Origin of the sequence: Stutzerimonas stutzeri RCH2 (assembly GCF_000327065.1) — a bacterium.
GTDB classification, from domain to species: domain Bacteria; phylum Pseudomonadota; class Gammaproteobacteria; order Pseudomonadales; family Pseudomonadaceae; genus Stutzerimonas; species Stutzerimonas stutzeri_AE.
On the sequence record NC_019936.1, the window covers coordinates 2,991,756 to 3,049,426 of the forward strand.

Below are 57,671 nucleotides of genomic sequence, written 5' to 3' on the forward strand. Positions count from 1 at the left end.
TGATTCTTATCAATTTATGTATACATACAATATCGCCATGACATCATGTATCGCCACCTTTAGATATCGAATCGCCATCATCGAATATTGACTGAAAAATTTCCAACCTCCATATCAGCCAGCGACATCTGCGTGTTTCAATTGCAACTCAGGCACATCTTCTTCGCGCGAATCATCGAAGTAACGACTGAATGCCAAGTACATCCAGACAGGCATCAAGGCCAAACCAACCGCAATGCATATCCACGCCAGAAGTGCACTGCCGCCCGGTTGCGGGAATAACAGCCGCCCTACACCAATCAATAGCGTAAATACGGACAAGGCAGTCACTACAACTGCAAACAGACGTGCACCCAGAGCCTTGATCGAGTCACGACGGGTTACGCCGCAGCGTGTAGCAGTTTTTCCCCAGAAGCCGAACGGGCGGACCCTGCGGTAGAAGCGGTCGAGGGTTTGCTGATCAGTCGGTGGCGTGACGTAGCTGACCAGGATCGCGGCGCTACAGGTCACCAGTGACATGATGCCCAGGCGAATCCACTCCCTTTCCGGATCGGTGCCGAGGAAGTAGAGCAGCAGCGGTGCCGTGATCAGGGACGTGACCATTGCGGTGAGCTCGGAGTACAGGTTGATGCGCTCCCACAACCAGCGCAGCACCAGCACCGAGCCCATGCCCGCGCCGAATAGCAGTGAGATGAACCATGCCGTCTGGATCGAACCGAGGTTCGCCATGATGACCATCGCGATCAGCAGGATGAGCACGTTGGACAAACGGGCAACAAGCACCAGCTCCTTGTCCTTCGGCTTGCGCTTGAGCAATTTTGGCGCGACGACACCACCGTACACATCATTGCTCCAGTAGGAAGCGCCCCAGTTCAGGTGTGTATCGACCGTTGACGCCAACGCGGCCAACAGGCCCACCAGCATCAGCCCGCGGAAGCCCGGCGGTAGCAGTTCATCGATGCCGGTGACGAACAGCGCCTCGCGGGCAGCGGTGAAGCCCTCCCCGTTCATTTCTTCAGGGCTGAACGGATAGAGCACCAGCAAGCCGATGGCGATGGCCAGCCAGAACAGACTGCGCAGGAAAATCTGCAGCCAGGTGAACACCAGGCCCGCAATACGCGCTTCGCGATCCGTCGGGCAGGCCATGCTGCGCTGCGCCAGGTAGCCGGTGCCATCGGAGTTCATCTGGAACAGCCACTGCAGGCCAACGATCACCAGGAACGGCATCAGCGCCTCGCCTGCGTTGCTGGGCGGCGCGAACGACAGCATCTTGGCCGCCTGCTCACTGCCGTAGAGCTCGACGATGCGGTCCGTCAGCCCGCCAAGCCCCCCCGCTGCATCGACTACGAACCAGGCGTATGCCAGCGTACCGAGCATAGCCACACTGAATTGCATCACGTCGGTCTGCACCACCGCACGCAAGCCGCCGGTGATGGAATACATCGCGGTGAAGGCGAGGATCAGCAGAATCGAAATCAGATTGTTGGTGCTGGTCGTCAGTTGATCGAGCCCGCTGATGCTCTCACCCAAGCGGATCCCGCTGGATTCGACCGCTCCCGTGATCACCGCGTAGATCCCGCCCGGCAGCCACTCGTGCCAGGGCAGGAACACTTCGGCGATGCGAATGGCCGCCACCAGCACCATCGCCAGCACGACGCAGTTGATTACCGTGCCGTAGTAGATGGCCTTGAACAATCGCAGAGGGACGACGGCAGGCCCGCTGTAACGCACGCGCGTGAGCTCCGCATCGGTGAGCACCCCGGCGCGACGCCAACCCGAAGCGAATACCCAGGCCAGCAGCAGAAACGCCAGACCGTAGATCCACAACCGCCAGAGCGCAAAAACCCCGGCAGTCGCAACGAGACCGCTGACCAGCAACGGCGTGTCGGCGGCGAACTGCGTGGCAGACATCGAAACGCCAGCACGCCAGCCCTTGATGGTGCGTCCGGCTAGAAAGTATTCGTCGAGGCTTTGTGATGCCTTGGTGCGCGCACGCATCCCTGCCGAGAGGCCGTAAACGATGAATGCAAGCACGATCAGTAGATCCAACATCTTGTTATTCCTGTCGTTGGAAGCGCTACAGGGTGAGAGCGCCCAGACGGAGGAAAAGATGCAATGAGCGGATGAACGGCATTACTCATGCAGCGAAGGTTCGTCCACCGGGGTACAAGCGCTAGACTGGCGCCTTCGAAAACAGCCGGGATGGCCATGTCCGCACTTGCCTATTCGCAGCTTCCGCACCACCTGCAGCCTTTGCTGGCGAAGTTCTATCGTGCCCACAACAGCCGAAACCGCATACGCACCGAAGCCGTATGTTGGGTAGCAAAGCGTGGCGATATCGTCGGAGGACTGTGCCTTACACCTGTGGAAGAGGGGCAGTTCCTGACGGGTCTGCTAGTGACCCCGACGGAGCGAAACCGCGGAATTGGTGCGCAACTGGTGCGCAACGCAGTGGCGTCCAGCGCAGGACCGGTCTGGCTATTCTGCAAACCGGAGCTTGTCGATTTCTATTCACGTCTTGGATTTTCGGTTGCGAATCGACTGCCAGCAGCCCTTGCAGACCGGCTTACGCGTTATAGACGCAGCAAAACGCTGGTCGCGTTGCAGAACGACCGAAGGATGATGTCAGTGCCCAACGCCACCCTGAAAATCGCCATCGCATGCCTGCTGGACGAGTGCGGCCGCATCCTGGTGGTACGTAAACGCGGGACGCGCTTCTTCATGCTCCCAGGCGGCAAGGCCGAGATTGGCGAAACACCGCTGCAAACCCTCCGACGCGAGCTGCAAGAGGAACTGGATCTGCCGCTCGAAGACAATGATTTCGATCCATTGGGCCACTTTCAGGCGCCAGCCGCCAACGAACCGGATCATCAGGTGGAAGCTGATGTATTCATCGCACGGCTGCCTCGCGCGGTGACCGTGCACGCCGAGCTGGAGGAGATGGGTTGGTTGGAAGCAGCGCCGTGCGAGCGGGACGACATCGCGCCACTATTGCGCAGCCATGTCATGCCAGCCCTCCTGGCACGCATGGCACAGGCCGAAAGCGTGGCCTGCTGCGCTGAGCCATCCGATCAAGGCGAAATAGGATCGCTCGCCGGAAAGGTCTCTTCGATTGCCTCATCAAGCTGATCTTCATCAGCCTCATCCGGCCGCCGGGCCACGTCGTCGCGCTCTTCGGGTGACGGGTCGTTATGCTGGTTGCCATTCATTTTCGCTCTCCGCTGATGGACTCCATTCCTTAGGCCGTACCCCGGCCACTCGGTTCAGCGAGACTTTTTTACAGGCAAAAAAAAAGGGGCGGGTTTGACCCCGCCCGCCTCCTTCCTTGTTCCCTATATCCCTTCTCATCTTCCTGGATGACACCGCTTCCTGCGATGGTCCCTGACCTTCGTCCTGAAGGCCGCGCTAATCCCTGAGCACGAGTGCGATATTAATGATTGGCCGATGACCAGCAAGCTGACGCTTATCCGCAGTGGAATGTACAGACTACCGCTCCCTGACCATAAATATTCGGTTTATCAGGTACTTAGAGCGAGAAAAAATCAGAGATCGTCGGCTGCTGCGACTAATTTGAGAGCTTTGCTTACAGCGCTTGTAAGTGAATGCTTACAAGCGAAGAAGCGGAAACGGAGAATCGGACAAAACGGATTAATCCAATGGATCGACCATTGGACGGGTAATGCGGGAGTTTGGCTGTGGAACTGAGATGTCGGGCGAGGCAGCGCCAAGCCCGACAGTAGTTCTATTGAAACAGCGCGTCACTCGACAGGCCGTTACGCTCCAGAATCTCGCGAAGACGTCGCAGCGCCTCGACCTGAATCTGGCGGACACGCTCACGGGTCAGGCCGATTTCCTGCCCTACCTCCTCGAGCGTCGAGGCTTCATGGCCGCGCAGCCCGAAGCGGCGGATCACCACTTCTCGCTGCTTCTCGGAAAGATCGGAAAGCCACTGATCGATGCTGTTAGACAGATCGTCGTCCAGCAGCAGCTCGCAGGGATCGGTCGGCCGATCGTCGGTCAGGGTATCGAGCAACGTCTTGTCAGTGTCCGGACCAAGCGAAACATCCACCGAAGTGACCCGCTCGTTGAGCCCCAGCATGCGCTTGACCTCACCAACCGGCTTCTCCAGCAGATTGGCAATCTCTTCCGGGCTGGGCTCGTGATCGAGCTTCTGGGTCAGCTCGCGCGCCGCACGCAGGTAGACATTCAGTTCCTTGACCACATGAATCGGCAACCGAATCGTGCGGGTCTGATTCATGATCGCCCGCTCGATGGTCTGCCGTATCCACCAGGTCGCATAGGTGGAGAAACGGAAGCCACGCTCGGGATCGAATTTCTCGACCGCGCGGATCAGACCGAGATTGCCCTCCTCGACCAGATCGAGCAACGACAGTCCACGGTTGACGTATCGCCGAGCGATCTTCACCACCAACCGCAGGTTGCTTTCGATCATGCGCTTGCGCCCCGCCGGATCGCCTTTTTGAGCGAGGCGCGCGAAGTGCACTTCTTCTTCAGGTGTCAGGAGGGGGGAGAAGCCGATTTCGTTGAGATACAACTGGGTTGCATCCAGGGCCCGGTTGTAATCGATGAACTTGTGCTGTTTGCTGGATGCAGCCTTGGGTCTGCCTGCTGTGGCAGCCCTGGTCACGTTGCTTTTCTGGTCGAGGTGGATGGGCGTTTCCATAAGCAGAACCGCATCGTCGACGTCAAACTCCAGCGCTTGGTCTTTAAGTGCCATTTTATTCTTGTCCTGTTCCGAGTTCGACAACAGGCCCAAGCGACGCGGGTCCCTGGCTACGCTCAAGCCCAACCTAGTGCTGGAACAGGCAGGCGACAGGTCAACGTCTTGGCAGATATTGCAGCGGGTCTACAGGTTTGCCCTGGCGGCGAATTTCGAAGTGCAGCTTCACCCGGTCGGTTCCCGTCGATCCCATCTCGGCAATACTTTGCCCAGCCTTGACTTGTTGGCCCTCCCGCACCAGCAGCCTGCGGTTGTGTCCGTAGGCGCTTACATAGGTATCGCTGTGCTTGATGATCACAAGTTCGCCGTAACCCCGTAATCCACTACCGGCGTACACAACAGTTCCATCAGAAGCAGCCAGGACAGGCTGTCCTAATTCCCCAGCGATATCAATTCCTTTATTCAAACTACCGTTTGACGAGAATCGACCGATGATTGCGCCGTTCGCCGGCCATGCCCAACCGCTTGCCGAACGGGCGACCGGCGTCACTTGAGTGCTCGCCGGCGGAGCAGCTGGAGGCTGGCTTGAAGGCGTGGTGATAGCGGGCTGGCGCGGTATCGGCGTGGCGACGACCACAGGACTCGATGGAGCAGGCGCCGGTGCAGGCTGCGGTGCTGGCCGTGGCGCAGCGGACGCAACACGCGACGAACCGCCATCGAAGCGGATCTTCTGTCCTGGATAGATGACATGTGGTGGCTGAATACCATTGACCCGCGCCAGCTCACGCCAGTCCCAACCAAAGCGGAAGGCGATGGACCAGAGGGTGTCACCTCGACGGACAATGTACTGGCCGCTGGTGACGCGGTCGCGCTGGTTGCGATCGACGACCTGCACACCTCCACCCTGGGGTGACGAGGCACAACCAACCAGCGTTCCGGTTATCACCAGAACGCCGAGCATCGAACGGACCATGGGGTCGCGAATCCACTGCGGTACTGCTGTGAGCCTCAATGCCCGCTCCCTTTCATAGACAAGTACGTCAGACGCCTTCGGTCATCGGCTGACGTCGACCAGCAAACCATTCAAGCCCTAGCACCAGCACGATACCGCCGAGGGCCAACAGCACTGCCGCCAGCAACTGCGGATCCTGACCGGTGAGATCAGCATAGGCGCCGGGCAACAGATTCTGCTGCAACACCGGAACATTCTCCCCGCTGGAGTTGGTACGCCAGGTCAGCGTCTCCTTCCACGGCCAGACCTTGTTCAGCGAGCCGAGCATCAAGCCGGTGAGAAACGCCAGGGTCAGGTCACGCCAACGCTTGAGCAACCAGCTGAGAAACTTGGCAAAGCTCAGAAGCCCAACCATGCATCCTGCGGCAAAGATCCCCATGACACCGATATCGAAGCTTCTCACCGCACCGAGCACCACCGGGTAGAGGCCCAGTAGCACGAGAATGAAGCTGCCCGAAATACCTGGCAGGATCATCGCGCAGATCGCGATGGCACCGGCGAAGAACAGGCTCAGGCTGCTGCTGCCCCACTGCACCGGCGCGGCAACGGTGATCCAGTAGGCGAAACCGATACCGAGGCAGAAACTCACCAGACGCGAGAGGTTACGCCGCTGGATTTCCTTACCCACGAGATGCACCGAAACTAGAATCAGACCGAAGAAGAATGACCACACTGGAATCGGGTGCTCTTCCAATAGAAAGGTGATCAATCGAGCGAGGCTGAGAATGCTGGTCAGCACACCAGCAAACAGAACCAGCAGGAAACTGGCGTTGGCGGTCTTCCAGGCTTCGCCGAGGCGCCCGCGCAGCAGCGGGCGAACGGCGTAAGGAACGGCACTGATCGAACGCAACAACTCGTCGTAGATACCGGTGATAAACGCCACCGTACCGCCCGAGACACCGGGCACCACATCCGCCGCGCCCATGGCCATGCCTTTGGCGTACAACAATAAAGCGTTTTTCATGCTTCCTTCCGCTGAATGATCAAATCACAGGTCCATTGAGCAGCGGCACGAAACGTACGGTATCCAGAAGATGGCGTGAAAAGCCGTTGTCCTCTCGAATGATCAGCATGAGTTGCTGGACCTCGCCGGCACCCACTGGAATCACCAGTCGCCCACCGGGCGCCAGCTGATCGAGCAAGGCCTGCGGCACATCGGCTGCCGCTGCGGTGACGATGATGCCGTTGTAAGGCGCCAGCGCAGGCCAGCCCTCCCAACCATCGCCCCAGCGAAAGACCACATTGCGCAGCTTGAGTTCGACCAGGCGCTCCTTGGCCCGATCCTGCAAGGCCTGAATGCGCTCGACCGAGAACACCCGCTCGACCAGTTGCGCCAGCACGGCAGTCTGGTAGCCCGAACCGGTCCCGATCTCCAGAACCTTGTCCAGCGGGCCGTCGGCCAGCAACAGCTCGCTCATGCGCGCAACCATGAACGGCTGGGAAATAGTCTGATTGTGGCCAATCGGCAGCGCCGTATCTTCATAGGCACGGTGCGCCAGTGCTTCATCGACGAACAGATGGCGCGGAGTACGACGGATCACCTCGAGGACCTGGGGGTTCGACAGCCCTTCCTCGTAGAGGCGCTGTATGAGGCGATCACGGGTACGCTGAGAGGTCATCCCTGAGCCATGCAGCAGGCTGTCTTGTCCGCGATTCCTCACAGCACACTCTCCAGCCAGCTTTCGAGACCGCCGAAGGCCTCATGGAAGGTTCGATCCAGCTGCAGTGGCGTGATCGATACGTAGCCCTGCATCACCGCATGGAAATCGGTACCCGGCCCGCCGTCTTCGACGTCACCGGCCACCGAGATCCAGTAGCCTTCCTTGCCGCGCGGGTTGGCTTGCTTGACCGGCGGCTTGGCGCGACTGCGATGCCCCAGACGAGTCAGGCGAATGCCGCGGATATGGTCGAGGGGCAGGTTTGGCACGTTGACGCTGAGCACCGTACGTGGCGGCAGCTCCAGCTGGTCGTGCTTTTCGACCAGCATGCGCGCGATATGAGCGGCAGTCGGCAGGTTTTCCGTCGAGCGTGATACCAGCGAGAAGGCGAAAGCCGGACGCCCGGTGAAACGTCCTTCAATGGCCGCAGCAACCGTACCGGAATAGAGCACATCGTCGCCGAGATTGGCGCCGAGATTGATGCCTGAGACCACCATATCAGGCGCTTCCTCGAGCAGGCCGTTGAGGCCGAGGTGCACGCAATCGGTGGGCGAGCCGTTCAGGCCAATGAAGCCGTTCGGCATGCTTACCGGGTGAAGCGGGCGGTCCAGGGTAAGCGCGCTGCTGGCGCCGCTCATGTCCTGAATCGGGGCTACCACCTTGCACTCGGCATAGTCCGCCAGCGCGTCATAAAGCGCGGCGAGCCCGGGTGCATACACCCCGTCGTCGTTGGCGATCAGAATACGCATCAGATGTCCGTCTGCCCTGCCAGGCTGACCAGCTCACGCACCACGGCGGTGGCGAAGCATCCGGTCGGCAGGACGAATTCCAGTTGCAGAATGTCAGGCTCGGGATAATGCCACGACAAACCGCCGATGGGGAGGCGAAGAATGCGCCGTTCGTGCTTCATTCCAGCTTGCGCCAACCAATTGACGAGCGCTGAGTCAGTTGCGGCGACAGCATTTTCGAGCGCCTGTATTTCGTCGCCCGCCGGCGAGCCGTCAATTCCCCATAACGGACCGGTTGGATGCAGGTCCAGGATGGCAAGGCGCGGGTCGTTGCATTCCGCCGCCCCAGCCGGGAAAAAGCTGCGGCTGTCGGTGAATGCCAGCAGATCGCCAACTCTTGCCTGGTTCCAGCTGCCATCGGCAACCCGCGCGGCGAGTACCTTATTGAACAGATAGCTACGCCCCGCTGAGAGCAGGCGCGAGCGCAGATTGCGTTGCACTGGCAGCTCACCTTTGGCGGCGTACTCGCGCGCACCGTGCAGATTGCCGCCGTCATAGCCGAAACGCTGCAGGCCGAAATAGTTCGGCACGCCGTTGACCTTGATCCGTTGCAGGCGCGCATCGAGCGCGGCGTGTTCACCCTGCAATGCCCTCAGGCGCAGGCGGAAGCCGTTGGCCGAGTGCGCGCCACGCTGCAGCTTGCGCTGATGCCGGGTGCGTTTGAGGATCGCCAGGCCGTCGCTCTCGGCGGCGGCCAGATCGGGGTCGGCCTTGCCCGGCAGATGCAGACTGAACCATTGCCGGGTCAGCGCTTGCCGGTCTTTCAACCCGGCATAGCTGATCATCTTCAACGGCACGCCGGCGGCGCGGGCGATGCGCTTGGCGGCTTCCTCGGTATTCAGATTGCGCTTTTCCACCCACAACCAGAGGTGCTCGCCCTCTCCCGACAGCGGAATGTCGAGCACTTCGTCTACCTGGAAATCCTCCGCGACCGCCTTCAGTACGGCACTGCCGCAAGGTTCGCCATGGGCACGCGGCCCGAGCAACTGGTCTTCGGTCATGGGCGGACCAGCAAGGCAACCGCGTGAACGGCGATTCCCTCCTCACGCCCGGTGAAGCCGAGCTTTTCGGTGGTGGTGGCCTTCACGTTGACCTGATCCAGTTCGACTTGCAGGTCCGCAGCGATCAGCGCACGCATATCATCGATATGCGGTGCCATCTTCGGCGCCTGGGCAATGATCGTGGCGTCGACGTTGCCGACCACGTAGCCCTTAGCCTGCACTTGGGCCAGCACATGGCGCAGCAGCATACGGCTGTCGGCACCCTTGAACTGCGGGTCGGTATCGGGGAAGTGCTTGCCGATATCGCCCAGCGCCGCGGCCCCCAACAGCGCGTCGCTCAGAGCGTGCAGCAGTACGTCACCGTCGGAATGCGCCAGCAGCCCGAACCTGTGTGGAATCCTCACGCCGCCAAGCGTGATGTGGTCGCCCTCGCCGAAGCGGTGCACGTCGTAACCGTGGCCGATACGCATAGATGGAACACCCTGGAAAATCTCGAGGCGGCGATTCTACAGGACACGGCCGCAGCCCGAGGGCTTCGCTAGTCCGCTCAACCATCGACATTGCCAATAACCACCATCAGTCAAATCGATCTTATATCGGAAGTTACCGATATATAGTTCGCCTCATTCCGATATACACAACCCAGGCCAACTCATGCCGGACGACTTCGACGACATCATCAAGGCCCTCGCCCACCCGTTGCGTCGCGACATTCTGCGCTGGCTCAAGGAGCCGCAGCGCTACTTCGCCGAGCAGCACCACTCGCTGGAGAACGGTGTATGTGCCGGGCAGATCGACCAGCGTGCCGGCCTGTCGCAGTCAACCGTATCGGCCCACCTGGCGACCTTGCAGAAAGCCGGGCTGGTTACCAGCCAGAAGGTCGGCCAGTGGCATTTCTTCAAGCGCAACGACGCGGTCATCCAGGCTTTCGTCGAGCGCATCGGCCAGGAACTCTGAGCCCCTTCTCGCACCATCAGTAAAGGAGCGGTATCGCTATGCCCACGCTTTTCGACCCGATCAAGATCGGCGATTTGGAACTGAACAACCGCATCATCATGGCACCGCTGACGCGCTGCCGCGCCGAGCCCGGCCGCGTCCCCGGCGAGCTGATCGCCGAGTATTACGCCCAGCGCGCCGACGCCGGCCTGATCATTAGCGAAGCCACTTCAGTCACGCCGATGGGTGTTGGCTACCCGGACACCCCGGGTATATGGACCGCCGAGCAGGTTCAGGGCTGGAAGAAGGTCACCGATGCGGTGCATGCCAAGGGCGGCAAGATCGTCCTACAGCTTTGGCACGTAGGCCGCATCTCCGACCCAATCTATCTCGATGGCCAGCTGCCGGTCGCACCCAGCGCCATCAAACCGGCCGGCCATGTCAGCCTGGTTCGCCCGATGAAGGATTACGAAACGCCTCGTGCCCTGGAAACCAATGAAATCCCGGCCATCGTCGAGGCCTACCGCAAGGGGGCGGAGAACGCCAAGGAGGCTGGTTTCGACGGCGTGGAAATCCATGGCGCGAATGGCTACCTGCTCGACCAGTTCCTGCAGGACAGCACCAACAAGCGCACCGACGCCTACGGTGGCTCGCTGGAGAATCGCGCACGGCTGATGCTGGAAGTGACCGATGCCGCCATTTCCGTCTGGGGTGCCGGTCGCGTTGGCGTACACCTGGCGCCGCGTGCCGACTCCCATGACATGGGCGATTCCAACCGCGCGGAGACGTTTGGCTATGTGGCGCGCGAACTGGGCAAGCGCGGCGTTGCCTTTATCTGCACCCGCGAAAAGGCCGGCGAAGACAGCCTTGGCCCGCAACTGAAAGAGATCTTCGGCGGCGTCTACATCGCCAACGAGCGCTTCACCAAAGAGCAGGCCAACGCCTGGCTGGCTGATGGCAAGGCCGATGCGGTCGCATTCGGCATTCCGTACATCGCCAACCCTGATCTGGTCGAGCGCTTGCGCCAGGACGCGCCGCTGAACGAGCCCAAGCCGGAGCTGTTCTACGCTCAGGGTCCGGTGGGCTATACCGATTATCCGTCGCTCTAGCTCCTTGCGACGGAAGGCCCGACCGGCAGACCGGTTGGGCCTTTTTTATTTCTGGCTAACTACTGCGCTCGTCCCCCTGCGCATACGGAAATGTCGTGCCTGAGGCTGCGCCGTGTTGACGGGCGAGGCGAGCCGAATCCAACCCGTGGATGAGGCTTCGCCGTCATCCACCCTACGCCTTCAGCGCCTGCGCATGATGACGCAGGTGATCATCGATAAAGCTGGCGATGAAGTAGTAGCTGTGGTCGTAGCCCGGCTGGATGCGCAGCGTCAGCGGATGGCCGGCCGCCGCAGCGGCTGCTTGCAGTGCCTGCGGTTTGAGCTGTCCCTCCATGAAATCATCGCGATCGCCCTGATCGACCAGCAACGGCAGCTTCTCGCCCGCCTCGGCAATCAGTGCGCAGGCATCCCACTCGCGCCAGCGCGAACGCTCCTCGCCCAGATAACGACTGAAGGCCTTCTCGCCCCACGGGCAGTTGAGCGGATTGCTGATCGGCGCAAAGGCCGAGACGGATAGATAGCGACCCGGATTCTTCAATGCGCAGATCAGCGCGCCATGGCCACCCATCGAGTGTCCGCTGATGCCGCGGCGGTCGGAGACCGGAAAATTGGCCTCGACCAGCGCCGGCAGCTCGTCGACCACGTAGTCGTACATCCGGTAGTGCTGTGCCCAGGGCTCTTGCGTCGCATTGAGGTAGAAGCCGGCACCCAGGCCGAAGTCCCAGGCGCCGTCGGGATCATCCGGCACGCCGGCACCACGCGGGCTGGTGTCTGGCGCGACGATGATGAGGCCGAGCTCGGCCGCCATGCGCAGCGCTCCGGCCTTCTGCATGAAGTTCTCATCGGTGCAGGTCAACCCCGACAGCCAGTACAACACCGGCAGTTTTTCGCCCTGCTCCGCCTGCGGCGGCAGGAACACGGCAAATACCATGTCGCAGTTGAGGCTGCTGGAACGGTGGCGGTAGCGCTTGTGCCAGCCACCGAAGCTCTTGTTGCTGGAAACGATTTCAAGGGTCATGAACGGGCCTCGCGCGAGGTGGAAACCATGCGGGCCTCCACCGGTCGAGGTGGATAAGCCGCCGAACGACGGCGTTATCCACCTTGGATCAGAAGTGAATGACGGTACGAATGCTCTTGCCTTCGTGCATCAGGTCGAACGCTTCGTTGATCTTGTCCAGCGGCAGGTTGTGGGTGATGAAGGTGTCCAGCGGAATCTCGCCGCTCTGCGCCTTCTCCACATAGCTCGGCAGCTCGGTACGCCCCTTCACGCCGCCGAACGCCGACCCGCGCCAGACGCGTCCGGTGACCAGCTGGAACGGACGGGTGCTGATTTCCTGCCCCGCACCGGCGACGCCGATGATGGTCGACTCGCCCCAACCCTTGTGACAGCACTCCAGCGCCGCGCGCATCAGCTGCACGTTGCCGACGCACTCGAAGGAATAGTCGACGCCGCCATCGGTCATCTCAACGATGACTTCCTGGATCGGCTTATCGTGATCCTTCGGATTGACGAAGTCGGTCGCGCCCAGCTCTTCGGCAATGGCGAACTTGCCCGGGTTGATGTCGATGGCGATGATCCGGCTGGCCTTGGCCATCTTCGCGCCGATGATCGCCGCCAGGCCGATGCCGCCGAGGCCGAAGATCGCCACGGTGGCGCCCTCTTCCACCTTGGCCGTATTGAGCACGGCACCGATGCCGGTGGTCACGCCACAACCCAGCAGGCAGACCTTTTCCAGCGGCGCTTCCTTGGGAATCTTGGCCACAGAGACTTCCGGCAGCACGGTGTACTCGGAGAAAGTCGAGCAGCCCATATAGTGGTAGATCGGCTCGCCGTTGTAGCTGAAGCGGGTGGTCCCATCGGGCATCAGGCCCTTGCCCTGAGTGGCGCGTACGGAGCTGCACAGGTTGGTCTTGCCGGACTTGCAGAACTTGCACTCGCGGCATTCGGCGGTATAGAGCGGAATCACATGATCGCCGACCGCCACCGAGGTGACGCCCTCGCCCACCGCCTCGACGATGCCACCACCCTCATGACCGAGGATGCAGGGAAAGACGCCTTCCGAATCCTCACCAGAGAGGGTGTAGGCGTCGGTATGGCAAACACCGGTGGCGACGATGCGAATCAGCACCTCGCCGGCTTTGGGCGGTGCAACGTCCACTTCCACGATCTGCAGGGGCTGGTTGGGGCCGAAGGCAACGGCGGCGCGCGATTTGATGGTCATGAACGTCACTCGACTGTTTCTGGAAAAACACAGAGTGTAATTCACGCTCATTCAGGGATTGATGGGGGATTCTGGAAAACATTGTTGCCATACAGGGATAATCCCACGACTGCGCGTCCAAGCAACGCTGTTAACCCCTGCATCAGGAGTAATCATGAACCGCTGGGAAGGTCTCGACGAATTCGTGGCTGTGGCTGAATGCGGCAGCTTCATGCGCGCCGCTAAGCGTTTGCGCGTCTCGTCATCCCATGTCAGCCGACAGATCGCGCGCCTCGAGGAGCGCCTGCAGGCGCGCCTGCTTTATCGCACCACGCGCCGCGTGTCGCTGACCGAAGCCGGTCATACCTTCTTCGCCCGCTGCCAGCGACTGATAGAAGAACGCGACGAAGCGTTTCTTGCCATCAGCGACCTGCATAGCGCCCCCACCGGGTTGTTGCGCATGACCGCCGCTGTGGCCTATGGCGAGCGGTTTATCGTGCCGCTGGTCAACGAATTCATGGCAAGGCACCCGCAGCTGCGGGTCGATATCGAACTGACCAACCGTACCCTCGACCTGGTGCAAGAGGGCTACGACCTGGCGATTCGCCTCGGCAAACTCGGTGAGTCGCGCCTGGTCGCCACGAGGATCGCACCACGCGCGATGTATCTCTGCGCAGCCCCCGACTATCTCGAGCGCTATGGTCGGCCACATACATTGTCGGAACTGGCGCGGCACAACTGCCTGATCGGCACGAGCGACATCTGGTCGTTTCAGATCGAAGGCCGCGAGCAGCACTTCAAGCCCAGCGGCAACTGGCGCTGCAACAGCGGCGAGGCGGTGCTGGATGCAGCCCTGCGTGGTTTTGGGCTGTGCCAGCTGCCGGATTACTACGTGCAAGGCCCGCTGCAGCGCGGCGAACTGGTTTCCCTGTTAGAAGCTAACCAGCCCCCGGATACCGCTGTCTGGGCGGTCTATCCGCAGCGCCGCTATCCATTGCCAAAGGTGCGTCTGCTCGTCGAAGCGCTCAAGGTCGGGCTTGCCAGGCGCCATGAATATGCCGGCGGCCCAAGCTGAACAGAACTTGAACCGCGCGTCCGAGGCCAGGACAGAGGCGGAACCCGCTAGACGCCACCACGTCGTAGCTTGTGTAGCTGCAGCTCTTCGGGCCGCCTGTGCTGTGAAGGGTGCAGCGTTGCAATCAGGAGGAAGCCATGCAGGTTCTGGTGAACAGCAACCACAGCATCAGTGTTACCAGTGATCTTGAAGAGCGGATCAAGGCAACGGTGGAAACCGAGCTGGAACGCTTCGATGATCATCTGACCCGCGTCGAGGTTCATCTCAACGACGAAAACAGCAACAAGAGTGGTCCCCAGGACAAGCGCTGCCAGATGGAAGCGCGAGTCAAGGGTCACGACCCCATTTCGGCCACGCACAGGGCCGAGACGCTCGACTTGGCAATCAACGGGGCAGCGGAAAAGCTGAACCACGCGCTGGGTCACGCATTGGACAAGCTCAACCGCCATTGACCTGGCCCTCGATGGCCATTGAGTGAGCCATCGACCTTTTTGCGAGGGACCGAACCACAGCTACTGGAGGCCACGCATGAACCGACTGCTCGATCGCGAAACCCTGACCAACCTGCTGGCACAACGTGATGGGCCCTGCCTGTCCGTCTATCAGCCCACTCATCGCAGCTTTCCGGAACGCCAGCAGGACCCGATCCGCTTCAAGCACCTGGTCCGACAACTGGAAGACACACTCAAGCAACAAGGGCACGCCGAACAGGCACCAGCGCTGCTCGAACCGTTCTACGCGCTGATCGACAACAATGACTTCTGGAATCACAACCTCGATGGGCTTGCAGCCTTTGGCGCGAAAGATTATTTCCAGGTCTATCGACTGCAACGCAGCGTGCCCGAGATGGCGGCTGCTAACTCGCGCATGCACCTCAAGCCGTTGGTGCGCATCGCTCAATCGGCTGATCGTTACCAGATTCTTTGCCTGTCGCGGGACTCGGTTCGCCTGTTCGAGGGTAACCGTGATGCGCTGGATGAAGTAAAGCTGCATGAAGCGGTACCGAAGACGCTCGCCGATGCTCTTGGTAGCGACCTTACCGACAAGGGTCAGAGCGGCTTCCCACAGGGCTACAGTCGCGCCAGCGAACGTGGCGATCCGATGCAGGTAGAGGCCGGTGGCAGCGGTAAACAGGCCGAAATCGACCGCGACCGTGATCGCTACTTCCGCGAGGTCGACCGGACCATCCTGGAGCATCACTCCAAACCTTCAGGTCTACCGCTGATCCTCGCTGCCCTACCCGAGCAGCAGCCGCACTTCCGCCGTCTCAGTCACAACCCGAACCTACTGCCGGAAGGCATCGAAATGGGCCTGCACGCACTGAGCATCGAAGAACTGCGCAGCAAAAGCTGGATGGTCATGCAACCGCGCTACCTCAAGCGTCTCGCAGGCCTGCTCGACCAGTTCGGCGCCTCCCACGGTCAAGGGCTGGCGTCCGACCATCTGGAGGACATCGGCCAGGCCACTCGCCAGGGCCGGGTCGCCACCCTGCTGGTGGAGGCCGAGCGACAGATTCCGGGACACGTCGACAAGAATGACGGGACGGCAACGCCGGCACCCGAGGGTGACGTCAATACTCCGGACTTGCTCGACGAACTGACGATCTGGACGCTGGAACAAGGCGGTGACGTGGTCGTGGTGCCAACCGAACGCATGCCGACCGGCACGGGGGCAGCAGCGATCTATCGGTTCTGATGGACGGATGGCGGGCAGGCAACCCTGCCCGCTTTCACTCGACGCGGCCGCCGCTCCAGCGCTGTTCCAGCCAGTCGAGATCCTCGGGGCGCGTCACCTTCAGGTTATCCGCGCGACCTTCAACGACCTTCGGTGCGTGACCGGCCCATTCCAGCGCCGACGCTTCATCGGTCACCAGCGCAGCTGCTTCAAGCGCTCCTTCGAGCGCGTCGCGCAACATTCCCAAACGAAACATCTGCGGTGTAAAAGCCTGCCAGATGACGCTGCGATCAACTGTTTCCACTACCCGGCCGTCCAGCCCTACCCGCTTAAGCGTATCCCGTGCGGGCACTGCCAGCAGACCGCCAACCGAATCGTCTGCCAGCTCGAGCAGAAGCCTGTCCAGATCCTCACGTGCAAGATTGGGGCGTGCCGCGTCATGCACCAGCACCCAGTCCTGCTCATTCGCGCCCAGCTCACCGAGACGCCGGAGGCCGTTGAGCACGGAATCACAGCGCTCGCGGCCACCTGGTGCGCGCTGGATACGCGGATCGCTGGCACAGGGCAGGTTCGGCCAATAGGGGTCGTTCGGCGCGATACAGACCGTCACGCCGGCAAGCGTCGGGTGATCGAGAAAACAATCGAGGGTGTGCTCGATAATGCTCCGGCCACCCAGCTGCAGGTACTGCTTCGGACGGTCGGCGCGCATGCGGCTGCCAACGCCAGCAGCAGGAATGACCACCCAGAACGCGGGCAACTTGCGCTGGGTCATTCGATCAGCTGAAAGAGGGTCTCGCCCTCTTTGACCATGCCGAGCTCCTGACGGGCACGCTCCTCGACGGTCTCCATGCCCTGCTTGAGCTCCCGAACTTCCGCCTCGAGAATCCGATTGCGCTCCAGCAGCCGTTCGTTCTCACCCTGTTGCTCGGCAATCTGCTTGTTCAGACTGTTGACCTGCGCCAGGCTGCCCTCGCCCACCCAGAGACGGTACTGCAGCCCGCCAAGAAGCAGGAGCAGCACGACGAACAACCAGTAGGGGCGACGCATAGAAGGCATGAAACGACTTCGGCTGTGATTCGGGTATCGGGATGCGAGTGGCTTGCGCGGTGCAATAACGATTGCGCCGACACGCCGCCGATTGAAACAAAAAAGGGCGACTCGCGCCGCCCTTTTTTAATTGCCGCTGATCAGCCGCGGAATTCGGCACGGCCTTTGTAGGGCGCCTTGCCGGCCAGCTGCTCCTCGATACGCAGCAGCTGGTTGTACTTGGAAACGCGATCCGAGCGGCACAGCGAACCGGTCTTGATCTGACCAGCAGCAGTACCCACAGCTAGGTCGGCAATGGTGCTGTCTTCGGTTTCACCGGAACGGTGCGAAATCACCGCGGTGTAACCGGCGGCCTTGGCCATCTGGATGGCTTCCAGGGTTTCGGTCAGCGAGCCGATCTGGTTGAACTTGATCAGGATCGAGTTGCCGATCTTCTCGTCGATGCCGCGCTTGAGAATCTTGGTGTTGGTAACGAACAGGTCATCACCGACCAGCTGGACCTTGTCGCCGATCTTGTCGGTCAGCACCTTCCAACCGGCCCAGTCGGACTCGTCCATGCCATCTTCAATGGAGATGATTGGATAGCGCTGGCTCAGACCGGCCAGGTAGTCGGCGAATCCAGCGGCGTCGAACACCTTGCCTTCGCCGGCCAGGTCGTACTTGCCGTCCTTGAAGAACTCGGAGGACGCGCAGTCCAGAGCCAGCGTGACGTCGTCGCCCAGCTTGTAGCCGGCGTTGGCCACGGCCTCGGCGATCGCCGCCAGGGCGTCCTCGTTGGAAGCCAGGTTCGGTGCGAAACCACCCTCGTCACCCACGGAGGTGCTCAGACCACGAGCCTTCAGCACAGCCTTCAGGTGGTGGAAGATCTCCGCACCCATGCGCAGCGCATCGGCAAAGGTCTTGGCGCCGACCGGCTGAACCATGAATTCCTGGATGTCGACGTTGTTATCGGCGTGTTCGCCACCGTTGATGATGTTCATCATCGGTACCGGCATGGAGTAGACGCCCGGAGTGCCGTTCAGATCAGCAATGTGGGCGTACAGCGGTACGCCCTTGGCTTGGGCAGCGGCCTTCGCAGCAGCCAGCGACACGGCAAGGATAGCGTTGGCACCCAGCTTGCCCTTGTTCTCGGTCCCGTCGAGTTCGATCATCGCCTGGTCCAGCGCTTTCTGATCGAGCGGATCCTTGCCCAGAAGCAGCTCACGGATCGGGCCGTTTACATTGGCAACGGCAATCAGTACGCCTTTGCCCAGGTAACGGCTCTTGTCGCCATCACGCAGTTCCAGAGCCTCACGGGAACCGGTGGAGGCACCGGACGGAGCGCAGGCGCTGCCGATGATGCCATTGTCCAGGATCACGTCGGCTTCCACGGTGGGGTTGCCACGGGAATCGAGAACTTCACGCCCTTTGATGTCGACGATCTTTGCCATTGTTGTTAACACTCCGTAGATAGCTGCAAGGCTTCAAGCAGTTTCGATTGGCGGGAAATTCTTGACGAGATCATCCAGCTGCTTGAGCTGGGTGAGGAAAGGCTCGAGCTTGTTCAGGCGCAGCGCGCACGGGCCGTCGCACTTGGCATTGTCCGGATCGGGATGCGCTTCGAGGAACAGCCCGGCCAGCCCCTGGGACAAGCCGGCCTTGGCCAGATCGGTGACCTGGGCGCGACGACCACCGGCGGAATCCGAACGCCCGCCCGGCATCTGCAACGCGTGGGTGACATCGAAGAACACCGGGTATTCGAACTGCTTCATGACGCCGAAGCCGAGCATGTCGACGACCAGATTGTTGTAGCCGAAGGACGAACCGCGCTCGCAGAGGATCAGCTGGTCGTTACCGGCTTCTTCGCACTTGCGCAGGATGTGCTTCATCTCCTGCGGCGCCAGGAACTGGGCCTTCTTGATGTTGATCACCGCGCCGGTCTTGGCCATCGCCACCACCAGATCGGTTTGCCGGGAGAGGAAGGCCGGCAGCTGGATGATGTCGCAAACTTCGGCAACCGGCTGCGCCTGCCAGGGCTCGTGCACATCGGTGATGACCGGCACGCCAAAGGTCTTCTTCACTTCCTCGAAGATCTTCATCCCCTCTTCCAGACCCGGGCCACGGAAAGAGGTAATCGAGGAGCGATTGGCCTTGTCGAAGCTGGCCTTGAACACGTAGGGAATGCCGAGTTTCTCGGTCACCCGCACGTACTCTTCACAGGCCTGCATCGCGAGGTCACGCGACTCGAGGACATTGATGCCACCGAACAGCACGAACGGCTTGTCGTTAGCGATCTCGATGCTGCCTACGCGGATGGTCTTCTGGCTCATGCCTTCTTCGCCTTGTGTTCCAGCGCCGCTTTGACGAAACCGCTGAACAGCGGATGACCGTCACGTGGCGTGGAGGTGAATTCAGGGTGGAACTGACAGGCGACGAACCAGGGATGATCCGGTGCCTCGACCACTTCCACCAGCGCGCCGTCACCGGAGCGCCCGGTAATCTTCAGCCCTGCTGCCTGCAGTTGCGGCAGCAGGTTGTTGTTCACTTCGTAACGATGACGATGGCGCTCGACGATGCGCTCCTGGCCGTAGCACTCGAACACCTTGGAGCCGGCTTCGAGACCGCACTCCTGGGCACCGAGGCGCATGGTGCCACCCAGATCGGAATTATCGCTGCGGGTTTCCACGGCGCCGCTGGCGTCTTCCCATTCGGTGATCAGACCGACTACCGGGTGCGCACTGTCCTTGTCGAACTCGGTGGAGTTCGCGTCTGACCAGCCCAGCACGTCACGAGCGAACTCGATGACTGCGACCTGCATACCCAGGCAGATACCCAGATACGGAATCTTGTTCTCCCGCGCATAACGCACCGTTGCAATCTTGCCCTCGACACCGCGAAGACCGAAGCCGCCGGGCACGAGAATGGCGTCGACATCTTTCAGCAGACCAGTGCCCTGATTCTCGATGTCTTCGGAGTCGATATAGCGCAGGTTCACTTTGGTACGGCTCTGGATGCCAGCGTGGCTCATCGCCTCGATCAGAGATTTGTAGGCGTCCAGAAGTTCCATGTACTTGCCGACCATGGCGATGGTGACTTCCTTCTCCGGGTGCAGCTTGGCGTCCACCACCCGGTCCCACTCGGAAAGATCGGCACCGCGGCACTCCAGGCCGAAGCGTTCTACCACGTAGTCATCCAGGCCCTGAGCATGCAGGATGCCCGGAATCTTGTAGATGGTATCGGCGTCCGGCAGGCTGATCACTGCGCGCTCTTCGACGTTGGTGAACAGCGCGATCTTGCGGCGCGAAGAAACATCAATGGCACGATCGGAGCGGCAGACCAGTACGTCAGGCTGAAGGCCGATGGAGCGCAGCTCCTTCACCGAATGCTGGGTCGGCTTGGTCTTGGTCTCACCGGCGGTGGCGATATACGGCACCAGCGTCAGATGCATCAGCATGGCGCGCTTGGCGCCCACTTCCACGCGCAGCTGGCGAATCGCCTCGAGGAATGGCTGCGATTCGATGTCGCCAACGGTGCCGCCAACTTCCACCAGGGCCACGTCGGCATCGCCGGCGCCCTTGATGATGCGACGCTTGATCTCGTCGGTGATGTGCGGAATGACCTGGATGGTCGCCCCCAGGTAATCACCCCGGCGCTCGCGGCGCAGCACGTCTTCGTAGACGCGACCGGTGGTGAAGTTATTGTTCTGGGTCATGCGGGTGCGGATGAACCGCTCGTAGTGCCCCAGATCGAGATCGGTCTCGGCGCCGTCATGAGTGACGAACACCTCACCGTGCTGGAACGGGCTCATGGTGCCCGGATCGACGTTGATGTAAGGGTCAAGCTTGAGCATCGTGACCTTCAGGCCCCGCGCCTCCAGGATGGCCGCCAATGAAGCCGAGGCGATGCCTTTCCCCAATGAAGAAACAACACCACCCGTGACGAAGATGTAGCGCGTCATGAAAAACCCTAGAAGTCTGCGTTAAGCGGCTGGCGCCGCCGGGGGAAAGCGAAGGTGCCATTGCTCGCGTGCGGCAATAGCGCAACTGCCACGGATTCGAAGAAACCGCAGAAGCTGTATTGAGACGGGAGCGTAGTCTACCGGAAAGGCCTTATCAGCTCAAACCACTTAGAACTCTGGGACGCACCAATCAAGTGCAACGCCGCCTTTGCTCAGCTGCGGCAGGTTGGCCACCGCGACCAGTTCTTCATCGCAATACAGCAATGGCAACCGCGCGCGCACAAAGACTGGCACTCCGGCTTCGTTCAACAGACGCTTGAGGTCGCGCCGACCGCGCCCAGCCACCAGCATTGCTTCACCGCCCTGGCGATAGCGAACCTGCAGCTTGCCCGGGGGCGCTAGGCCTTCCATTCGCAGCGTGCCATTACCGGGGAGCGCCAGACGAGCAGTCGAATCAGGCCAATCAACCGGTGCGACAGGCGGTTCTAGCCAGGCCTCCGGCACCCACCAGATCCGATCTCCGCAACGCTGCAGCTCGCCGCCAACCAAGCGCCAACAAGGCGTGGCATCCGGCTTGGCGTCGCGCACGGATATCCATCCAACCCAGTGGGCTTCATCCGGTGCCAAGGTCAGCCCGGCCAACCAATAGCGCAACGCATTGCGCTGCCGCACTGGCGTCACAGCACGCAACGCGGGCAACGCGAGACTGGGCAGGGTTAGCCAACCGAGGCTGTCCGCCGCCTTCGCGGCAGCGAGATCCTGCTGCGCCAGTTCATCCAGCAGCTGCTGCGCTTCTGCCATATGCGTAGCGGTTCTTGCCAGAGCCGATATAGCCCCCGGCCAGCGCTGCCGTAGCAGTGGGAGTATTTCCCAACGCAGATAATTGCGCGTGTGGGCGTACTGCTGGTTGCTGGGGTCCTCCACCCAAGTCAAGGCGTTGCGCTCCGCATAAGCCTCCAGCTCGTCCCGCAGCACACCGAGCAGCGGACGAACCAGCCTGCCATGCCCAAGCGGGCGCTCGCCAGGCATAGCGGCCAAGCCGCGCACGCCCGCTCCGCGCAAGAGACGGAACAGCACCGTTTCGGCCTGATCGTCACGGTGTTGGCCGGTCAGCAACAGCTCGTCTTCGCTCAGACACTGGCTAAACGCCTGGTAACGGGCATTGCGGGCAGCCTGCTCGACACTGGCACCAGATCCGACTTGCACCTGGATGACGCTTAGCGCGACACCAAGCTCGTCGCAGATGCGTTGGCAGTGCGCCGGCCAATCGTCCGCAATGACCTGCAGGCCGTGGTGCACATGGATTGCACGGATGACCGGCAGCTCATGTCGATCAGCCAGCCGAGCCAACAAATGCAGGAGAACGGTCGAATCAAGACCGCCAGAAAACGCCACCCACCATGTCGGTGAGCTACGCCAAGGCGCGAGCGCGGAAAGCAGGATGGAATCGAGGGACATGCGAGCGCTTCGAGAACCGACATTGTCAGCAAGCATAAAGCTCAGCGGGGCAAGCAGCGAGGGGAAGCGGTAGCTACAACATACAGCCAAGCGTCTCGATTCGGGCCACCGATCGAGACGCGTGGCTGGCGCGATGGATCAGGCGATACCGTAGCTCATCAGGCGCTCATAGCGACGCGCCAGCAGCGCATCGGTATCCAGCGACTTGAGCATGTGCAGCTGACTGTTGAGCTGCTCGCGCATGGCGGCGGCCATAACGGCCGGGTTGCGATGGGCGCCACCCAGCGGCTCGGGGATCACCTTGTCGACGATACCCAGATCCTTCAGGCGCTCAGCCGTCACACCCATGGCCTCGGCGGCTTCCGGTGCCTTCTCGGCTGTGCGCCAGAGAATCGACGCGCAGCCTTCCGGTGAAATCACTGCGTAGGTGGAATACTGCAGCATGTTCAGCTGGTCGCAAACGCCGATGGCCAGCGCGCCACCAGAACCGCCCTCACCAATCACGGTGGCGATGATCGGAGTCTTCAGCCGCGCCATCACGCGCAGGTTCCAGGCAATGGCCTCGCTCTGGTTGCGCTCTTCGGCGTCGATACCCGGATAAGCGCCGGGTGTATCGATAAAGGTGAGGATCGGCATCTTGAAGCGCTCGGCCATCTCCATCAGACGGCAGGCCTTGCGGTAACCCTCGGGGCGCGGCATGCCGAAGTTACGGCGTACCTTCTCGCGCACCTCACGACCCTTCTGATGACCGATGATCATCACCGGCTGACCGTCCAGACGTGCAGTACCGCCAACAATCGCCGCGTCATCGGAGAAGTGCCGATCACCGTGCAGCTCTTCGAACTCGGTGAACAGGTGATTGATGTAATCGAGGGTATAGGGGCGCTGCGGGTGGCGGGCCAGGCGGGCGATCTGCCAGCTGGTCAGATTGCCGAAAATGCTTTCGGTGAGCGATTCGCTCTTGTCCTGCAGGCGGGCAATCTCATCGCCGATGTTCAGCGAGTTATCGTTACCAACCAGGCGCAATTCTTCGATCTTGGCTTGCAGGTCGGCGATCGGCTGTTCGAAATCCAGGAAATTCGGGTTCATAGGCATCCGTCATGCGTCGACGGCCAGGCGGCCGGGAGGCTGTTCCGTTTTTTGCGCCTTACCTTACGGGAGAGGCGCATTCAGGTCGAACAAAAATTGTTCTGAACCATGACCCGGTCATCACCGGGCCGTTCGGGCCTTGGCTCGGAAAGCGCGCTTGCGCAACTTTCCAGGCGTCCGCCCTCTATCGGTATTGCAGAAAGACGTTGTCGCGTCCGAACTGGTCACGCAATGCCTGAATCAAGTTGTCGGCCGGGTCGATCCGCCACTCTTCACCGAACTGCAGCAGGGCGCGCGCATCGCGCCCAGTGTATTCCAGCGTGATCGGGCAGGCGCCGCGATGACGACCACAAACCTCAGCCAACCAGCGCATGCGCTCGCCCCTGAGCGCCTCGCCAGCGACCTTCACCCGCAGGCTTTCGGCAAGCCCGGTACGCGCCTCTTCCAGACTCATCACACGCTTGGCCCGCAGGCGCAGGCCGCCGGAGAAGTCGTCATTGCTGACCTCGCCCTCTACCACAACCAGCGCATCGGTCTGCAGCAGGGCCTGCGCGGAGTTGAACGCCTCGGCGAACAGCGAAGCCTCGATACGGCCGGAGCGATCATCCAGCGTGATGAAGCCCATCTTGTCGCCTTTCTTGTTCTTCATCACCCGCAGGTTGACGATCAGGCCGGCGATGGTCTGCTCCCCTCTCGCCGGACGCAGATCGATGATGCGCTGACGGGCAAAGCGCCGCACCTCGCCTTCGTATTCGTCGATCGGATGGCCTGTGAGATAGAGCCCCAGGGTATCTTTCTCGCCCTTCAGACGTTCTTTGAGCGACAGCTCGCGCGCGTTGCGGTGATTGGCATAGACATCGGCCTCCGGCTCGGCGAAGAGGCCACCAAACAGATCCATATGCCCACTTTCCGCGCTGCGCGCCGTCTGCTCGGCAGCCTGCACGGCTTCTTCCATGGCCGCCAGCAACACCGCGCGATTGCGGTCGATATTGGCCTGATAGGCCTTCGCCTCCTCGAAGAAATACGGACCCAGACGATCCAGCGCACCGGAACGGATCAGCGCCTCGAGGGTACGCTTGTTGATGCGCTTGAGGTCGATACGCGCGCAGAAATCGAACAGATCCTTGAACGGCCCGCCTTCTGCTCGGCATTCGGCGATGGCCTCTACGGGCCCCTCACCGACGCCCTTGACCGCACCAAGGCCGTAGACGATACGACCGTCATCGTTCACGGTGAACTTGAATTCGGAAACATTCACATCCGGCGGATCGATGCGCAGCTTCATGCTGCGGCATTCCTCGATCAGGATCACCACCTTGTCGGTGTTATGCATATCCGCCGAAAGCACGGCAGCCATGAACGGCGACGGGTAATGCGCCTTGAGCCAGGCGGTCTGATAGGAAACCAGGCCATAGGCTGCCGAGTGCGATTTGTTGAAGCCGTAACCGGCGAACTTTTCCACCAGGTCGAAGATGTTGCCTGACAGCTCCTTGTCGATGCCGTTGTTCGAGCAGCCTTCGATGAAGCCACCGCGCTGCTTGGCCATCTCCTCGGGCTTCTTCTTGCCCATCGCCCGGCGCAGCATGTCGGCGCCGCCCAGCGTGTAGCCGGCCATCACCTGGGCGATCTGCATCACCTGTTCCTGATACAGGATGATGCCGTAGGTGGGCTTGAGCACAGGCTCGAGCCCCGCGTACTGATAGTCCGGATGCGGATAGGAGACTTCGGCGCGCCCGTGCTTGCGGTTGATGAAGTCGTCGACCATGCCCGACTGCAGCGGACCGGGACGGAACAGCGCCACCAGTGCGATCAGGTCTTCCAGGCAATCGGGCTTGAGCTTCTTGATCAGCTCCTTCATGCCGCGTGATTCGAGCTGGAATACAGCGGTGGTTTCGGCCTTCTGCAGCAACTGGTAGGTCGGCTTGTCATCCAGCGGAATGAAGTCGATGTTGATCGGCTCCAGGCCTTTCTTGGCCTGCTCGCGATTGATGGTTTCCAGTGCCCACTTGATGATGGTCAGTGTACGCAGACCGAGGAAGTCGAACTTCACCAGGCCGGCCGACTCGACATCATCCTTGTCGAACTGGGTCACCAGGCCGCCGCCCTCCTCGTCACAGGCGATCGGCGCAAAGTCGGTCAGCTTGGTCGGCGCGATCACCACACCGCCGGCGTGCTTGCCGGTACCGCGGGTGATGCCTTCGAGCTTGAGCGCCATCTCCCAGATCTCGCGGGCGTCCTCGTCGACGGCGAGGAAGTCGCGCAGCGGCTCTTCCATTTCGTAGGCCTTTTCGAGGGTCATGCCCACCTCGAAAGGGATCATCTTCGACAGACGGTCGGCCAAGCCATAGGACTTGCCCTGAACCCGCGCCACGTCGCGCACCACTGCCTTGGCCGCCATGGTGCCGAAAGTGATGATCTGGCTGACCGCATTGCGCCCGTACGCCTCGGCCACGTAATCAATTACCCGGTCGCGGCCGTCCATGCAGAAGTCGACGTCGAAGTCGGGCATTGAAACACGTTCGGGGTTGAGGAAGCGCTCGAACAGCAGATCGTAGGCCAGCGGATCGAGGTCGGTGATCTTCAGCACGTAGGCGACCAGCGAGCCGGCACCCGAACCACGGCCCGGACCGACCGGCACGCCGTTGTTCTTCGCCCACTTGATGAAGTCCATAACGATCAGGAAGTAACCGGGGAAACCCATCTGGATGATGGTGCCCAGTTCGAACTCAAGGCGGTCGATGTAGACCTGCTTTTTCGCCTCGTAGTCGGGCGTGTCCTTGGGTAGCAGTACCTCAAGGCGTTCTTCCAGCCCCTCGAACGACACCTGGCGCAGGTAATCGTCGATGGTCATGCCCTCGGGCACGGGGAAGTTCGGCAGGAAGTAGGTGCCCAGCTGCACTTCGATATTGCAGCGCTTGGCGATCTCGACGGTGTTTTCCAGCGCCTCCGGGAGATCGCTGAACAGCTCGGCCATCTCTGCCGGGGTCTTCAGATACTGCTGATCAGAGTAGGTACGCGGCCGCCGCGGATCGTCCAGCGTGCGGCCTTCGCCGATGCACACGCGGGTTTCGTGCGCCTCGAAATCCTCTTGCTTGAGGAAGCGCACGTCGTTGGTCGCCACCAGCGGCGTGCCGGTACGGTCGGCGAGCGCGGCCGCGGCGTGCAGATGTTCTTCATCATTGACCCGACTGGTGCGCTGGATCTCCAGGTAGAAGCGATCAGCAAACACGTCGCGCCATTCGGCGAGACGTGCTTCCGCCAATGCTTCGTCACCATTGAGCAATGCCTGGCCGACCTCGCCTTCCTTGGCGCCGGACAGCGCAATCAGGCCTTCGGCGGCCAGCTTGACCCAGTCGCGCTCGATGATCACCAGGTCATTGCGCTGCCCTTCGGTCCAGCCGCGAGAAATCAGTTCGGTGAGATTGCGATAACCCTTCGGGTTCATCGCCAACAGGGTCAACCGGCTGAGCGGACCATCCTCATCACAGCCGGCCATCCAAATGTCCGCACCACATATCGGCTTGATACCGGAGCCCTGCGCGGTCTTGTAGAACTTCACCAGCGAGCACATGTTGCTCATGTCGGTTACCGCCACAGCCGGCATTCCACCCGCCGCGACCGCCTTGATCAGCGGCTTGACCCGGACCAACCCATCGACCAGCGAGTACTCGGTATGCAGACGTAGGTGGACGAAGGAAACGGGCATGAACAGACCTTGAGCTGGCAAAACGACGAGCGCGAGATTGTACCGGAAAGCACAGATCGGCTGGGTATTGGGGGAGCGGCATCACGCAGTAAAACGGGGATACCGGGGCAGAGCGGGATGCGTACAAGCGCGACCTGCGCGCGGCAGATCATCGCTTGCCGCGGGCTAGACCAGCAGAACGCTGACGGGGACTTCGGCCTCAACGATTGTCTGCTCCAGCATCGCTCGGACGGGAGCGAAGGAGCGACGATGGATGGGCGTTGGCCCGAGCCGACGAAGCGCTTCCAGATGACTGGGAGTCGGGTAACCCTTGTGCCCGGCCAGCCCGTAACCTGGGTAGCAGAGGTCGAGCGCCTGCATTTCACGATCCCGGCTGACCTTGGCGAGAATGGATGCCGCGGCAATTGCCGGCACCTGCCCGTCACCCTGGATCACCGGTGCACTGGGCACGTTGAGCTGCGGGCAGCGATTACCATCGATCAGCGCCAGCCGCGGCGTAACGCTCAACCCCTCCACCGCGCGCTGCATGGCGAGCATCGTGGCATGCAGGATGTTCAGCTGATCGATCTCTTCAACCTCGGCACGGGCAATGCACCACGCCACCGCCTTTTCGCAGATCTCGTCGAACAATGCCTCGCGACGTGCCTCGCTCAGCTTTTTCGAGTCGTTGAGGCCTTCGATCGGACGCGCCGGATCGAGAATCACGGCGGCTGTCACCACTGGACCGCACAGCGGCCCGCGCCCGACCTCATCGACACCGGCGACCAGCTCTTCGACCAGATTGAAATCAAGCCCGAACTGCATCAGCGAACTCCAACCAGGCGCAACACGGCATCGGCGGCCTGACTCGACGCATCGCAGCGCAGGGTGCGGTGGATACTGTCGAAGCCTTCAGTCTGCACGTCACCATCGTCCAGCAGCGGAGACAGCGACTGCGCCAGCGCTTCCGGGGTCGCGGCGTCCTGCAGCAATTCGGGAACCAGCAGGCGCTGGGCCAGCAGGTTGGGAAGCGCGACATAGGGGCTCTTTACCAGCCGCCGGAGGATGCGGTAAGTCATTGGCGCTACGCTGTAGGCCACAACCATCGGCCGCTTGAACAACAGTGCCTCGAGCGTTGCCGTGCCTGAGGCAATCAGTACCGCGTTGCAAGCCGCCAGCGCGTCGTGAGACCGACCATCGAGCAGGGTCAGCGGTAGATCACGCGTAACCAACATCTGCTCCAGTTGCAGCCGCCGCTCAGGGCTGGCGCAAGGCATGACGAAGCGAATCCCCGGGCGCATGGCACGCAACCGCTCGGCGGCGGAAAGGAACAGATCCCCCAGCCGAGCCACCTCGCCGCCCCTACTGCCCGGCATCAGCGCGACGACCAGGCCATCCACTGGCAATCCGAGTGCTTGCCGTGCCGCGGCGCGATCGGCGCAAAGTGGAATGGCATCGGCCAGGGGATGACCGACGAAGCGGACAGGTACCTGGTGCGCGTCGTAGAACTTGGCCTCGAACGGAAACAGCGTGAGCATCAGATCGCAGGCGTCACGTATCTTCAGCACGCGCTTCTGGCGCCAGGCCCAGACCGATGGACTGACGTAGTGCACGGTCTTGATTCCGGCACGGCGCAGCTTGAGCTCAAGCCCGAGATTGAAATCCGGCGCATCGATGCCGATGAATACATCCGGCCGCTGCTGGATCAGCGTGTCTACCAGGCGCTTGCGCCGAGCCAGCAATTCCGGCAATCGGCCAAGCACTTCGACCAGCCCCATCACGGCTAGACGCTCGAGCGGAAAGTACGACTGCAACCCCTCGGCCTGCATGCGCGATCCGCCAACCCCGATGAATTCGACATCGGCATGCTGAGCCTTCAGCGCCTGCATCAGGCCCGCACCAAGGATGTCACCGGAGGATTCCCCGGCTACTAGGGCAACCCTGAGCGGCCGGCTCATTTCAGCGGGTGATGCCACGAGTCGAAGCCTGAATCGAGTCGCGGAAGATCGCGACCTCGGGGAATGCCGCCGCACTCTCGGCCAGCTCGCTGAGGGCGGCCTCCACGGTCAATCCCTTGCGGTAGACGATCTTGTAAGCGTTGCGCAGGGCATGAACGGCTTCGGCGCTGAAGCCACGACGACGCATGCCCTCGAAGTTCATGCTGCGCGCCTCCGCCGGATTGCCAAAAACGGTGACAAACGCCGGCACATCCTTGCCAATCGCAGTGCCCATGCCGGAGAAGCTATGGGCGCCGATATGACAGAACTGATGCACCAGGGTGTAACCAGAAAGAATGGCCCAGTCGCCTACATGGACATGACCGGCCAACGCGGTGTTGTTGACCAGAATGCAATGATTGGCGATCACGCTGTCGTGGCCAATGTGTGCATAGGCCATGATCAGGTTGTGATTACCGATAGTGGTTTCCGATCGATCCTGAACGGTGCCGCGGTGGATGGTCACACCCTCGCGAATCACGTTGTGATCGCCAATCACCAGACGTGTCGGCTCGCCTTTGTACTTCAGGTCCGGCGTATCTTCGCCGACCGAGGAGAACTGATAAATGCGATTGTGGCGCCCGATGCGAGTCGGTCCTTTTATGACCACGTGCGAGGCAACCACAGTACCTTCGCCAATCTCGACATCCGCGCCGATGATCGACCAAGGCCCGACCTGGACGTCATCCGCCAGCCGGGCCGCAGGGTCGATAATGGCGCGAGGGTCGATCAAACTCATATCTTCTGTTCCGCGCAGATGATTTCTGCCGAGCAGACCGGCTTGCCATCGACGCTGGCGCGGCAATCGAACTTCCAGATGCCACGCTTGGCGCTGATGAAAGAAGCCTCCAGGACCAGCTGATCACCGGGAACGACCGGCTGGCGAAAACGCAGCTTGTCAGAGCCAACGAAATAGTAAAGCGTGCCATCGGATGGCTTGACACCCATCATCTTGAAGCCGAGCAGGCCGGCAGCCTGCGCCATGGCCTCGATGATCAGCACTCCCGGCATGATCGGATGCTGTGGAAAATGCCCGTTGAAGAACGGCTCATTGATGGTGACGTTCTTGTAGGCACGAACGCGCTTGGCCTCGAGGTCCATCTCCGTCACACGATCCACCAGCAGGAACGGGTAGCGGTGAGGCAAATATTCGCGAATCTCGTTGATATCCATCATGTCAGGAAAGAGCCTGTAAAAAAGTATAGGGCAGCCTGCGCTGAAAGCTCGCGCGAGCACTGACAGCGCATTAACCCCGAAAAAGTCGGATCAGACGGTAAGCTCAGGCATCAGAAGCCGGATTCTGCGCCTGAGTCACGGCGGCCAGGCTTTTCTCCAACTGTTGCAGCCGGCGGGCCATATCGTCCAGCTGACGGATCCGCGCCGCGCTTTTTCTCCAATCGGCCGCATTCTGCATTGCCGTGCCGGAGGAATAGCTGCCAGGCTCGGTAATGGAACGGGTGACCATGGTCATCCCCGTCACGAACACGTTGTCGCAGACCTCGATGTGCCCAACCATGCCGACCCCACCAGCGATCATGCAGTTGCGCCCGATCTTGGTGCTACCGGATATGCCGGCGCAACCAGCCATCGCGGTGTTGTCACCCACCTGCACGTTGTGCGCAATCATGATCTGGTTGTCCAGCTTCACGCCGTTGCCGATGAGCGTGTCGGAAAGCGCGCCGCGGTCAATGGTTGTATTGGAGCCGATTTCGACATCATCGCCGATACGCACGCCGCCTATCTGTGCAATCTTCTGCCAGGCACCCTTCTCCTTGGCGAAACCGAACCCCTCGCCGCCGATCACCGCGCCCGACTGGATCACCACGCGCTTGCCTATCAGCACATCGTGATAAAGCGTGACCCGCGGAGCCAGTCGCCCGCCTTCGCCGATCCGGCTGCGCGCCCCAATGAACGATTGCGCACCAATCACCACATCCGCCTCGATGGAGGCACCTGACTCGATCACCACATAGGGCCCGATACTGGCCGATGGGTGAACGTGCGCGTCGGCCGCTACCAGTGCGGTGGGATGGATGCCGCTGGCCGTCTGCGGGCGGGTCTCGAACAGGTGCGAGGCACGCGCATAGGCGAGATAGGGGTCGCTGACGATGATAGCCGGACGGTCGTAAGCCTCGGCATCCGCCGGGGACAGCAACACTGCGGCGGCCTGCGTAACCGCCAAGTACTTGCGGTACTGGGCATTAGCCAGGAAGCTCAACTGCGACGGACCCGCTTCCTGCAAGGTCGCGAGTCCACTGACGATCAGGGCAGCGTCACCACGCAGGCTGCCACCCAGCTCCCCGGCCAGCTGACCGAGCGTAAAAACTGCGCCTGCCATGTCAGCGCAGCTGATTCATGCGCTCGATGACCTGACGGGTGATGTCGAACTGAGGTTTGACATCCACCACGGCACCGCGCTCGAACACCAGATCGTAATTGCCTTTTTTGATGACTTCTTCAACAGCCTGGTCCAGCTTCGGCTTCAGCTGCTTGAGCATGTCGCGATCAGCCACAGCCTTGGATTCGTTGAGCTCCTTGGACTGGAACTGGAAGTCGCGGGCCTTTTGCTTGAACTCGAGCTCCAGACGCTCACGCTCAGCCTGCTGCATCTTGTCGCCATCCTTCATCAGACGGTCCTGAATGCGCTTGGCATCGCTTTCCAGTGTCTTGAGCTTGCTCAGCTGGGGACCGAACTTCTTCTCGGCATCGACTGCGTAGCGCTTGGCCGCGTCGGACTCGAGCAGCGCCATCTGATAGTTCATGACCGCAATTTTCATTTCAGCAAACGCGGGGGTCGCTACCAGAGCGGCAACGACGAGAAACAGTTGAGTCAACTTACGCACGGTAAACACCACTCCTGAAAGAAAAACACGGCAGCATCAACGCCGCGATATTAGAACGTTTGTCCCAGCGAGAACTGGAATACCTGGGTATCGGCATCGTCGGGCTTAACCACCGGCATGGCCAGGCTGAAGCTCAGCGGACCCATCGCGGTGATCCAGGTCAGGCCAACACCGACGGAGCTGGCCATGTCGCCGAAGTCGATATCGCTGCAATTGGCCGCACCTGACGGGCAATTGGTGTTGAACACATTACCGACGTCCCAGAATACGGAGGTTCGCAGAGAGCGCTGATCCTTGACGAACGGCATCGGGAAGAGCACTTCCAGGCCACCCTGAATCAGCACGTTACCACCGAACGGCAACGGGTCCTGATCCGGATCTGCAATAGTTCCCGGACGCGTGCCATCGCTCGGCGTGCTACGCGGCCCAAGACTGCTGTCTTCGAAACCCCGCACAGAGTTGAAGCCGCCTGCGTAGTAATGCTCGTAGAACGGCAGACTTGAAGTCGAGCCGTAGGCGTCGCCGTAACCCAGGCGTGTATGCATGCGCAGGGTGTAGTCCTTGCTCATCGGCACGAACAGCTGGCCGTTGTAGTCAAGTTTGTAGAACGACAGATCACTACCCGGAATGGTGGTTTCGAAAACCAGGCTCTGAGAGTGGCCACGCGTAGCAAGCACACCGCGGTTAAGCGTCGATTCCGACCAGCCTACCGACGCCTTGAAGTTGAGGAAGCTGTCGCCCTCCTCTTCCATGAAGTCGAAGATCTCATCCACGGTGTAGCGGCCGGTATCCAGATCGTCCTGCTGTACGGTCAAGCCGAAGGACAGCCGCGAGGTTTCGCTGATCGGATAGCCAATATTGACGCCACCACCCAGACTGTCCACCGAGTAACTGGAAACGTCATAGTCCAGCTCATCGTAATCAGTGGTGCGATAGAAGGCGTTATAACCGAGGCTGACACCATCTTCGGTCCAGTAGGGGTCCACAAAACCGAAGTTGTAACGCGACTGGTACTCGCTGCGGGTCAGACCTAGCGACACGCGATTGCCGGTACCGAGGAAGTTGTTCTGGCTGATGGAGCCACCAAGGATCAGACCGGCATTCTGCGCAAAACCGATGCTGGCCATGATCGAACCGGACGGCTGCTCTTCGACACTGTAGTTAACGTCGATCTGATCATCCGTGCCCGGGACCTGGGGCGTCTCAACGTTAACTTCCTTGAAGAAACCGAGACGCTCGAGGCGAGTCTTGGATTGGTCGATCAGATAGGTCGAAGCCCAACCACCTTCCATCTGGCGCATCTCGCGACGCAACACTTCGTCTTCGGTCTTGGTATTGCCGCGGAAGTTGATGCGGTTGACGTACGCACGCTTGCCCGGATCGACGACAAAGGTAATGGACACCGTATTGTCTTCGTCGTGGGCCTCTGGAACGCCATTGACGTTGGCGAAGGTATAACCTTCATTACCCAACCGCCGGGTGATCAATTCGGAAGTTGTGGTCATCACCTTACGCGAGAAGACCTGCCCTTCCTTGGCCAGTAGCAGCGCCTCGATCTCTTCCTGCGGCACCTTGAGATCGCCACTGAGCTTGACGTCGCGAACCGTATAGCGCTCGCCTTCGTCGATATTCACCGTGACATAGACATGCTTCTTGTCAGGGGTGATGGATACCTGGGTCGAGGTGATATCCATGTTGATGTAGCCGCGATCCAGATAGTAGGAACGCAGCCGCTCCAGGTCACCGGACAGCTTTTCACGAGCGTATTTGTCGTCGTTGCGGAAGAAAGAGAGCCAATTGGTCGTTTTCAACTCGAAAAGATCGACCAGGTCTTCGTCGGCAAACACAGAGTTACCAACGATGTTGACGTGCTTGATGGCCGCAACCGAGCCTTCGTTGATCTTGATCTTCAGCGCAACACGATTGCGCGGCTGGGCGACAACTTCTGTCTCGATGGTTGCCGAGTAGCGGCCCTGCGCGACGTACTGGCGTTGCAACTCGTTGCGCACGCCTTCGAGCGTGGCACGCTGAAAAATCTCACCTTCGGCCAGTCCGGACTGCTGCAGGCCTGAGAGCAGATCCTCGGTCTTGATCGCCTTGTTACCTTCGATCTCGATGCCCGAAATCGACGGCCGCTCGACTACGCTGATGACCAGCACATCGCCTTCGCGCCCAAGCTGGATATCTTGAAAGAAGCCGGTCCGAAAAAGCGCACGAGTTGCATCGACGAGACGGGTATCGTCAGCAGCTTCACCAACGTTCAAAGGCAATGCGCCGAATACGCTGCCAGCGGAAACCCGCTGCAGGCCGTTGACCCGGATATCGGAGATAGTGAAGGACTCAGCGTGAACTTCGGCAATCATCAATGCGGAAATAACCGCAGGTAGCAGCAGACGTTTCATGAAGTCCTTTCTTATTCAAACCTGATAAATGAACCGGCGATTCGGCACGGCGACACTACGGATTCGGCGTTACAGACGGCCAAGATCATTGACCAGTGCTAGCAGCATCACCCCTACCACGAGGCTGATACCGATCTGTACCCCCCATCCCTGCACCCGCTCCGACAGAGGACGTCCGCGGACCCACTCGACGAGATAGAAGAGCAGATGGCCGCCATCGAGCACCGGGATAGGCAATAGATTGAGAACCCCCAGGCTTATGCTCAGGTAGGCCAGGAAATTGAGGAAATCCCCCAGCCCCGACTGGGCAGAAGCGCCCGCCACTTTAGCAATGGTTATCGGGCCGCTCAAGTTTTTTACCGAGAGCTCACCGAAGAGCATTTTCTTCAGCGAATCGAGGGTCAGCAGGCTCATGGTCCAGGTGCGCCTGACACCCTCTGCCACTGCATCGAGAGGGCCAAACCTGACTTCGCGCAGCATCTCTGCCGGCCACTCTCCGCCGTCAACTCCTGCACCAAGATAACCGCGTCGCGCTTCCCCCTCGCCGCGAGCCGCCAACGTCAGCGGCACATCCAGGCGCTGACCGTCACGCTCAACCTGCAGTGAAACCGGCTCTCCGGGCAATACCTTGACCGCATCTATTACCTGCTGCCAATCGTCGAGCGGCCGCTGATTCAGGCTCAGCAAACGGTCACCGAGACGGATACCCGCCGCTTGCGCTGGCCCCTCGGGATCCAACTGGGCGATAACCGGCGCGATTTGCGGGCGCCAAGGCCTGATACCAAGCGAGGTGATGGGATCCGGTTCTTCAACTCCTTTCAACCAGTTCTGCAGCGGAACCTGCAGATGGCGCTCGGCAGTGCTACCCATGTCGCGAACCGTCAGATCGAGCCGACCGCTTTCGCCCAAGCGACGAACCAACTGCAGATTGACTTCGGCCCAGCCACTGACCGGCTTGCCGTTGACCGCAACGATCTCCTGATCGACGGCCAAGCCTGCCTGCGCTGCAAGACTACCGGGCTCAACAGCGCCAACAACGGGACGCACCTGCTCGCTACCAAGCATTGCCAGGAGCCAGAAGAACACCAGAGCGAGAAGAAAGTTGGCCAGCGGACCGGCCGACACGATGGCGAAGCGCTGGCGTACAGTCTTGCGGTTGAAGGCGCTATCGAGCATAGCCGCTGGTACGTCACCTTCCCGCTCGTCGAGCATCTTGACGTAGCCACCCAACGGTATGGCTGCGATGACGAACTCGGTGCCGTGCCGATCATGCCAGCGAACGAGCGGACTGCCGAAACCGACAGAGAATCGCAGCACCTTGACCCCGCAACGGCGTGCGACCCAGAAATGACCGAATTCGTGGAATGTCACCAGCACCCCAAGCGCAACAAGGGTGCCAATGATCATATAGAGCGCGCCCATACTTCCCTCCGGGATTGGGTCTGTAGACGTTTCGCTGCGAGCCTCGAGGCCGGCAGACCCTATCGCCCGTGGCGGCTCAACCAGGTTTCGGCGCCTTTGCGCGCCTGCCTGTCCGCCGCCAATACATCTTCAAGGCAGGCGGTCGGGACCGCTGCCTCACGATTCAATACGTCGTCGATGATACTCGCGATCTCGGTGAAACGAATGCGTCGATTGAGAAAGGCATCGACCGCCACCTCGTTCGCGGCATTGAGCATGGCTGGCGCCGTGCCGCTAATTTCCGCTGCTTGCCGAGCGAGTCGCAAACAAGGGAAGCGCAGATCGTCGGGCGTTTGAAAGTCCAACCTACCGACCTGCAGTAAATCGAGCGCCGATACGCCGGAATCAATCCGCTCCGGCCACGCCAATGCGTGAGCAATCGGCGTGCGCATGTCGGGATTGCCAAGCTGCGCGAGGACCGAACCGTCCACGTAATCCACCATCGAGTGGATGACGCTTTGCGGATGAATCACCACCTCGACCTGTTGCGGTCGCGCATCGAACAACCAGCAGGCCTCGATCAGCTCAAGCCCCTTGTTCATCATGCTTGCCGAGTCTACCGAGATCTTGCGACCCATCGACCAGTTGGGATGCGCACAGGCCTGCTCAGGCGTCACGTCCGCCAGGAGCTGCGGTGCGACATCACGAAATGGGCCACCGGACGCGGTCAGCAATATTCGTCGAACACCAACAGCCGCCAGCCCCTGAGCGTAGTTGGATGGCAGACATTGAAAGATAGCGTTGTGTTCGCTGTCGATCGGCAGCAGTACTGCCTTGCTATCGCGCAGCGCCTGCATGAACAGCGCGCCGGACATTACCAGCGCCTCCTTGTTTGCCAGCAGAACGCGCTTGCCGGCCTGAACAGCCGCAAGCGTCGGCTTGAGCCCGGCGGCGCCGACGATAGCAGCCATGACCACATCTGCTTCTGGATGAGCAGCCACCTCGCTCAAGCCGCCCTCGCCGCTCAAAACCCGGGTCAGAACGCCATCGGAACGCAGCTGTTCCTGCAACGTCGCAGCCTGCACCTCATCGCCTACAACTGCGTAGTCCGGTCGATGCTTGATGCAGAGGGAGCGCAGCTCGGCGAGCCGGCTGAAGCCGGTCAACGCGAAAACGCGATAGCGATCAGGGTGACGTGCGATGACGTCCAGCGTGCTCAGCCCAATCGATCCGGTAGCACCCAGCACAGTGATCTGCAAAGGTCGAGTCACAGCGCGCCCCAGCCGGCAAGCCACAACAGCACCGCGAATACGGGCACGGCGGCAGTCAGACTGTCTATACGATCCATGACACCACCATGCCCAGGCAGTAGCTGACTGCTGTCCTTGATGCCTGAACTGCGCTTGAACATGCTTTCAGTAAGGTCACCGATCACCGAGATCAGGACCACCACTGCAGCACCTAACAAAGCCAGAATCAGTTCTCGCGGCGCCCAGCCACGATAGACCCCAACAGCAAGCGTAACCACAAGACTGGTCAGCAGCCCCCCTACCAGCCCCTCCCAGCTCTTGCCTGGACTTACCTGCGGCGCAAGCTTGCGCTTTCCGAATGCCTTGCCAGAAAAATACGCACCAATATCGGCAACCCAAACCAGCACCATCACAGCCAGGATCAACCAGTTGCCGAGCGACCACTGCTTGAGCACAACCAAGGCTTGCCATGCCGGCAACAGAATCGCCAGCCCGATCAGCAAGCTGCCAACAGGACCACCCCATAAACGACTACTCTCGGGATACGTCAGCACCAGATAGGTCGCAGCAAGCCACCAGAAGATCGCCAGCGCCAACAGCCACGGCGTCAGCCCGGGAAGCTGATACAGCGCGACCAGGAGCGCCACGACCAAGGCGGCATACCCCACGCGAGCCGGCTGGCTGGCGAAACCGGCTAACCGCGCCCACTCCCAGGCACCTAGCGCGACGACCAGGCCAATGAACAGCGCAAACGCAAGCCCATGCAGAAAGAAAAACCCGATGATCGCGACGGGGAGAAGGATGGCAGCCGTGATGATCCGCTGTTTCAGCATTCGACCTTGACCTCGCTTTCAACCTGCTCGCCAGTCTTGCCAAAACGGCGCTGGCGAGTGGAGAAGTCGGCGAGCGCCTTGCGCATCGCGACATGCTTGAAATCCGGCCAGTAGAGGTCGGAAAAGTACAACTCCGCATAGGCAAGCTGCCAAAGCAGGAAATTACTGATACGCCGCTCGCCGCCGGTTCGAATGCACAGATCAGGTAGCGGCATATCGCCAGTCGCCAGATAGCTCTGGAAGAGAGCCGGTGTTATTTCAGCAGGGTTCAACCGGCCGGCCTGCGCCTCGGTAGCCAGGTGTTGAGCCGCTTGAAGAATGTCCCATTGGCCGCCGTAGTTGGCCGCGACCTGGAGTACGAAGCGATGGTTGCCGGCAGTGATCTCCTCGACCTCCAACATTGCCGCCTGGAGCTCCGGATGGAAGCGCGCACGATCGCCGATGATGCGCAGCCGGATACCGTTTTCATCGAGCTTGCGCGCCTCGCGCCTGAGGGCCGAAAGAAACAGCTCCATCAGTGCACCTACTTCGTCCGCTGGGCGCTGCCAGTTCTCACTGGAAAACGCGAACAGCGTCAGCACCTCGACACCGGAATCGGCACAGACCTCAATAACCGCGCGAACCGCGTCGACACCGGCCTTGTGTCCGGCCACGCCAGGCAGCAAACGCCTCTTCGCCCAGCGGTTGTTGCCATCCATGATGATCGCCACGTGACGGGGTACATTCCGCCCGGCGATCTGCCTGACCTTTTCCATGAACAACTCTACTTGCGCTAAAACACGCTGCGAACCAAAAGAAAAAGCTGCAAGCAACAGCTCGGTGGCATCCACACCACCGCGCCACGGAGGCCTCGCGAACCCGTGACGCGACAGCGTTTCGATGCCGGCCCTACACCGCCATCAGGTCGCCTTCTTTGACCTCAAGAGCCTTGTCGATCTCGGCAACATATTTATCGGTTAGCTTCTGGACGTCATCCTGGCCACGACGTTCATCGTCCTCGCTGATTTCCTTTTCCTTGACCAGGTCCTTCAGCTGCGCGATTGCATCACGACGGATGTTACGCACCGCGACGCGCGCATTTTCGGCCTCTGCACGCGCCTGCTTGGTGTAACCCTTGCGGGTTTCCTCGGTCAGTGCCGGCATCGGCACGCGAATGGTGGTACCAGCGGTCGCCGGATTCAAACCCAGATCCGAAGTCATGATCGCTTTCTCTACCGCCTGGATCATGCTCTTGTCGAACACGGTCAGCGCCAGCGTCCGAGAGTCCTCGGCGATCACGTTGGCGACCTGGCGCAGCGGCGTGTCGGAACCGTAGTAGGACACCATCACGCTGTCGAGGATGCTGGGATGTGCGCGACCGGTACGGATCTTGGCGAACGCATGGTCCAGCGATTCCAGGGTTTTCTTCATGCGCTCCTGCGCGTCTTGCTTGATCTCATTGATCATTCTTTCGATTCCTCGATCAGTGTTCCTTCGGCGCCACCAAGCACAATGTTGAGCAGGGCACCAGGCTTGTTCATGTTGAAGACCCGCAGCGGCATGTTGTGGTCACGACACAGGCAGATGGCCGTCAGATCCATCACGCCAAGCTTGCGATCAAGCACTTCATCGTAGGTAAGCTCGGCAAACTTCTCGGCATTGGGATCCTTGAACGGATCTGCGGTGTAGACACCGTCAACCTTGGTGGCCTTGAGCACGACATCCGCCTGGATCTCGATGGCACGCAGGCAGGCCGCCGAGTCGGTGGTGAAGAACGGATTACCCGTACCCGCCGAGAAGATCACCACTTCGCCAGTCTTCAGATGGCGCATCGCTTTGCGGCGATCATAGTGATCGGTTACTCCGACCATGGAAATGGCAGACATGACCAGTGCCGGGATATTCGAGCGCTCGAGCGCATCGCGCATGGCCAGCGCGTTCATCACCGTGGCCAGCATCCCCATGTGATCGCCAGTCACGCGATCCATGCCAGCCGCCGAAAGCGCCGCGCCACGAAACAGGTTGCCACCACCGATAACCAGACCGACTTCGACCCCGATCCCCACCAGCTGGCCGACTTCCAGAGCCATGCGATCGAGGACCTTCGGGTCGATACCGAAGTCTTCGGAGCCCATCAAGGCCTCGCCGCTCAATTTGAGCAGAATGCGTTTATAGCGAGGATTGCGTGCACTCATCTGCTGAGCCATTGGCGTGTTATCTCCTGCGGCGTGCTATGACCAAGTCTGTATGACCCAGACCAAAAATATCTGCGCTTTGACAGCGCAACCCGGGGTTGGTGCCAAGCGATGACTATATCGTGACAAAAAAACAAATCCTCTGCCCAATTCGACAAAGAGGCCGCACGCGTAAGCGGGCAGCCTCTTGTCAAACCGCGAAGCGATCTTACTTCTTGGTCGCAGCTACCTGAGCAGCCACTTCGGCAGCGAAGTCGACCTCTGCCTTCTCGATACCCTCGCCTACTTCGTAGCGAACGAAGGATACGATTTCGGCGCCGGCTTTCTTGGCCAGCTCACCGACCTTGATTTCCGGGTCCTTGACGAAAGCCTGCTCAACCAGACTGGCTTCGGCCAGAAACTTGTTGATGCGGCCCTTGACCATGTTCTCGACGATGTTTTCCGGCTTGCCGGCAATCTTGTCGGCATTGAGCTGCAGGAAGATTTCCTTCTCCTTGGCAACCAGCTCTTCGGAAACGTCAGCCGGGCTCAGAACAGCCGGATTGCTGGCGGCTACGTGCATGGCGATATCTTTGGCCAGCTCGGCATCGCCACCTTTCAGAGTGACCAGCACGCCGATGCGGTGGCCGTGCAGGTAAGCACCAACAACTTCGCCCTCAACTGCAGTCAGGCGACGAATATTGACGTTCTCACCACACTTGGCGACCAGCGCCTCGCGAGCGGACTCACGGGATGCGACCAGCGGAGCCACTTCGGTCAGCTTCTGCTCGAATGCTTCGTCCAGGCTATCCTTGACGAATGCTTTGAAGTCGTCCTGCAGAGCCAGGAAGTCAGTCTGCGAGTTGACTTCGATGATCAGGCCACGGCCACCCTCGACGCGAACGGCGATCGAGCCTTCGGCAGCGATGTTGCCCGACTTCTTGGCAGCCTTGATGGCGCCGGAAGCACGCATGTCGTCGATCGCTTTTTCGATGTCGCCACCGGCGGCAACCAGAGCCTTCTTGCACTCCATCATGCCCTGACCGGTACGCTCGCGCAGTTCTTTGACCAAGGCTGCAGTGATTTCTGCCATGTTGGGAATCCTCTCGATTTGGTTTCTAAACCACTCACCCATGACACGGGTGATCAATTCGCAAGAGACAAAAAGGGGGGCCTAGCCCCCTTTTTGTTCATCGGGTGTCACGCCGCAGTGCGCCGGACTTAGCCCTGAGCCGCCTCGGAAGCAACTTCCTCGACGAACTCGTCAGCGCCACCGGCACCGTTCTGGCGACCGCGCAGAACAGCATCAGCCATGGAGCCGAGGTAGAGTTGCACGGCACGGATGGCGTCATCATTACCAGGAATGATGTAGTCAACGCCTTCCGGGCTGCTGTTGGTATCGACGATACCGATGACCGGGATACCCAGCTTGTTGGCTTCGGAGATGGCGATGCGCTCGTGATCGACGTCAACGACGAACATGGCATCTGGCAGGCCGCCCATATCCTTGATACCACCCAGGCTGCGCTCGAGCTTCTCGAGGTCACGGGTGCGCATCAGGGCTTCTTTCTTGGTCAGCTTCTCGAAAGTACCGTCCTGGGACTGAACTTCCAGCTCACGCAGACGCTTGATGGAGGCGCGGATGGTTTTGTAGTTGGTCAGCATGCCGCCCAACCAGCGGTGATCGACATACGGCGAGTTGCAGCGAGCAGCTTCTTCGCGAACGATCTTGCCAGCGGAACGCTTGGTGCCAACGAACAGAATCTTGTTCTTGCCTGCAGCCAGCTTTTCAACGAAACGCAGCGCGTCGTTGAACATCGGCAGGGTCTTTTCCAAGTTGATGATATGGATCTTGTTGCGCGCGCCGAAAATGTACTTATCCATTTTCGGGTTCCAGTAACGGGTCTGGTGGCCGAAGTGCACACCGGCCTTCAGCATATCGCGCATAGTGACTTGAGACATGAGCAGTCCTCGAATAAGTCGGGTTAGGCCTCCACGCGTCCCGATATCCAACTCTTGCGAGCACCCAGGATACCGTGTCGACACGTGTGTGGGGTTAGGCTCGACGGGTCTACCCCGCTGAGCGGCGCGTTTTATAGCATAAAGGCTACAGAGAGGCTACTGCTTTGAACTCTCCAGCGGCACGCCCGGCAGCCGACGATGCCTGACCTGCAGGCTGTGGGTGCTTTGGTTTATCATCGCGACTTTCCGTTTTTCGCCTTCGCCTGCGGGCGTAATCAGAGGTTTGCATGACAGTCACCATCAAGACGCCCGAAGATATCGAGAAGATGCGCATTGCCGGGCGTCTCGCCGCCGAGGTTCTCGAGATGATCGGCGAGCACGTCAAGCCAGGCGTCACCACCGAAGAGCTCGACCGCCTCTGCCACGAGCATATTGTCAATGTGCAGCAGGCCATTCCCGCGCCGCTGAATTACAAGGGCTTTCCCAAGTCGATCTGCACGTCGATCAACCATGTCGTCTGCCATGGCATCCCGAACGACAAGCCGCTGAAGGACGGTGACATCCTCAATATCGATATCACCGTTATCAAGGACGGCTATCACGGTGACACTAGCAAGATGTTCATGGTCGGCAAGGTGCCTGAGTGGGCTGAGCGCCTCTGCCAAGTCACTCAGGAATGCCTCTATAAAGGTATCGAGCTGGTTCGCCCCGGCGCCCGCCTTGGCGATATTGGCGAGGTGATCCAAAAGCACGCAGAGAAAAACGGTTTTTCCGTAGTCCGCGAGTATTGCGGTCACGGCATCGGCAAGGTCTTTCATGAAGAGCCACAGGTGCTGCACTACGGGCGAGCCGGCACCGGGATGGAGCTCAAGGAAGGGATGACCTTCACGATCGAGCCGATGATCAACCAGGGCCGCTCGGAGACCCGTTTGCTCGGCGATGGTTGGACCGCCATCACCAAGGACCGCAAGCTGTCGGCGCAATGGGAGCACACCATACTGGTCACCGCAGACGGCTACGAGATTTTCACCTTGCGCAGCGACGACACCATCGCCCGCACCTCTGCCTGAGAATTCCCCAGCCGCAGCACCCATGGGAGGACGTTCGCATGCCCCAGGTTGACCCGGAGCTGTTTGATCGCAGCCAGTTTCAGGCAGAACTGGCGCTGAAGGCCAGCCCCATCGCCGCGTACAAGAAGGCCATACGCCAGGCGCGGCAGGTGCTTGACGAGCGCTTCAAGGCTGGCCGGGACATCCGTCGTCTGATCCAGGACAGAGCCTGGTTCGTCGACCAGATTCTGCGATCAGCTTGGGATCGCTTCGACTGGAACAAGGGCGCCGACATCGCCCTCGTCGCGGTAGGCGGCTACGGACGGGGCGAGCTGCACCCCTATTCCGATATCGACCTGCTCATCCTGCTGGACGAGAACGACCAAGAGGTCTTCCGCAATTCGATAGAGGGGTTCCTCACCCTGCTCTGGGACATCGGATTGGAGGTTGGTCAGGCGGTGCGCTCGGTTGCCGAATGCGCCGAGGAAGCCCGCGCCGACCTCACGGTCATCACCAACCTCATGGAAAGCCGGACGATCGCCGGCCCCGAGCGCCTGCGCCAGGCGATGCTGCAGGTGACACGCACGGAGCAGATGTGGCCGAGCAAGGAATTCTTCCTCGCCAAGCGCAACGAGCAGCGCGCACGCCACGCCAAGTACAACAACACCGAATACAACCTGGAGCCCAACGTGAAGGGCTCTCCAGGCGGCCTGCGCGACATCCAGACCATTCTCTGGATTGCTCGTCGCGAGTTCGGCACCCTCAACCTGCAAGCCATGGTTGACCAGGGCTTCCTTACCGAAGGCGAGCACAGCCTGCTCACCGCGGCCCAGGAATTTCTCTGGAAGGTCCGTTATGGCCTGCACATGCTTGCCGGTCGCGCCGAAGACCGGCTGCTGTTCGACCACCAGCGCAGCCTCGCCGCGCTGCTGGGCTATGAGGACAACGATGCCAAGCTGGCCATCGAACGCTTCATGCAGAAGTACTACCGGGTCGTCATGAGCATCGCCGAACTCAGCGATCTGGTCGGCCAGCATTTCGCTGAAGTGATTCTCTGGGAAGGTGAATCAGGTCCGATCGTGCCGCTCAACAGCCGCTTTCAGGTTCGCGACGGCTACCTTGAAGTCAGCAATCCAGCCATCTTCAAGCGCACCCCCTTCGCCATTCTGGAAACCTTCGTGCTGCTGGCTCAGCATCCGGACATTCAGGGAGTGCGCTCCGACACCATTCGCCTGCTCCGCGACCATCGCTACCTGATCGATGACGTCTTCCGCCAGGATCTGCGCAACACCAGCCTGTTCATCGAGCTGTTCAAGTGCAAGGAAGGCATCCACCGCAACCTCAGGCGCATGAACCGCTACGGCATTCTTGGCCGCTACCTGCCAGAATTCGGGCATATCGTCGGGCAGATGCAGCACGATCTGTTCCATATCTATACGGTCGACGCGCACACACTCAATGTCATCAAGTATTTGCGCAAGCTGACCAAACCGGGCGTGGCCGAAAAATATCCGCTGGCCAGCAAACTGGTCGAGAAGCTGCCCAAGCCAGAGCTGATCTATATCGCCGGGCTGTACCACGATATCGCCAAAGGTCGTGGCGGCGATCATTCGGAACTTGGCGCGGTGGATGCCGAACAGTTCTGCAGCCGGCACAAGTTGCCGGCGTGGGACACCCGGCTGGTGGTCTGGCTGGTGGAAAACCATCTGGTCATGTCCACCACCGCCCAGCGCAAGGATCTGTCTGACCCGCAGGTGATCAACGATTTCGCCCAACTGGTCGGCGACGAGACGCACCTGGATTATCTCTACGTTCTGACTGTTGCGGACATCAACGCCACCAACCCGACGCTGTGGAACTCCTGGCGCGCGAGCCTGCTGCGCCAGCTCTATACCGAAACCAAGCGGGCTCTGAAACGCGGGCTGGAAAACCCACTTGGACGCGAAGAGCAGATCCGCCAGACCCAGCGTGCCGCGCTCGATGACCTGGTGCGTCACGGCACCGATCCGGACGACGCCGAACAGCTCTGGGCGCAGCTGGGCGACGACTATTTCCTGCGCCATACCGCTACCGACGTCGCCTGGCACACCGATGCGATCATCGAGCACCCGGCCAACGGCGGGCCGCTGGTTCTGATCAAGGAAACCACTCAGCGCGAATTCGAAGGCGGCACGCAGATATTCATTTACGCGCCGGACCAGCATGACTTCTTCGCCGTCACCGTGGCGGCCATGGATCAGCTCAACCTGAACATCCATGACGCACGCATTCTGACGTCGAGCAGCCAGTTCACACTCGACACCTACATCGTGCTGGATGCCGACGGCAGCCCCATCGGCAACAATCCGGAACGCATCGACGAAATCCGCAAGGGCCTGATCGCCGCACTACGCAACCCGGACGATTACCTGACCATCATCCAGCGCCGCGTTCCACGGCAGCTCAAGCACTTCGCCTTTCCGCCGCAGGTCACCATCCACAACGACACGCAGCGGCCACAGACGATTCTGGAGATCATCGCGCCGGACCGGCCCGGTCTGTTGGCACGGGTGGGCCAGTTGTTCCTCGATTTCGATCTATCGGTACAGAACGCCAAGATCGCCACCCTGGGCGAACGCGTGGAGGACGTGTTCTTCGTTACCGATGCAGACAATCAGCCGCTGTCCGACCCGCAGTTCTGCTTGCGCCTGCAACAGGCACTGATCAAGGAGCTGCAGCAAGAGAACGAGCAGCAACCCTCCCCCAGCAGCATCGTGATCTGAGCGAATCTCGCCACCTTCCTGCACGCCCGCGGCGGCAGGAGGGTCGCTCGGCTCAATCCCAGGGTTTTCCGCGGGTCTGCTCGACGGCTGGCAGTTTCTGCTGCATCGCAGCCTTGGCCAGGATATGTGCGCTGACAGGCGCGGTAAGGAAGAGAAACAGCGTGATCAGCAACTCGTGCAGACTCAGGCTGCCATTCTGGTTGCTGAAAAAGATCATCGATGCGATGACGACACCTCCTACTCCAAGCGTCGTAGCCTTGGTCGGGCCATGCAGGCGCGTGTAGAAATCCGGCAGGCGATACAAGCCGATCGCACCGACCAGAGCGAACAGGCTACCGATGATCAGGAAAACGCTTACCAGTACTTCAATCCAAAATGGCATGTCGCCCCCTCAATCAATGATATCGCCGTGCAGCAGGTGCTTGCCGACTGCCACGGTACTGACGAACCCCATCACGGCGATCAACAGTGCCGCCTCGAAAAACAGGTCCGAGGCCAGCCAGATACCGAACAGCACGATGAGCGCAAGGGCGTTGATGTACAGCGTGTCGAGCGCGAGCACCCGGTCAGGCATGTCCGGGCCCTGGACCAGACGGACGACGTTCAACACAGCCGCCACACCCAGCACGGCCATGCAGAGCGGAATTACGTAGGCGAGCATTCGAAGATCTCCAGCAGCGGTGCTTCATAGTTGCGTTTGACGTCGGCGATCAGCGCATCGACATCCGGCACATCCAGCGCATGCACCATCAGCGTCCGGCGATCCGGACTCAGGCACGCCGACACCGTACCCGGCGTCAACGAGATGATGCTGGCCAGGGTAGCCAGGGCAAACTCATTCTCGATCGCCATGGGCACCTCGATGAATGCCGGGCGCAGATTCTTCTTCGGCCCCAACACCAGCTTGGCGACCTGCACATTGGCAATCACGATGTCATAGAGAACCTTGAGCGTGAAAAGGCACAGCCTCAGCGGCTTGCGGATGGTTGGCACCTCGATGAGGAAGCCGCGGACCAGAAGCGGAATACCCCAGCCGAGAAATAGCCCAAGCAGAAGATGGCCAAAGCTCAGCGTGTTGTGCAGCAGCAACCAGAGCAGCGCCAGCAGCAAGGTCAGCGCAGGACTCGGTAACCAGCGGGACCTCATGCCGCACCTCCCGGAACGATCTGCAAATAGGGCGCGACGTCGAGCAGCTGAGCTGCGGTAGCCTGCATGAATGCCTGTAGCGGCCCGGCCGCCGCCACCAGAGCCACGCTCGCAAGGAGCAGCCCCGCCGTGGCGACCACTCGGATCGGATCAGCCACCTGCCCCACCGCTTCCGAAGCATGACGCCAGAACACCAGGCTACCGGCGCGACTGAGCGCGATCAGCATGCCCAGACCACCGACCAGCACGACAGCCCATAGCGCTATGGCGTCCGGACCGACGTCGATGGCGCGCAGCAGCATCACTTTGCCGAGAAAGCCGGAAAAAGGCGGGAGTCCGGCAACCGAAATCGCCCCCATGAAGAACAGCGAGCCAAGCAGCAATGGTTGGCGCAGGGCTGGCGCTGAGACCAAGTCGGTGCCTAGATCGCCGCGCTGGCGAGCGATCAGGTCGGCAAGCAGGAACAGTCCACCGGCAACCAGCGTGCTGTGCACCAGGTAATACAGCGCAGCGGCGAGACCCACATCGGTGCCCAGGGCGATACCGGCGAGAAGCGTTCCTACCGAAACCACCACCAGATACGCCAACAGCACCTGCAGGTTCCGTGCAGCCAATGCGCCTATCACCGCAGCACCAAGGGTCAGCAGCGCCAATGGCCAGAGCCAGACTTCGACCATATTGCTCAGCTCGCCCGCCTCGCTGCCGAAAACCAGGGTAAACACCCGCACGATTGCGTACAGCCCGACCTTGGTCATGATGGCGAACAGGGCGGCGACCGGTGCAGTAGCCGAGGCATAGGCACGGGGCAGCCAGAAATAAAGCGGCAGGATGGCACCCTTCAGCGCAAAGACCACCAGCAACAGATAGCCCGCGGCGGCAAGCAACGGCGCATCGGCCGGTTCGGCGGCGCTCACGCGGCCCGCCATATCGGCCATGTTCAGCGTGCCCAGCAGGCCATAAAGCATGCTGACGCCAATCAGGAACAGCGATGAACCGAGCAGATTCAACACCACGTAGTGCATGCCGGCACGCACCCGTCTCTGCCCATGCCCGTGCAACAGCAAGGCATACGAGGAGATCAGCAGAATCTCGAAGAAGACGAAGAGGTTGAACAGGTCGCCGGTGAGAAAGGCGCCGTTGATGCCGAGCAGCTGAAACTGATAGAGCGCATGGAAGTTCGGGCCACGCTCATCGTCACCGCGACTGGCATACAGCACGGCGAAGCCTGCCAGAACAGCAGTCACCAGCAACATGAGCGCGCTGAGGCGGTCGAGCATGAGGATGATGCCGAATGGAGGCTGCCAACTGCCAAGGGCATAGATGCGCAGCTGACCATCATCGGAGAGCAGCACCAGCCAGAGTGCTATTGGCACGAGCGCCCAGGTCGCTGCCAGCGAGAGCAAGCGTTTGGCTGGCTTGCCCATCCGGTGAGCGAACAGCAGTACCGCGCCCACGAACAAGGGCACCAGCAATGGAAGGATCAACGCATGATTCATCAGCGGGGCTCCTGCCCATCGACATGGTCGGTGCGCAACTCACCGATACTGCGCAGCGCCAGCACCACTACGAATGCAGTCATGGCAAAGCCGATGACGATCGCAGTAAGAACCAGAGCCTGAGGCAACGGGTCGCCATATTCAGCGCTCTTGCCGATGACCGCCGGAACGCCGGTAGCCAGACGGCCCATGGAAAAAATGAACAGGTTGACCGCGTAGGAAATCAGCGTAAGCCCCATCACCACCGGGAAGATCCGCGCACGCAAAAGCAGATAGACACCGCTGGCGGTCATTATTCCAAGCGTAATCGCAAACACAGCTTCCATCAGAGCACCTCCCTGCTCGTCTCGTCCTGCCTGACCTGGCCGATATTGGAAAGGATCAGCAACGTCGCCCCGACAACCACCAGATAAACCCCCAGATCAAACAGCATTGCGGTAGCCAGCTCGAACTCACCGATAAGCGGCAGATGGAAATGATCGAACGCGGATGTGAGGAACGAGTGCCCGAACAGCAAACTGCCCAGCCCGGTTGCGCCCGCAATGAGCAGGCCGGCGCCGCACATGGCGTGATAGCTGAACGGCTGGCGCGCCTGAGCCCAGGCCACGCCATGGGCGATGTACTGCAGAATCAACGCGACGGCCGTGATAAGACCGGCGATGAAGCCGCCACCCGGCAGGTTATGCCCGCGCAAGAAGATGAACGCCGAAATCAGCAAAGCCATCGGCAGCAGCGCGCGCGCCAGTGCATCGAGCATCATTGGATGCTTGTCCAGCGACCAGAGCCGCCCACCTGCGTCTCGAATCGGATGGGGCAAGCGCAGCCCGTAGAGCAGGCTGTAGATACCAACGCCGGCGATCGCCAGAACGGCAATCTCACCCAACGTATCGAAGCCGCGGAAGTCGACCAGAATCACGTTAACGACATTGGTACCGCCACCGCCCGAGACACTGTTCTCGAGGAAAAACGAGGCAATGCTGTCGTAAGGACGCGTTAGCACCGTATAGGCAAGCAGCGCCACCATCGTGCCGCAGCCACCGGCGAGAATGAAATCACGGAAGGCGCGCAGGCTGCTCGATTCGGCAGGCGTGCGATCGGGCATGAAGAACAGCGCCAGAATGAGCAGGATTATCGTCACCACCTCAACCGACAGCTGCGTGAGCGCCAGATCCGGAGCCGAGTAGCGAGCGAAGCCCAGGGCGACCATCAGACCGACAACGCTGAGCACCATCAACGCCACCAGACGCCGGCGATGGAACAGCACCGTCAACAATGACGTCAGCGCCAGGATCACCATCCCCGCCACGGTAATACCGTCCAGCGGCGTCAGTGCGACCGTGCCGTGGAGCGTTTGCAGGGGAGTCAACGCGAAGACAACCAGCACCAACGTACTGATCAGCATGAGCGCGATGTACCTTTGCAGCGATCCGTTCTCCAACAGACTGGTGATGTAACGTGCGCCAAGGGTCAAGCCGGCCATCACGCGCTCGAAGACTTCCAGCGAATCGACAGTAGGCAGCCCCTCGTACCAGCGGAACGCCCACTTGCGCAGCGAGTAGATCAGGATGCCCCCGATCAGCGCCACGAAGCTCATCGCCAACGGCAGATTGAAACCATGCCAGATCGACAGGCTGTACTCCGGCACGTTTCCGTTCAGGGTACCCGACACCGCGGCAGCCAATAGCGGGCCGACGGTAAATGCCGGCAGCATGCCCACCAGCAGGCAAAGCAGCACCAGAATCTCCACCGGTATCTTCATGTAGCGCGCAGGCTCATGCGGTGGATATTTAGGTAGGTCAATGGGTTCACCATTGAAGAACACGTCGTGCACGAAACGCAGCGAATAGGCGACCGAGAACGCACCAGCCAGGGTCGCGGCCGCAGGAATGGTCCAGTAGAAGCTGCCGAGCAAATGCTGATCGAGCGTCTCGGCGAAGAACATCTCCTTGCTCAGGAAGCCGTTGAGCAGCGGCACCCCCGCCATCGCCAGTGACGCTACCATGGCCAGCGCAGCCGTATGCGGCATGTACTTCCACATGCCGTTGATGCGCCGCATGTCACGCGTCCCGGTCTCGTGGTCGATGATCCCTGCGGCCATGAACAGCGAGGCCTTGAACGTGGCGTGGTTGATGATATGGAAGATCGCTGCCACGGCTGCCAATCGGGAGTCCAGGCCGAACAGCAGCGTGATCAGGCCCAGGTGGCTGATGGTGGAATAGGCCAGCAGCCCCTTGAGGTCATGCTGAAACAGCGCCATCACTGCGCCCAGCAGCAACGTCGTCAAGCCAGTGATGCTGACCAGATAGAACCACCATTCCGACTCCGCCAGCGCAGGATAAAGCCGCGCGAGCAGAAATACGCCAGCCTTGACCATCGTCGCCGAGTGCAGGAAAGCGGACACCGGCGTCGGCGCGGCCATCGCCTGCGGCAACCAGAAATGAAAGGGAAACTGCGCCGACTTGGTGAACACGCCAAGCAAGACCAGGATCAACGCGACGGGGTAAAGGGCGTTGGCGCGAATCAGGTCACCCGATGCCAGCACCGTCGTCAGCTCGAAACTGCCGACGATATAACCGATCAGCAGAATGCCAGCGAGCAGCGCCAACCCGCCGCCACCCGTCACCGCCAGCGCCATACGCGCGCCCTGGCGGGCATCGGCACGATAATTCCAGTAGCCGATCAGCAGGAACGACGAAAGGCTCGTCAGCTCCCAGAACATAAGCATCAGCAACAGGTTCTCGGACAGCACCACGCCGAGCATCGCGCCCATGAACAGCAGGAAGAACCCGTAAAAGCGCCCCATCGGATCCTTCTTCGACAGGTAGTAGCGCGCATAGAGAATCACCAGCAAACCGATGCCGAGAATCAACAGGGCGAACAGAAAACCCAGCCCATCCAGGCGCAGACTGAGGTTCAGGCCCAGCTGGGGCAGCCAGTCGTAATGAATGATCTCGGTCTGACCGGCGAACACATCGGCACGCTTGGACAGCAACAAGATCAGCGCGGCCAGCGGCGCAAGCCCAGCACCGAAGGCGCAGGCGGAGCGACCAAAACGCTCCAGGAAAAGGGGCAAGAAGATGCCCAGAAATGGCAAAGCGATAATCAGCGCAAGCGCCATGAACGAGACCCCTTAAGCCACCGTTTCGGAGGCGTTCTTATCCTTGCAGGCACAGCAACTGCCTGAAACAGCACACAAATGTGCGCCCGATTATCCATACGGATGATGCCGGCGTCATGGATTCATGTATTACGAAAAACAAAAGGCGCCGCCTCCGTCCCGTTTTTCGGAACGGATGGCAGCGCCCAGTTCAGCTCAGGACAACAGTGAAGCAGATCAAGGGGCGACGCGACTGGTGCCACTGACAGTCATGATGCGCACCCGCTGCCCGACCCGGAACACCTGATTCGGCTCGACCGCCTGAACGTAGGCACGCATGTTGCCATCATCCTCACGAACGGTAATCTCAACGCCCTGCGTGCGGGTGATACCCTCCTCCGCAGCCGCGCCGAGCATGCCACCCGCCACCGCACCGATCACGGCGGCGACTGCACTGCCGCGTCCGCCGCCGACGCCGCTACCGGCAACTCCGCCAACAACCGCGCCCGCGCCAGAACCAATGGGCGTCTTGGTGCCTTCGATCTTGACCGGACGCAGGGATTCGATGGTTCCATAGCGCACCGTCTGAACGGCACGAGCCTCGTCTCGAGAATAGGTATCTCCAGTAAGGCTGGACGCGCAGCCACCCATAGCCAAAGCCAAGGCAGTGAAGGAAGCGACAAAAATGGATTTACGCATTGTGATTCTCCTGCAAGCAGCTGTTTCGTTCCGGGTGTGGCCTGGCGTGACAGCGATGAAAAAGCGCTTGGCAACTTCACCATCCTGACTCAGCATTTGCCACCTTCGAGGCATACATATGCGAGTCGAACCTGGTGCGCCGGGTTCCTTCCTAAGAGACGACCCATGGATTACTTCATCATAGCTATCACCACGGTGGCCGGCCTGGCTTTTCATGCATGGCTCATAGTCCGCTTCCGCCGCTGGGCCGATCGCGATCTGGCGCTATCCATGGCCGGCGACGACCCGGCCAAACGCAGCTGGATGTTACAACGGCTCGCCGAAGCAAAGACCGAAAAGATCAAACGGCGGGACCTGGAGAACTGGCTCAAGCAGCAGGCCCAACGTTACCCGGCGGCATAATGAAATCCGCAGCCCAGTCGCAGCAGCACTAGCGCTATCGAGCTGAATCATCAGACCGCAGAACAGGCGCTTTCTCAAAGCAAGGGTGTGGCCTTTGCGTTACGACAGATTACCGATCACAGGGCGACGACGGCGCCAGCGTTCGCCCTACCATGTGGCATCCCTGCAAATCACGACTAGGTAAGGCTTGCGCGGCTGCCGTCGCGCCTTGGATCAGGGTGCCAGGCGCTCGCGCTGCCAGCTGTTGGCGACCAGGCGGTAGTCGAGCCGGTCATGCAAGCGGCTCGCGCGCCCCTGCCAGAATTCCATCCGTTCCGGCAGCAGGCGATAGCCGCCCCAATGCGGAGGGCAATGCGGAGCCTTGTCGAGAAAGCGCTGTTCAGTCTCGGCCAGCAGACGCTCCAGCGCCGCCCGGTCCGGAATGACCTGACTTTGCGGCGAGGCCCAGGCTCCCAGCCGGCTGCCCAATGGGCGGACATGGAAATAGGCATCCGATTCATCTTGGCTGACCTTCTCCACCCGCCCCTCGATCCGCACCTGCCGCTCGAGCGTCGGCCAGAAAAATGTCATGGCGGCAAAAGGCGTCGCCTGCAGCTGTTGCCCTTTGGCACTGTCATAGTTGGTGAAGAAGGTGAAGCCGCGCTCATCCAGCGCCTTGAGCAGAAGGATGCGGCAGTGCGGACGACCGTCAGCGTCGACCGTTGCCAGCGACATTGCATTTGGCTCTACCGGAGCCTGCTCCGTCTTCATCGCTTCGGTAAACCACTGATGGAACAGACCGAAAGGCTCGGCGGGGGCATTGGCCTCGCTGAGTCCGTCACGGGTGTAATCACGGCGCATATCGGCCAGGGTCTGGATCATCACATGGCTCCTTGTTTTCGAATAAGCAGGCTTCAGCGTACCAAGCGGCTGGTAGCCGGGCGACGGTCGATTACCGAGCCGGCCTGCAAAGTAAAGGTTAGCCGCCTTCCCGCATCCCGCGCTTGATTCAAGGCAACCATGCCGAACGAAAACAGGCCCGCAAGCGGGCCTGTTCGACATCACACAATCTGGGTAGCGTTATTTTGCCACCTCGGCTTGAGCCACCTGGGTTGCAGGCTGCGCGGGCTGCTCATACTGGGCAATCAGCGCCAGCATCGTTGTTTGCGGCGCCAGAACCATCTCAACCCGACGATTCAGCGCTCGACCTTCCTTGCTGTCATTCGCGGCACGCGGCATGTCGGAGCCCAGACCGCGAATGCGCAGACGGTCGTGCTTGAGCCCGCTCAGGCGGAAGATGGCCGCTACCGCACCAGCACGCTCACGGCTGATGGTGCGATTGATTTCATCGGCGCCGGTACTGTCAGCATGGCCGAGCACGACGACTGCGGTCTTGTCGTCCTTCTCTACCAGCTTGGCTACCCGAGTGATTGGCCCCAGGGTAACCGGCAGAAGCATGCCAGGACGGTCAGGGTTGAACGATGAATCCACCGGCGCGGTAACCACCAGCACACTTTCGCGCCGCTCCACCTCAAAACCTGTACCCACCAGAGCGTCACGCAGTTTCGGCTCATACTCGTCGAGCCAGGCATAATCGACCTTGGCGGCAACCGGAGCGGCCACTTCGCTGGGCTTTTCGCTTTTCGAGCTACAGCCCGCTACGACGATCATGCAGAAGATCAGTGAGACGCTTTTCAGCAGGTTCATGAGCAAGTTTCCGTCAACCACGAGCGTTCTGGGAGGGGCGACCTGCCAAGGCGAGGCCACTGGTGAGGTCGAGTTGAAATTGTGGACGCAAGTCCTTCTTTTGAAAAGCCTGCCTAACCAGAAGTGACGAGTGGTTCATCGCATGCATTCCGCGACGCAACGCGCCAACGCTTGTGCACGTGGATCCATCAGAACATATGGCCCAAGAGTATTGGTCACAAAGCCGAATGCCAGCTGGCGATCCGGGTCGGCAAAACCGATGCTGCCTCCAGCGCCCGGGTGACCAAAGGCCTGCGCGCCCATGCCGAATGTAGCATTGGCAACGTCCGGCTGATCCAGCCAGCAACCCAGACCGAAGCGTGTGGCGGCCAGCAGGGTGCGATCCTCCCCGGCGCTGTGCTGGCGTGTCATCTCGCGCAGCAGCGCCTCGTCGAGCAACTTGCCTTGCAGCAAACCGGTATAGAACCCCGCCAACGAACGCGCATTGCCATGACCGTTGGCGGCTGGCTGCGCCATGCGGCGCCACTCCGGCTTGTTGCCGCTGCTCATGATCGACGGCGGGTTATTGAATGCTTTGGTACTGATTGACTCCGATTCGCTCATAAGCGTCTTGAACAGTCGCTGCGCAGAAGCATCGCCAAAATCGTTCTTGGTCCGAGTGAGATAAGCGACGCGATCGGCATCCACATCATCCACGCCGACATGGAAATCCAGTCCAAGTGGTGCAGCCGTGCGGCGTGTGATCGACTCGCCCGGGCCGCAGCCATCGACACGACGCAGCAGCTCGCCCACCAGCCAACCATAGGTCATCGCGGCGTAGCCCTGATCAGTGCCAGGCGTCCACCATGGTTCTTCGGCGGCCAGCGCCGCGGTCATGACATCCCAGTCGTACAGTGCTTCTGCGGGCAACGGTCTACGTATTGCCGGCAAACCCGCTCGATGGCAGAGCAGCTGACGCAGGGTGATGGCGGCCTTGCCATTGGTGGCGAACTCCGGCCATACACGTGCAACAGGTTCGTCCAGCTCCAGCTTGCCCTCGCCGACCAGCTGCAGCGCAGCGACTGCGGTAAACGTCTTGGTACAGGAAAACAGGTTGACCAAGGTATCGCTGTGCCAGACCTGCTCTCCCTGGTTGTCGGCAACGCCCGCCCAGAGATCGACGACCGTCTCGCCACCAATCTGCACGCAGAGTGCCGCTCCGCGTTGCTGAGTGCCTTCGAACAGTGAGCCGAATGCCTCGCGAACCGCTTCGAAACGAAGATCGAAATAGCCTTGAACCTGCACGTTGCCACCCTCTCGAAGTCTGTGCCTCGCATTCTTGCAACCGTCGCCTGGCAATGGAACCGCCAGGCGGCGCGGTGATGGACGAGCATCGCGCCCGGTTATCGCAGCCTGCTCAGCCGATTTCGCGGCGAAACGGCGGCAGCGCATTGAGAATCGCCTTGCCGTAGCGCTGCGTTACCACCCGTCGGTCGAGCAGCGTGATGGTTCCGCGATCCGTCTCGGTACGCAGCAGACGCCCACAGGCCTGCACCAACCGCAGCGAGGCATCCGGCACAGCGATCTCCATGAAGGGGTTGCCGCCACGCGCTCCGATCCACTCTGCCAGAGCGGCCTCGACCGGGTCATCCGGCACAGCGAACGGAATCTTGGCAATCACCACATGCTCGCAGTAGGCCCCGGGCAGGTCCACGCCTTCGGCGAAACTGGCCAGGCCGAACAAGACGCTGGACTCGCCGTCGTCGACCCGCGCCTTGTGTTTGTTCAGGGTTTCCTGCTTGGACAGGTTGCCCTGGATCAGAACCCGGCGGCGCCAATCACGCTCCAGCCCATCGAACACGTCCTGCATCTGCTTGCGTGAGGAAAACAGTACCAACGTGCCCCGGGCGCCCTCGACCAATGCTGGCAATTCGCGAACGATCGCCGCCGTGTGTGCTGCGGCGTCGCGCGGATCGGCCTTGAGGTCCGGCACGCGAAGCACGCCGGCATCGGCATGGTGAAAGGGACTCGGCACCACGGCAGTGACGGCGCCCTTTGGCAAGCCAGCCCGCATGCGGTAACGATCGAAGCTATTGAGGGCGGTCAGCGTCGCCGAAGTCACCAGCGCACCGAAAGCGACATTCCAGAGATTGCGCCGCAGTGTCTCCGCAGCGAGGATCGGGCTGGCATTGACCTCGATATCGAACAGCGCACCACCTTCGGCCAACGTCAGCCAGCGCGCCATCGGCGGACTGTCTTCCGGATCCTCGACGGTGAACGCGGTCCACAACTCCCAATTACCCTGCGAGCGGGTCAGCAAGCTGCCGAACAGGGGGTACCACTCCTCGGCCTGATGGCTGGCGATCCCGCTGCCGGTTTCACCATCCATGTCCTCTTTGAGCAGCTCGGCGATGCGGGTGAACAGGTCGGTCAGCTTGGCGAAACCTTTCTTCAACTCTGTACCCAGCTCGACGAGATGCTCCGGCACCACGCCACCGACGAAGCGATGCCGGGGCCGCTCACGGCCTTCCATGTCTTCGCCAGCCTTGAAGTCGGCAAGCTGCTCGCAGGCGCTGAACATGAACTGCTGCTGGGTACGCAGCTCGCGCGCCAGTTCGGGAATGCCCTCGACCAGTCGACCGAGTTCGCCCGGAAGCGGATGCTGCGCAAGCAGCTTGGTCAGATTCTTTTCTACCTGCCCCAACCAGTCCGCGGTCGAGCGTAGCCTTGTGAAATGGGCGAAATGACCAATGGCCTTGTCCGGCAGGTGATGACCTTCATCGAATACATAGATCGTCTCACGCGGATCGGGCAGCACCGCGCCCCCGCCCAGCGCGAGATCGGCAAGCACCATGTCGTGATTGGTGACGATCACGTCAACCTTGGTCATGCCCTCTCGCGCCTTGTAGAACGCGCACTGCTGGAAGTTGGGACAATGCCGGCCCGTGCACTGACTATGATCGGTCGTCAGCTGCGACCAGTCAGAATCGCCCAGCTCCTCGGGCCAGCTGTCGCGATCTCCATCCCAACGATTGCCGGCGAGCTTCTCGATCATGCTGGTGAAGAGCTTCTGACTACGCTCATCGACCTCGATACGAAAACCCTCTTCCTCGAACAGCTGGGCGGTCGCGCTCTGCGCCTGCCCCTCCTGCAGCAACAGGTC

Annotated in this window: 53 protein-coding genes (1 of these 53 only partly in view); 9 read left to right on the plus strand and 44 right to left on the minus strand. The window is 60.7% G+C overall.

Going from position 1 to position 57,671, the window contains the following annotated elements; genetic code table 11:
• Positions 1-114: 114 nt before the first annotated feature.
• The gene (locus tag PSEST_RS13640; protein WP_015277561.1) at positions 115-2,052 is read right to left on the minus strand and encodes a sodium:solute symporter family protein; all 1,938 of its coding nucleotides are present in this window, start codon (positions 2,050-2,052) and stop codon (positions 115-117) included.
• Positions 2,053-2,208: 156 nt separating this feature from the next.
• Here PSEST_RS13640 and PSEST_RS13645 point away from each other — a divergent pair, with 156 nt between their 5' ends.
• Positions 2,209-3,129: a GNAT family N-acetyltransferase gene (locus PSEST_RS13645; RefSeq protein WP_015277562.1), complete on the plus strand. Its 921-nt coding sequence runs from the start codon at positions 2,209-2,211 to the stop codon at positions 3,127-3,129.
• 613 nt (positions 3,130-3,742) lie between these two features.
• Here PSEST_RS13645 and rpoS read toward each other — a convergent pair.
• The 7 genes from rpoS to ispF form a co-directional block, all read right to left on the minus strand.
• Positions 3,743-4,738 carry an RNA polymerase sigma factor RpoS gene (gene rpoS, locus PSEST_RS13650; protein ID WP_015277564.1) on the minus strand — a complete coding sequence of 332 codons (996 nt, stop codon included), beginning with the start codon at positions 4,736-4,738 and terminating at the stop codon, positions 3,743-3,745.
• A gap of 100 nt (positions 4,739-4,838) precedes the next feature.
• Entirely contained in the window at positions 4,839-5,654 is an 816-nt protein-coding gene (locus PSEST_RS13655) for a peptidoglycan DD-metalloendopeptidase family protein (RefSeq protein ID WP_041756689.1), read from the minus strand.
• Between the two features lie 67 nt (positions 5,655-5,721).
• Positions 5,722-6,657, minus strand: a complete 936-nt coding sequence (locus PSEST_RS13660; protein WP_015277566.1) for a DUF368 domain-containing protein — start codon at positions 6,655-6,657, stop codon at positions 5,722-5,724.
• 19 nt (positions 6,658-6,676) lie between these two features.
• On the minus strand, positions 6,677-7,312 hold the full coding sequence (locus tag PSEST_RS13665; protein ID WP_041756691.1) for a protein-L-isoaspartate(D-aspartate) O-methyltransferase: 636 nt from the start codon (positions 7,310-7,312) through the stop codon (positions 6,677-6,679).
• Positions 7,313-7,350: 38 nt separating this feature from the next.
• Positions 7,351-8,100, minus strand: a complete 750-nt coding sequence (gene surE / locus PSEST_RS13670) for a 5'/3'-nucleotidase SurE (RefSeq protein ID WP_015277568.1) — start codon at positions 8,098-8,100, stop codon at positions 7,351-7,353.
• Positions 8,100-9,140: a tRNA pseudouridine(13) synthase TruD gene (truD, locus tag PSEST_RS13675; RefSeq protein ID WP_015277569.1), complete on the minus strand. Its 1,041-nt coding sequence runs from the start codon at positions 9,138-9,140 to the stop codon at positions 8,100-8,102. The genes surE and truD overlap by 1 nt, the downstream gene beginning before the upstream one ends.
• Complete coding sequence (gene ispF / locus PSEST_RS13680) at positions 9,137-9,610, minus strand: 2-C-methyl-D-erythritol 2,4-cyclodiphosphate synthase (RefSeq protein ID WP_015277570.1); 474 nt, start codon at positions 9,608-9,610, stop codon at positions 9,137-9,139. The genes truD and ispF overlap by 4 nt, the downstream gene beginning before the upstream one ends.
• Positions 9,611-9,794: 184 nt before the next feature.
• Between ispF and PSEST_RS13685 the strand changes: the two genes are divergently transcribed.
• On the plus strand, positions 9,795-10,097 hold the full coding sequence (locus PSEST_RS13685) for an ArsR/SmtB family transcription factor (RefSeq protein WP_015277571.1): 303 nt from the start codon (positions 9,795-9,797) through the stop codon (positions 10,095-10,097).
• A 38-nt stretch (positions 10,098-10,135) separates the two neighbouring features.
• Complete coding sequence (locus PSEST_RS13690) at positions 10,136-11,185, plus strand: alkene reductase (protein WP_015277572.1); 1,050 nt, start codon at positions 10,136-10,138, stop codon at positions 11,183-11,185.
• A gap of 172 nt (positions 11,186-11,357) precedes the next feature.
• Here the strand turns inward: PSEST_RS13690 and fghA are convergent, their stop codons facing one another.
• Together fghA and PSEST_RS13700 are read right to left on the minus strand one after the other, a co-directional pair.
• Entirely contained in the window at positions 11,358-12,203 is an 846-nt protein-coding gene (gene fghA / locus PSEST_RS13695; protein WP_015277573.1) for an S-formylglutathione hydrolase, read from the minus strand.
• 88 nt (positions 12,204-12,291) lie between these two features.
• A complete protein-coding gene (locus tag PSEST_RS13700; RefSeq protein ID WP_015277574.1) occupies positions 12,292-13,407 on the minus strand; it encodes an S-(hydroxymethyl)glutathione dehydrogenase/class III alcohol dehydrogenase in 1,116 nt (371 codons plus the stop codon).
• Between the two features lie 154 nt (positions 13,408-13,561).
• Between PSEST_RS13700 and PSEST_RS13705 the strand changes: the two genes are divergently transcribed.
• From PSEST_RS13705 to PSEST_RS13715, 3 genes are all read left to right on the plus strand, one after another.
• Positions 13,562-14,461, plus strand: coding sequence for a LysR substrate-binding domain-containing protein (locus tag PSEST_RS13705; RefSeq protein WP_015277575.1), 900 nt, complete (start codon positions 13,562-13,564; stop codon positions 14,459-14,461).
• A 137-nt stretch (positions 14,462-14,598) separates the two neighbouring features.
• Positions 14,599-14,913, plus strand: a complete 315-nt coding sequence (locus tag PSEST_RS13710; protein WP_015277576.1) for an HPF/RaiA family ribosome-associated protein — start codon at positions 14,599-14,601, stop codon at positions 14,911-14,913.
• A gap of 76 nt (positions 14,914-14,989) precedes the next feature.
• Complete coding sequence (locus tag PSEST_RS13715) at positions 14,990-16,156, plus strand: hypothetical protein (RefSeq protein WP_015277577.1); 1,167 nt, start codon at positions 14,990-14,992, stop codon at positions 16,154-16,156.
• Positions 16,157-16,190: 34 nt separating this feature from the next.
• On the opposite strand, the gene ispD is transcribed toward PSEST_RS13715, so the two are convergent.
• From ispD to rpsB, 23 genes are all read right to left on the minus strand, one after another.
• Positions 16,191-16,907 (minus strand): 2-C-methyl-D-erythritol 4-phosphate cytidylyltransferase, encoded by a 717-nt coding sequence (gene ispD / locus PSEST_RS13720; RefSeq protein WP_015277578.1) that lies wholly within the window; start codon positions 16,905-16,907, stop codon positions 16,191-16,193.
• Positions 16,904-17,182, minus strand: a complete 279-nt coding sequence (gene ftsB / locus PSEST_RS13725; protein WP_041756694.1) for a cell division protein FtsB — start codon at positions 17,180-17,182, stop codon at positions 16,904-16,906. Before ftsB ends, ispD begins: the two co-directional genes overlap by 4 nt.
• 140 nt (positions 17,183-17,322) lie before the next feature.
• Positions 17,323-18,612, minus strand: coding sequence for a phosphopyruvate hydratase (gene eno, locus PSEST_RS13730; RefSeq protein WP_015277580.1), 1,290 nt, complete (start codon positions 18,610-18,612; stop codon positions 17,323-17,325).
• A 33-nt stretch (positions 18,613-18,645) separates the two neighbouring features.
• Positions 18,646-19,491, minus strand: coding sequence for a 3-deoxy-8-phosphooctulonate synthase (gene kdsA, locus PSEST_RS13735; protein WP_015277581.1), 846 nt, complete (start codon positions 19,489-19,491; stop codon positions 18,646-18,648).
• Complete coding sequence (locus PSEST_RS13740; protein WP_015277582.1) at positions 19,488-21,119, minus strand: CTP synthase; 1,632 nt, start codon at positions 21,117-21,119, stop codon at positions 19,488-19,490. The genes kdsA and PSEST_RS13740 overlap by 4 nt, the downstream gene beginning before the upstream one ends.
• A gap of 168 nt (positions 21,120-21,287) precedes the next feature.
• A complete protein-coding gene (tilS, locus tag PSEST_RS13745; RefSeq protein WP_015277583.1) occupies positions 21,288-22,577 on the minus strand; it encodes a tRNA lysidine(34) synthetase TilS in 1,290 nt (429 codons plus the stop codon).
• 138 nt (positions 22,578-22,715) lie between these two features.
• The gene (locus PSEST_RS13750) at positions 22,716-23,666 is read right to left on the minus strand and encodes an acetyl-CoA carboxylase carboxyltransferase subunit alpha (protein WP_014819915.1); all 951 of its coding nucleotides are present in this window, start codon (positions 23,664-23,666) and stop codon (positions 22,716-22,718) included.
• Between the two features lie 184 nt (positions 23,667-23,850).
• A complete protein-coding gene (gene dnaE, locus PSEST_RS13755; RefSeq protein ID WP_015277584.1) occupies positions 23,851-27,372 on the minus strand; it encodes a DNA polymerase III subunit alpha in 3,522 nt (1,173 codons plus the stop codon).
• 165 nt (positions 27,373-27,537) lie between these two features.
• A complete protein-coding gene (rnhB, locus tag PSEST_RS13760; protein ID WP_015277585.1) occupies positions 27,538-28,176 on the minus strand; it encodes a ribonuclease HII in 639 nt (212 codons plus the stop codon).
• A complete protein-coding gene (lpxB, locus tag PSEST_RS13765; RefSeq protein WP_015277586.1) occupies positions 28,176-29,309 on the minus strand; it encodes a lipid-A-disaccharide synthase in 1,134 nt (377 codons plus the stop codon). Before lpxB ends, rnhB begins: the two co-directional genes overlap by 1 nt.
• Before the next feature lies 1 nt (position 29,310).
• Positions 29,311-30,087 (minus strand): acyl-ACP--UDP-N-acetylglucosamine O-acyltransferase, encoded by a 777-nt coding sequence (gene lpxA / locus PSEST_RS13770; RefSeq protein WP_015277587.1) that lies wholly within the window; start codon positions 30,085-30,087, stop codon positions 29,311-29,313.
• Positions 30,084-30,524, minus strand: a complete 441-nt coding sequence (gene fabZ / locus PSEST_RS13775) for a 3-hydroxyacyl-ACP dehydratase FabZ (RefSeq protein ID WP_015277588.1) — start codon at positions 30,522-30,524, stop codon at positions 30,084-30,086. Before fabZ ends, lpxA begins: the two co-directional genes overlap by 4 nt.
• 103 nt (positions 30,525-30,627) lie before the next feature.
• A complete protein-coding gene (lpxD, locus tag PSEST_RS13780; protein WP_015277589.1) occupies positions 30,628-31,686 on the minus strand; it encodes a UDP-3-O-(3-hydroxymyristoyl)glucosamine N-acyltransferase in 1,059 nt (352 codons plus the stop codon).
• A gap of 1 nt (position 31,687) precedes the next feature.
• The gene (locus PSEST_RS13785; RefSeq protein WP_015277590.1) at positions 31,688-32,191 is read right to left on the minus strand and encodes an OmpH family outer membrane protein; all 504 of its coding nucleotides are present in this window, start codon (positions 32,189-32,191) and stop codon (positions 31,688-31,690) included.
• A 50-nt stretch (positions 32,192-32,241) separates the two neighbouring features.
• Positions 32,242-34,593 carry an outer membrane protein assembly factor BamA gene (gene bamA / locus PSEST_RS13790; protein WP_015277591.1) on the minus strand — a complete coding sequence of 784 codons (2,352 nt, stop codon included), beginning with the start codon at positions 34,591-34,593 and terminating at the stop codon, positions 32,242-32,244.
• A 69-nt stretch (positions 34,594-34,662) separates the two neighbouring features.
• Entirely contained in the window at positions 34,663-36,015 is a 1,353-nt protein-coding gene (gene rseP, locus PSEST_RS13795) for an RIP metalloprotease RseP (protein WP_015277592.1), read from the minus strand.
• 59 nt (positions 36,016-36,074) lie between these two features.
• Positions 36,075-37,265 carry a 1-deoxy-D-xylulose-5-phosphate reductoisomerase gene (gene ispC, locus PSEST_RS13800; protein WP_015277593.1) on the minus strand — a complete coding sequence of 397 codons (1,191 nt, stop codon included), beginning with the start codon at positions 37,263-37,265 and terminating at the stop codon, positions 36,075-36,077.
• Complete coding sequence (locus tag PSEST_RS13805) at positions 37,262-38,077, minus strand: phosphatidate cytidylyltransferase (RefSeq protein ID WP_015277594.1); 816 nt, start codon at positions 38,075-38,077, stop codon at positions 37,262-37,264. Before PSEST_RS13805 ends, ispC begins: the two co-directional genes overlap by 4 nt.
• Positions 38,071-38,832 (minus strand): polyprenyl diphosphate synthase, encoded by a 762-nt coding sequence (gene uppS / locus PSEST_RS13810; protein ID WP_015277595.1) that lies wholly within the window; start codon positions 38,830-38,832, stop codon positions 38,071-38,073. The genes PSEST_RS13805 and uppS overlap by 7 nt, the downstream gene beginning before the upstream one ends.
• Before the next feature lie 133 nt (positions 38,833-38,965).
• A complete protein-coding gene (frr, locus tag PSEST_RS13815) occupies positions 38,966-39,523 on the minus strand; it encodes a ribosome recycling factor (RefSeq protein WP_015277596.1) in 558 nt (185 codons plus the stop codon).
• Positions 39,520-40,263, minus strand: a complete 744-nt coding sequence (pyrH, locus tag PSEST_RS13820; protein ID WP_014819904.1) for a UMP kinase — start codon at positions 40,261-40,263, stop codon at positions 39,520-39,522. Before pyrH ends, frr begins: the two co-directional genes overlap by 4 nt.
• 196 nt (positions 40,264-40,459) lie before the next feature.
• Positions 40,460-41,323, minus strand: coding sequence for a translation elongation factor Ts (tsf, locus tag PSEST_RS13825; protein WP_015277597.1), 864 nt, complete (start codon positions 41,321-41,323; stop codon positions 40,460-40,462).
• Positions 41,324-41,451: 128 nt separating this feature from the next.
• Positions 41,452-42,192 (minus strand): 30S ribosomal protein S2, encoded by a 741-nt coding sequence (rpsB, locus tag PSEST_RS13830; protein WP_015277598.1) that lies wholly within the window; start codon positions 42,190-42,192, stop codon positions 41,452-41,454.
• Between the two features lie 287 nt (positions 42,193-42,479).
• On the opposite strand from rpsB, the gene map reads away from it, so the two are divergent.
• Both map and PSEST_RS13840 read left to right on the plus strand, forming a co-directional pair.
• Positions 42,480-43,262 carry a type I methionyl aminopeptidase gene (gene map, locus PSEST_RS13835; protein WP_015277599.1) on the plus strand — a complete coding sequence of 261 codons (783 nt, stop codon included), beginning with the start codon at positions 42,480-42,482 and terminating at the stop codon, positions 43,260-43,262.
• A 38-nt stretch (positions 43,263-43,300) separates the two neighbouring features.
• Positions 43,301-46,003 carry a [protein-PII] uridylyltransferase gene (locus PSEST_RS13840; protein WP_015277600.1) on the plus strand — a complete coding sequence of 901 codons (2,703 nt, stop codon included), beginning with the start codon at positions 43,301-43,303 and terminating at the stop codon, positions 46,001-46,003.
• A gap of 52 nt (positions 46,004-46,055) precedes the next feature.
• On the opposite strand, the gene PSEST_RS13845 is transcribed toward PSEST_RS13840, so the two are convergent.
• From PSEST_RS13845 to PSEST_RS13875, 7 genes are all read right to left on the minus strand, one after another.
• A complete protein-coding gene (locus PSEST_RS13845) occupies positions 46,056-46,385 on the minus strand; it encodes a Na+/H+ antiporter subunit G (RefSeq protein WP_015277601.1) in 330 nt (109 codons plus the stop codon).
• Between the two features lie 9 nt (positions 46,386-46,394).
• The gene (locus PSEST_RS13850) at positions 46,395-46,664 is read right to left on the minus strand and encodes a K+/H+ antiporter subunit F (protein ID WP_003285751.1); all 270 of its coding nucleotides are present in this window, start codon (positions 46,662-46,664) and stop codon (positions 46,395-46,397) included.
• Positions 46,649-47,149, minus strand: a complete 501-nt coding sequence (locus tag PSEST_RS13855) for a Na+/H+ antiporter subunit E (RefSeq protein ID WP_015277602.1) — start codon at positions 47,147-47,149, stop codon at positions 46,649-46,651. Before PSEST_RS13855 ends, PSEST_RS13850 begins: the two co-directional genes overlap by 16 nt.
• Entirely contained in the window at positions 47,146-48,645 is a 1,500-nt protein-coding gene (locus tag PSEST_RS13860; protein ID WP_015277603.1) for a monovalent cation/H+ antiporter subunit D, read from the minus strand. Before PSEST_RS13860 ends, PSEST_RS13855 begins: the two co-directional genes overlap by 4 nt.
• Entirely contained in the window at positions 48,645-48,971 is a 327-nt protein-coding gene (locus PSEST_RS13865; protein WP_015277604.1) for a Na+/H+ antiporter subunit C, read from the minus strand. Before PSEST_RS13865 ends, PSEST_RS13860 begins: the two co-directional genes overlap by 1 nt.
• The gene (locus PSEST_RS13870) at positions 48,971-51,763 is read right to left on the minus strand and encodes a monovalent cation/H+ antiporter subunit A (protein WP_015277605.1); all 2,793 of its coding nucleotides are present in this window, start codon (positions 51,761-51,763) and stop codon (positions 48,971-48,973) included. The genes PSEST_RS13865 and PSEST_RS13870 overlap by 1 nt, the downstream gene beginning before the upstream one ends.
• 216 nt (positions 51,764-51,979) lie before the next feature.
• A complete protein-coding gene (locus PSEST_RS13875) occupies positions 51,980-52,441 on the minus strand; it encodes a glycine zipper domain-containing protein (protein WP_015277606.1) in 462 nt (153 codons plus the stop codon).
• 165 nt (positions 52,442-52,606) lie between these two features.
• On the opposite strand from PSEST_RS13875, the gene PSEST_RS13880 reads away from it, so the two are divergent.
• The gene (locus PSEST_RS13880; RefSeq protein ID WP_015277607.1) at positions 52,607-52,843 is read left to right on the plus strand and encodes a hypothetical protein; all 237 of its coding nucleotides are present in this window, start codon (positions 52,607-52,609) and stop codon (positions 52,841-52,843) included.
• 213 nt (positions 52,844-53,056) lie between these two features.
• Here the strand turns inward: PSEST_RS13880 and pdxH are convergent, their stop codons facing one another.
• The 4 genes from pdxH to dinG form a co-directional block, all read right to left on the minus strand.
• Positions 53,057-53,704 (minus strand): pyridoxamine 5'-phosphate oxidase, encoded by a 648-nt coding sequence (pdxH, locus tag PSEST_RS13885; RefSeq protein WP_015277608.1) that lies wholly within the window; start codon positions 53,702-53,704, stop codon positions 53,057-53,059.
• A gap of 198 nt (positions 53,705-53,902) precedes the next feature.
• Positions 53,903-54,529, minus strand: a complete 627-nt coding sequence (locus PSEST_RS13890; protein ID WP_015277609.1) for an OmpA family protein — start codon at positions 54,527-54,529, stop codon at positions 53,903-53,905.
• Between the two features lie 135 nt (positions 54,530-54,664).
• Positions 54,665-55,813 carry a serine hydrolase domain-containing protein gene (locus PSEST_RS13895; protein ID WP_015277610.1) on the minus strand — a complete coding sequence of 383 codons (1,149 nt, stop codon included), beginning with the start codon at positions 55,811-55,813 and terminating at the stop codon, positions 54,665-54,667.
• A 112-nt stretch (positions 55,814-55,925) separates the two neighbouring features.
• On the minus strand, positions 55,926-57,671 hold the 3' portion of the coding sequence (gene dinG / locus PSEST_RS13900; RefSeq protein ID WP_015277611.1) for an ATP-dependent DNA helicase DinG. Its footprint extends 399 nt past the window's final position; 1,746 of the gene's 2,145 nt are visible here — the last part of the coding sequence; the start codon falls outside the window, past its right edge; its stop codon occupies positions 55,926-55,928.

Excerpts from the sequence above, each read along its gene's own strand:
- PSEST_RS13740 (WP_015277582.1), bottom strand. The coding sequence starts at position 21,119 with ATGACGCGCTACATCTTCGTCACGGGTGGTGTTGTTTCTTCATTGGGG.
- PSEST_RS13865 (WP_015277604.1), bottom strand. The coding sequence starts at position 48,971 with ATGGAAGCTGTGTTTGCGATTACGCTTGGAATAATGACCGCCAGCGGT.
- PSEST_RS13715 (WP_015277577.1), top strand. The coding sequence starts at position 14,990 with ATGAACCGACTGCTCGATCGCGAAACCCTGACCAACCTGCTGGCACAA.
- PSEST_RS13665 (WP_041756691.1), bottom strand. The coding sequence starts at position 7,312 with ATGACCTCTCAGCGTACCCGTGATCGCCTCATACAGCGCCTCTACGAG.
- lpxD (WP_015277589.1), bottom strand. The coding sequence starts at position 31,686 with ATGGCAGGCGCAGTTTTTACGCTCGGTCAGCTGGCCGGGGAGCTGGGT.
- lpxB (WP_015277586.1), bottom strand. The coding sequence starts at position 29,309 with ATGAGCCGGCCGCTCAGGGTTGCCCTAGTAGCCGGGGAATCCTCCGGT.
- ftsB (WP_041756694.1), bottom strand. The coding sequence starts at position 17,182 with ATGCGTCGCCCCTACTGGTTGTTCGTCGTGCTGCTCCTGCTTCTTGGC.
- ispF (WP_015277570.1), bottom strand. The coding sequence starts at position 9,610 with ATGCGTATCGGCCACGGTTACGACGTGCACCGCTTCGGCGAGGGCGAC.
- rpoS (WP_015277564.1), bottom strand. The coding sequence starts at position 4,738 with ATGGCACTTAAAGACCAAGCGCTGGAGTTTGACGTCGACGATGCGGTT.
- rpsB (WP_015277598.1), bottom strand. The coding sequence starts at position 42,192 with ATGTCTCAAGTCACTATGCGCGATATGCTGAAGGCCGGTGTGCACTTC.
- lpxA (WP_015277587.1), bottom strand. The coding sequence starts at position 30,087 with ATGAGTTTGATCGACCCTCGCGCCATTATCGACCCTGCGGCCCGGCTG.
- fghA (WP_015277573.1), bottom strand. The coding sequence starts at position 12,203 with ATGACCCTTGAAATCGTTTCCAGCAACAAGAGCTTCGGTGGCTGGCAC.
- PSEST_RS13645 (WP_015277562.1), top strand. The coding sequence starts at position 2,209 with ATGTCCGCACTTGCCTATTCGCAGCTTCCGCACCACCTGCAGCCTTTG.
- PSEST_RS13875 (WP_015277606.1), bottom strand. The coding sequence starts at position 52,441 with ATGCGTAAATCCATTTTTGTCGCTTCCTTCACTGCCTTGGCTTTGGCT.
- rseP (WP_015277592.1), bottom strand. The coding sequence starts at position 36,015 with ATGGGCGCGCTCTATATGATCATTGGCACCCTTGTTGCGCTTGGGGTG.
- PSEST_RS13880 (WP_015277607.1), top strand. The coding sequence starts at position 52,607 with ATGGATTACTTCATCATAGCTATCACCACGGTGGCCGGCCTGGCTTTT.
- dnaE (WP_015277584.1), bottom strand. The coding sequence starts at position 27,372 with ATGCCCGTTTCCTTCGTCCACCTACGTCTGCATACCGAGTACTCGCTG.
- PSEST_RS13840 (WP_015277600.1), top strand. The coding sequence starts at position 43,301 with ATGCCCCAGGTTGACCCGGAGCTGTTTGATCGCAGCCAGTTTCAGGCA.
- PSEST_RS13750 (WP_014819915.1), bottom strand. The coding sequence starts at position 23,666 with ATGAACCCGAATTTCCTGGATTTCGAACAGCCGATCGCCGACCTGCAA.
- PSEST_RS13850 (WP_003285751.1), bottom strand. The coding sequence starts at position 46,664 with ATGCTCGCCTACGTAATTCCGCTCTGCATGGCCGTGCTGGGTGTGGCG.
- pyrH (WP_014819904.1), bottom strand. The coding sequence starts at position 40,263 with ATGGCTCAGCAGATGAGTGCACGCAATCCTCGCTATAAACGCATTCTG.
- fabZ (WP_015277588.1), bottom strand. The coding sequence starts at position 30,524 with ATGATGGATATCAACGAGATTCGCGAATATTTGCCTCACCGCTACCCG.
- truD (WP_015277569.1), bottom strand. The coding sequence starts at position 9,140 with ATGACCGAAGACCAGTTGCTCGGGCCGCGTGCCCATGGCGAACCTTGC.
- PSEST_RS13710 (WP_015277576.1), top strand. The coding sequence starts at position 14,599 with ATGCAGGTTCTGGTGAACAGCAACCACAGCATCAGTGTTACCAGTGAT.
- PSEST_RS13640 (WP_015277561.1), bottom strand. The coding sequence starts at position 2,052 with ATGTTGGATCTACTGATCGTGCTTGCATTCATCGTTTACGGCCTCTCG.
- PSEST_RS13685 (WP_015277571.1), top strand. The coding sequence starts at position 9,795 with ATGCCGGACGACTTCGACGACATCATCAAGGCCCTCGCCCACCCGTTG.
- rnhB (WP_015277585.1), bottom strand. The coding sequence starts at position 28,176 with ATGCAGTTCGGGCTTGATTTCAATCTGGTCGAAGAGCTGGTCGCCGGT.
- PSEST_RS13705 (WP_015277575.1), top strand. The coding sequence starts at position 13,562 with ATGAACCGCTGGGAAGGTCTCGACGAATTCGTGGCTGTGGCTGAATGC.
- pdxH (WP_015277608.1), bottom strand. The coding sequence starts at position 53,704 with ATGATCCAGACCCTGGCCGATATGCGCCGTGATTACACCCGTGACGGA.
- tilS (WP_015277583.1), bottom strand. The coding sequence starts at position 22,577 with ATGTCCCTCGATTCCATCCTGCTTTCCGCGCTCGCGCCTTGGCGTAGC.
- kdsA (WP_015277581.1), bottom strand. The coding sequence starts at position 19,491 with ATGAGCCAGAAGACCATCCGCGTAGGCAGCATCGAGATCGCTAACGAC.
- eno (WP_015277580.1), bottom strand. The coding sequence starts at position 18,612 with ATGGCAAAGATCGTCGACATCAAAGGGCGTGAAGTTCTCGATTCCCGT.
- map (WP_015277599.1), top strand. The coding sequence starts at position 42,480 with ATGACAGTCACCATCAAGACGCCCGAAGATATCGAGAAGATGCGCATT.
- PSEST_RS13890 (WP_015277609.1), bottom strand. The coding sequence starts at position 54,529 with ATGAACCTGCTGAAAAGCGTCTCACTGATCTTCTGCATGATCGTCGTA.
- uppS (WP_015277595.1), bottom strand. The coding sequence starts at position 38,832 with ATGGAAAAGGTCAGGCAGATCGCCGGGCGGAATGTACCCCGTCACGTG.
- PSEST_RS13870 (WP_015277605.1), bottom strand. The coding sequence starts at position 51,763 with ATGGCGCTTGCGCTGATTATCGCTTTGCCATTTCTGGGCATCTTCTTG.
- ispD (WP_015277578.1), bottom strand. The coding sequence starts at position 16,907 with ATGACCCAGCGCAAGTTGCCCGCGTTCTGGGTGGTCATTCCTGCTGCT.
- frr (WP_015277596.1), bottom strand. The coding sequence starts at position 39,523 with ATGATCAATGAGATCAAGCAAGACGCGCAGGAGCGCATGAAGAAAACC.
- PSEST_RS13700 (WP_015277574.1), bottom strand. The coding sequence starts at position 13,407 with ATGACCATCAAATCGCGCGCCGCCGTTGCCTTCGGCCCCAACCAGCCC.
- PSEST_RS13660 (WP_015277566.1), bottom strand. The coding sequence starts at position 6,657 with ATGAAAAACGCTTTATTGTTGTACGCCAAAGGCATGGCCATGGGCGCG.
- PSEST_RS13860 (WP_015277603.1), bottom strand. The coding sequence starts at position 48,645 with ATGAATCATGCGTTGATCCTTCCATTGCTGGTGCCCTTGTTCGTGGGC.
- PSEST_RS13855 (WP_015277602.1), bottom strand. The coding sequence starts at position 47,149 with ATGAGGTCCCGCTGGTTACCGAGTCCTGCGCTGACCTTGCTGCTGGCG.
- PSEST_RS13690 (WP_015277572.1), top strand. The coding sequence starts at position 10,136 with ATGCCCACGCTTTTCGACCCGATCAAGATCGGCGATTTGGAACTGAAC.
- PSEST_RS13845 (WP_015277601.1), bottom strand. The coding sequence starts at position 46,385 with ATGCCATTTTGGATTGAAGTACTGGTAAGCGTTTTCCTGATCATCGGT.
- surE (WP_015277568.1), bottom strand. The coding sequence starts at position 8,100 with ATGCGTATTCTGATCGCCAACGACGACGGGGTGTATGCACCCGGGCTC.
- bamA (WP_015277591.1), bottom strand. The coding sequence starts at position 34,593 with ATGAAACGTCTGCTGCTACCTGCGGTTATTTCCGCATTGATGATTGCC.
- PSEST_RS13655 (WP_041756689.1), bottom strand. The coding sequence starts at position 5,654 with ATGGTCCGTTCGATGCTCGGCGTTCTGGTGATAACCGGAACGCTGGTT.
- tsf (WP_015277597.1), bottom strand. The coding sequence starts at position 41,323 with ATGGCAGAAATCACTGCAGCCTTGGTCAAAGAACTGCGCGAGCGTACC.
- PSEST_RS13805 (WP_015277594.1), bottom strand. The coding sequence starts at position 38,077 with ATGCTGAAACAGCGGATCATCACGGCTGCCATCCTTCTCCCCGTCGCG.